At 44.7% G+C, this 57,671-nt stretch carries 52 protein-coding genes and 7 tRNA genes (1 of these 59 running past the window's edge); 33 read left to right on the plus strand and 26 right to left on the minus strand.

Going from position 1 to position 57,671, the window contains the following annotated elements; translation table 11 throughout:
• Positions 1 to 193 precede the first annotated feature (193 nt).
• From OE749_RS14560 to OE749_RS14580, 5 genes are all read right to left on the minus strand, one after another.
• Positions 194 to 880, minus strand: coding sequence for an SIMPL domain-containing protein (locus OE749_RS14560; RefSeq protein WP_263713211.1), 687 nt, complete (start codon positions 878 to 880; stop codon positions 194 to 196).
• Between the two features lie 125 nt (positions 881 to 1,005).
• Positions 1,006 to 1,272, minus strand: a complete 267-nt coding sequence (locus OE749_RS14565; protein WP_263713212.1) for a DUF3862 domain-containing protein — start codon at positions 1,270 to 1,272, stop codon at positions 1,006 to 1,008.
• Positions 1,273 to 1,298: 26 nt separating this feature from the next.
• Positions 1,299 to 2,528 (minus strand): nucleoside recognition domain-containing protein, encoded by a 1,230-nt coding sequence (locus OE749_RS14570; RefSeq protein WP_263713213.1) that lies wholly within the window; start codon positions 2,526 to 2,528, stop codon positions 1,299 to 1,301.
• A gap of 165 nt (positions 2,529 to 2,693) precedes the next feature.
• Complete coding sequence (locus OE749_RS14575; protein ID WP_263713214.1) at positions 2,694 to 3,308, minus strand: MarC family protein; 615 nt, start codon at positions 3,306 to 3,308, stop codon at positions 2,694 to 2,696.
• Between the two features lie 62 nt (positions 3,309 to 3,370).
• The gene (locus OE749_RS14580) at positions 3,371 to 4,534 is read right to left on the minus strand and encodes a methyl-accepting chemotaxis protein (RefSeq protein ID WP_263713215.1); all 1,164 of its coding nucleotides are present in this window, start codon (positions 4,532 to 4,534) and stop codon (positions 3,371 to 3,373) included.
• Positions 4,535 to 4,738: 204 nt separating this feature from the next.
• Here OE749_RS14580 and OE749_RS14585 point away from each other — a divergent pair, with 204 nt between their 5' ends.
• The 9 genes from OE749_RS14585 to OE749_RS14625 all read left to right on the plus strand — a co-directional run bounded on the left by OE749_RS14585 (position 4,739) and on the right by OE749_RS14625 (position 8,405).
• A complete protein-coding gene (locus OE749_RS14585; protein WP_263713216.1) occupies positions 4,739 to 5,770 on the plus strand; it encodes a patatin-like phospholipase family protein in 1,032 nt (343 codons plus the stop codon).
• 218 nt (positions 5,771 to 5,988) lie between these two features.
• Positions 5,989 to 6,065 (plus strand) — tRNA-Met (locus OE749_RS14590).
• Between the two features lie 37 nt (positions 6,066 to 6,102).
• A tRNA-Leu gene (locus tag OE749_RS14595) sits at positions 6,103 to 6,187 on the plus strand.
• 6 nt (positions 6,188 to 6,193) lie between these two features.
• Positions 6,194 to 6,268, plus strand: a tRNA-Gln gene (locus tag OE749_RS14600).
• 62 nt (positions 6,269 to 6,330) lie between these two features.
• Positions 6,331 to 6,405: transfer RNA gene (locus tag OE749_RS14605), tRNA-Gln, on the plus strand.
• 95 nt (positions 6,406 to 6,500) lie between these two features.
• Positions 6,501 to 6,577, plus strand: a tRNA-Met gene (locus OE749_RS14610).
• Between the two features lie 34 nt (positions 6,578 to 6,611).
• Positions 6,612 to 6,696 (plus strand) — tRNA-Leu (locus OE749_RS14615).
• 5 nt (positions 6,697 to 6,701) lie between these two features.
• Positions 6,702 to 6,776, plus strand: a tRNA-Gln gene (locus OE749_RS14620).
• A 210-nt stretch (positions 6,777 to 6,986) separates the two neighbouring features.
• Complete coding sequence (locus OE749_RS14625; RefSeq protein WP_263713217.1) at positions 6,987 to 8,405, plus strand: alanine/glycine:cation symporter family protein; 1,419 nt, start codon at positions 6,987 to 6,989, stop codon at positions 8,403 to 8,405.
• A 166-nt stretch (positions 8,406 to 8,571) separates the two neighbouring features.
• Here OE749_RS14625 and OE749_RS14630 read toward each other — a convergent pair whose 3' ends face one another.
• The 3 genes from OE749_RS14630 to OE749_RS14640 form a co-directional block, all read right to left on the minus strand.
• Positions 8,572 to 8,748, minus strand: a complete 177-nt coding sequence (locus OE749_RS14630; RefSeq protein ID WP_263713218.1) for a hypothetical protein — start codon at positions 8,746 to 8,748, stop codon at positions 8,572 to 8,574.
• Between the two features lie 2 nt (positions 8,749 to 8,750).
• Complete coding sequence (locus OE749_RS14635) at positions 8,751 to 9,890, minus strand: FAD-dependent oxidoreductase (RefSeq protein ID WP_263713219.1); 1,140 nt, start codon at positions 9,888 to 9,890, stop codon at positions 8,751 to 8,753.
• 167 nt (positions 9,891 to 10,057) lie between these two features.
• The gene (locus OE749_RS14640; protein WP_263713220.1) at positions 10,058 to 12,562 is read right to left on the minus strand and encodes a glycoside hydrolase family 3 N-terminal domain-containing protein; all 2,505 of its coding nucleotides are present in this window, start codon (positions 12,560 to 12,562) and stop codon (positions 10,058 to 10,060) included.
• A gap of 288 nt (positions 12,563 to 12,850) precedes the next feature.
• On the opposite strand from OE749_RS14640, the gene OE749_RS14645 reads away from it, so the two are divergent.
• The 6 genes from OE749_RS14645 (at position 12,851) to OE749_RS14670 (ending at position 18,373) form a co-directional block, all read left to right on the plus strand.
• Positions 12,851 to 13,726: a kinase gene (locus OE749_RS14645; protein ID WP_263713221.1), complete on the plus strand. Its 876-nt coding sequence runs from the start codon at positions 12,851 to 12,853 to the stop codon at positions 13,724 to 13,726.
• 1 nt (position 13,727) lies between these two features.
• Entirely contained in the window at positions 13,728 to 14,570 is an 843-nt protein-coding gene (locus OE749_RS14650) for an HAD-IIB family hydrolase (RefSeq protein ID WP_263713222.1), read from the plus strand.
• Positions 14,564 to 15,787, plus strand: coding sequence for a glycosyltransferase family protein (locus OE749_RS14655; protein ID WP_263713223.1), 1,224 nt, complete (start codon positions 14,564 to 14,566; stop codon positions 15,785 to 15,787). The genes OE749_RS14650 and OE749_RS14655 overlap by 7 nt, the downstream gene beginning before the upstream one ends.
• Before the next feature lie 2 nt (positions 15,788 to 15,789).
• Entirely contained in the window at positions 15,790 to 17,553 is a 1,764-nt protein-coding gene (locus OE749_RS14660; protein WP_263713224.1) for a sugar phosphorylase, read from the plus strand.
• A gap of 76 nt (positions 17,554 to 17,629) precedes the next feature.
• Complete coding sequence (locus tag OE749_RS14665; RefSeq protein ID WP_263713225.1) at positions 17,630 to 17,857, plus strand: disulfide bond formation protein DsbH; 228 nt, start codon at positions 17,630 to 17,632, stop codon at positions 17,855 to 17,857.
• Positions 17,858 to 18,373 carry a GNAT family N-acetyltransferase gene (locus tag OE749_RS14670; protein WP_263713226.1) on the plus strand — a complete coding sequence of 172 codons (516 nt, stop codon included), beginning with the start codon at positions 17,858 to 17,860 and terminating at the stop codon, positions 18,371 to 18,373.
• Positions 18,374 to 18,407: 34 nt separating this feature from the next.
• On the opposite strand, the gene OE749_RS14675 is transcribed toward OE749_RS14670, so the two are convergent.
• The 3 genes from OE749_RS14675 to OE749_RS14685 all read right to left on the minus strand — a co-directional run bounded on the left by OE749_RS14675 (position 18,408) and on the right by OE749_RS14685 (position 20,168).
• On the minus strand, positions 18,408 to 18,719 hold the full coding sequence (locus OE749_RS14675; protein WP_263713227.1) for a hypothetical protein: 312 nt from the start codon (positions 18,717 to 18,719) through the stop codon (positions 18,408 to 18,410).
• Positions 18,720 to 18,787: 68 nt separating this feature from the next.
• A complete protein-coding gene (locus OE749_RS14680; protein WP_263713228.1) occupies positions 18,788 to 19,666 on the minus strand; it encodes a cyclase family protein in 879 nt (292 codons plus the stop codon).
• Between the two features lie 133 nt (positions 19,667 to 19,799).
• Positions 19,800 to 20,168: a hypothetical protein gene (locus OE749_RS14685; RefSeq protein ID WP_263713229.1), complete on the minus strand. Its 369-nt coding sequence runs from the start codon at positions 20,166 to 20,168 to the stop codon at positions 19,800 to 19,802.
• Between the two features lie 92 nt (positions 20,169 to 20,260).
• Between OE749_RS14685 and OE749_RS14690 the strand changes: the two genes are divergently transcribed.
• The 6 genes from OE749_RS14690 (at position 20,261) to lnt (ending at position 26,727) form a co-directional block, all read left to right on the plus strand.
• Positions 20,261 to 21,139, plus strand: a complete 879-nt coding sequence (locus OE749_RS14690) for a DMT family transporter (RefSeq protein ID WP_404828183.1) — start codon at positions 20,261 to 20,263, stop codon at positions 21,137 to 21,139.
• Positions 21,140 to 21,318: 179 nt separating this feature from the next.
• On the plus strand, positions 21,319 to 22,752 hold the full coding sequence (gene miaB / locus OE749_RS14695) for a tRNA (N6-isopentenyl adenosine(37)-C2)-methylthiotransferase MiaB (protein WP_263713231.1): 1,434 nt from the start codon (positions 21,319 to 21,321) through the stop codon (positions 22,750 to 22,752).
• A gap of 21 nt (positions 22,753 to 22,773) precedes the next feature.
• Entirely contained in the window at positions 22,774 to 23,853 is a 1,080-nt protein-coding gene (locus OE749_RS14700) for a PhoH family protein (RefSeq protein ID WP_263713232.1), read from the plus strand.
• Positions 23,850 to 24,317, plus strand: coding sequence for an rRNA maturation RNase YbeY (gene ybeY, locus OE749_RS14705; RefSeq protein ID WP_263713233.1), 468 nt, complete (start codon positions 23,850 to 23,852; stop codon positions 24,315 to 24,317). The genes OE749_RS14700 and ybeY overlap by 4 nt, the downstream gene beginning before the upstream one ends.
• A 33-nt stretch (positions 24,318 to 24,350) precedes the next feature.
• On the plus strand, positions 24,351 to 25,211 hold the full coding sequence (corC, locus tag OE749_RS14710) for a CNNM family magnesium/cobalt transport protein CorC (protein ID WP_263713234.1): 861 nt from the start codon (positions 24,351 to 24,353) through the stop codon (positions 25,209 to 25,211).
• A 1-nt stretch (position 25,212) separates the two neighbouring features.
• Positions 25,213 to 26,727, plus strand: a complete 1,515-nt coding sequence (gene lnt, locus OE749_RS14715) for an apolipoprotein N-acyltransferase (protein WP_263713235.1) — start codon at positions 25,213 to 25,215, stop codon at positions 26,725 to 26,727.
• A gap of 94 nt (positions 26,728 to 26,821) precedes the next feature.
• On the opposite strand, the gene OE749_RS14720 is transcribed toward lnt, so the two are convergent.
• The 5 genes from OE749_RS14720 to dapB form a co-directional block, all read right to left on the minus strand.
• Positions 26,822 to 27,646 (minus strand): flagellin N-terminal helical domain-containing protein, encoded by an 825-nt coding sequence (locus tag OE749_RS14720; RefSeq protein ID WP_263713236.1) that lies wholly within the window; start codon positions 27,644 to 27,646, stop codon positions 26,822 to 26,824.
• A 458-nt stretch (positions 27,647 to 28,104) separates the two neighbouring features.
• Positions 28,105 to 28,581 carry a transcription elongation factor GreA gene (gene greA / locus OE749_RS14725; RefSeq protein ID WP_263713237.1) on the minus strand — a complete coding sequence of 159 codons (477 nt, stop codon included), beginning with the start codon at positions 28,579 to 28,581 and terminating at the stop codon, positions 28,105 to 28,107.
• A gap of 141 nt (positions 28,582 to 28,722) precedes the next feature.
• The gene (carB, locus tag OE749_RS14730; RefSeq protein WP_263713238.1) at positions 28,723 to 31,944 is read right to left on the minus strand and encodes a carbamoyl-phosphate synthase large subunit; all 3,222 of its coding nucleotides are present in this window, start codon (positions 31,942 to 31,944) and stop codon (positions 28,723 to 28,725) included.
• A 25-nt stretch (positions 31,945 to 31,969) separates the two neighbouring features.
• Entirely contained in the window at positions 31,970 to 33,100 is a 1,131-nt protein-coding gene (gene carA / locus OE749_RS14735; protein WP_263713239.1) for a glutamine-hydrolyzing carbamoyl-phosphate synthase small subunit, read from the minus strand.
• Between the two features lie 470 nt (positions 33,101 to 33,570).
• Complete coding sequence (dapB, locus tag OE749_RS14740) at positions 33,571 to 34,368, minus strand: 4-hydroxy-tetrahydrodipicolinate reductase (RefSeq protein ID WP_263713240.1); 798 nt, start codon at positions 34,366 to 34,368, stop codon at positions 33,571 to 33,573.
• Between the two features lie 183 nt (positions 34,369 to 34,551).
• On the opposite strand from dapB, the gene OE749_RS14745 reads away from it, so the two are divergent.
• Positions 34,552 to 35,535, plus strand: a complete 984-nt coding sequence (locus OE749_RS14745; protein WP_263713241.1) for a hypothetical protein — start codon at positions 34,552 to 34,554, stop codon at positions 35,533 to 35,535.
• Positions 35,536 to 35,564: 29 nt separating this feature from the next.
• On the opposite strand, the gene OE749_RS14750 is transcribed toward OE749_RS14745, so the two are convergent.
• Positions 35,565 to 35,828 carry a hypothetical protein gene (locus tag OE749_RS14750; RefSeq protein WP_263713242.1) on the minus strand — a complete coding sequence of 88 codons (264 nt, stop codon included), beginning with the start codon at positions 35,826 to 35,828 and terminating at the stop codon, positions 35,565 to 35,567.
• Positions 35,829 to 36,039: 211 nt separating this feature from the next.
• Here OE749_RS14750 and OE749_RS14755 point away from each other — a divergent pair, with 211 nt between their 5' ends.
• Entirely contained in the window at positions 36,040 to 36,729 is a 690-nt protein-coding gene (locus OE749_RS14755; protein ID WP_263713243.1) for a cytochrome b/b6 domain-containing protein, read from the plus strand.
• A 162-nt stretch (positions 36,730 to 36,891) separates the two neighbouring features.
• On the opposite strand, the gene cysS is transcribed toward OE749_RS14755, so the two are convergent.
• On the minus strand, positions 36,892 to 38,274 hold the full coding sequence (gene cysS, locus OE749_RS14760) for a cysteine--tRNA ligase (protein ID WP_263713244.1): 1,383 nt from the start codon (positions 38,272 to 38,274) through the stop codon (positions 36,892 to 36,894).
• 183 nt (positions 38,275 to 38,457) lie between these two features.
• Between cysS and OE749_RS14765 the strand changes: the two genes are divergently transcribed.
• Positions 38,458 to 38,952: a peptidylprolyl isomerase gene (locus OE749_RS14765; RefSeq protein WP_263713245.1), complete on the plus strand. Its 495-nt coding sequence runs from the start codon at positions 38,458 to 38,460 to the stop codon at positions 38,950 to 38,952.
• Between the two features lie 93 nt (positions 38,953 to 39,045).
• The gene (lpxH, locus tag OE749_RS14770) at positions 39,046 to 39,780 is read left to right on the plus strand and encodes a UDP-2,3-diacylglucosamine diphosphatase (RefSeq protein ID WP_263713246.1); all 735 of its coding nucleotides are present in this window, start codon (positions 39,046 to 39,048) and stop codon (positions 39,778 to 39,780) included.
• Positions 39,781 to 39,804: 24 nt separating this feature from the next.
• Here the strand turns inward: lpxH and OE749_RS14775 are convergent, their stop codons facing one another.
• The 5 genes from OE749_RS14775 to miaE form a co-directional block, all read right to left on the minus strand.
• Positions 39,805 to 40,506 (minus strand): manganese efflux pump, encoded by a 702-nt coding sequence (locus OE749_RS14775; RefSeq protein WP_263713247.1) that lies wholly within the window; start codon positions 40,504 to 40,506, stop codon positions 39,805 to 39,807.
• Positions 40,507 to 40,520: 14 nt separating this feature from the next.
• Positions 40,521 to 42,209 (minus strand): hypothetical protein, encoded by a 1,689-nt coding sequence (locus tag OE749_RS14780; protein ID WP_263713248.1) that lies wholly within the window; start codon positions 42,207 to 42,209, stop codon positions 40,521 to 40,523.
• 66 nt (positions 42,210 to 42,275) lie between these two features.
• Complete coding sequence (locus OE749_RS14785; protein ID WP_263713249.1) at positions 42,276 to 44,174, minus strand: alkaline phosphatase PhoX; 1,899 nt, start codon at positions 44,172 to 44,174, stop codon at positions 42,276 to 42,278.
• A 320-nt stretch (positions 44,175 to 44,494) separates the two neighbouring features.
• On the minus strand, positions 44,495 to 45,337 hold the full coding sequence (locus OE749_RS14790) for a hypothetical protein (RefSeq protein ID WP_263713250.1): 843 nt from the start codon (positions 45,335 to 45,337) through the stop codon (positions 44,495 to 44,497).
• Between the two features lie 58 nt (positions 45,338 to 45,395).
• Entirely contained in the window at positions 45,396 to 46,160 is a 765-nt protein-coding gene (gene miaE / locus OE749_RS14795) for a tRNA isopentenyl-2-thiomethyl-A-37 hydroxylase MiaE (protein WP_263713251.1), read from the minus strand.
• 290 nt (positions 46,161 to 46,450) lie between these two features.
• Here miaE and OE749_RS14800 point away from each other — a divergent pair, with 290 nt between their 5' ends.
• Complete coding sequence (locus tag OE749_RS14800) at positions 46,451 to 47,050, plus strand: Yip1 family protein (RefSeq protein WP_263713252.1); 600 nt, start codon at positions 46,451 to 46,453, stop codon at positions 47,048 to 47,050.
• A gap of 106 nt (positions 47,051 to 47,156) precedes the next feature.
• Here the strand turns inward: OE749_RS14800 and OE749_RS14805 are convergent, their stop codons facing one another.
• A complete protein-coding gene (locus OE749_RS14805; protein ID WP_263713253.1) occupies positions 47,157 to 47,762 on the minus strand; it encodes a peroxiredoxin in 606 nt (201 codons plus the stop codon).
• A gap of 389 nt (positions 47,763 to 48,151) precedes the next feature.
• Here OE749_RS14805 and OE749_RS14810 point away from each other — a divergent pair, with 389 nt between their 5' ends.
• The gene (locus OE749_RS14810; protein WP_263713254.1) at positions 48,152 to 48,346 is read left to right on the plus strand and encodes a bacterioferritin-associated ferredoxin; all 195 of its coding nucleotides are present in this window, start codon (positions 48,152 to 48,154) and stop codon (positions 48,344 to 48,346) included.
• Between the two features lie 271 nt (positions 48,347 to 48,617).
• On the opposite strand, the gene OE749_RS14815 is transcribed toward OE749_RS14810, so the two are convergent.
• Entirely contained in the window at positions 48,618 to 48,959 is a 342-nt protein-coding gene (locus OE749_RS14815) for a Grx4 family monothiol glutaredoxin (protein ID WP_318527888.1), read from the minus strand.
• Positions 48,960 to 49,248: 289 nt separating this feature from the next.
• On the opposite strand from OE749_RS14815, the gene OE749_RS14820 reads away from it, so the two are divergent.
• From OE749_RS14820 to nadK, 6 genes are all read left to right on the plus strand, one after another.
• Positions 49,249 to 49,830 (plus strand): superoxide dismutase, encoded by a 582-nt coding sequence (locus OE749_RS14820; RefSeq protein WP_263713255.1) that lies wholly within the window; start codon positions 49,249 to 49,251, stop codon positions 49,828 to 49,830.
• A 213-nt stretch (positions 49,831 to 50,043) separates the two neighbouring features.
• A complete protein-coding gene (locus OE749_RS14825; RefSeq protein WP_263713256.1) occupies positions 50,044 to 51,966 on the plus strand; it encodes a PrkA family serine protein kinase in 1,923 nt (640 codons plus the stop codon).
• A 31-nt stretch (positions 51,967 to 51,997) separates the two neighbouring features.
• Entirely contained in the window at positions 51,998 to 53,287 is a 1,290-nt protein-coding gene (locus OE749_RS14830) for a YeaH/YhbH family protein (RefSeq protein WP_263713257.1), read from the plus strand.
• 99 nt (positions 53,288 to 53,386) lie between these two features.
• The gene (locus tag OE749_RS14835; protein WP_404828188.1) at positions 53,387 to 54,865 is read left to right on the plus strand and encodes a SpoVR family protein; all 1,479 of its coding nucleotides are present in this window, start codon (positions 53,387 to 53,389) and stop codon (positions 54,863 to 54,865) included.
• Between the two features lie 191 nt (positions 54,866 to 55,056).
• Positions 55,057 to 56,352, plus strand: coding sequence for a GntP family permease (locus OE749_RS14840; RefSeq protein WP_263713259.1), 1,296 nt, complete (start codon positions 55,057 to 55,059; stop codon positions 56,350 to 56,352).
• A gap of 90 nt (positions 56,353 to 56,442) precedes the next feature.
• On the plus strand, positions 56,443 to 57,330 hold the full coding sequence (nadK, locus tag OE749_RS14845; RefSeq protein ID WP_263713260.1) for an NAD(+) kinase: 888 nt from the start codon (positions 56,443 to 56,445) through the stop codon (positions 57,328 to 57,330).
• A gap of 248 nt (positions 57,331 to 57,578) precedes the next feature.
• On the opposite strand, the gene OE749_RS14850 is transcribed toward nadK, so the two are convergent.
• A protein-coding gene (locus tag OE749_RS14850) for an HD domain-containing protein (RefSeq protein WP_263713261.1) crosses the window boundary here: on the minus strand, positions 57,579 to 57,671 show its end. 516 nt of this gene lie beyond the right edge of the window; the window shows 93 of its 609 coding nt (coding positions 517–609); the start codon falls outside the window, past its right edge; its stop codon occupies positions 57,579 to 57,581.

The raw sequence follows: 57,671 nt of genomic DNA on the forward strand, positions 1-57,671 counted from the left end.
CTTAGACTATGTGTCTTACCAGACAAGCGGCCTGATAGAGTATATCCAAGAGCGGTGAGGGCAAAGCCAAGCAAATATCCTAAAAAGAAAAATGCCAGTCAGCTTAACTGACTGGCATTAGTCTCTAACGACGGTATTTTTTGTCGAAATAAGCCCCATAACGGCCTATCAATCCAAAGAGCTAAACGACTGACTACTTAATCGCAAACGTAACGGTCACGTTAGCGCCTGACTCTACCGCACCTTGCATAAGTTGCGGCATATCGGCTTGTGCCTTCATCATTCGCATTTCGGGCATCGGTGTGTAGCTTGAGCTTTCTTCAATACGAATAACCTCGCCCAAGGTGACATTTGCTTCCTTTGCGAGGCGAGTCGCTCGCGCTTTGGCATTGTCTACCGCCAACGCAAGTGCCCGCATGTAATCTCGTTCTGTGTGGGTATTTTGATAAGAAAAATTTTCGATTCTTGCTACACCGCGTCGAATCACGCCGTCAATTACACGCGGAAATTCTGATAAATCCTGCATAGTAATCTGCAATGATTGCGACACCATGAACCCCTCGTGCACCTGCCGATTATTTTCATAGCGATACACAGGGCGAAATTGGATTTGAGTAGACTGCATGTCGTTGGGCTCAATACCTAAGTCTTTTAAGTAATCGATGACTTGGTTGTGCGCCAGACCAAGTTGCGTATACAGTTTTTCTGCCGTATTCCCTTTTTCTTCGAATCCAAGTGTTAATTGAATGCCTGTGGGAGGGCTAGCGACAGAGCCTGCACCTGACACGCGAATGTATTTGTTGTCTAGTGTGTCAGCTTGAAGTCCAGATGAGGCAGTAAGCAGCCCGATTAAAAAGCAAAGAAAAGCAGCATATTTCATGGTGTATCCTTAACAAAAATAAATACTTAGCAAGTATGGCAGGTCAACCTGAACTCCCACTGACTCGTTCACACAAATATGAATAATCAGAGAATCTGACTTCATTGGTCTATTCTAATCAACCTTTACTGCACCAGATCATTATGGCTAAAGTAAACCGCGTTACCCGCGACAAATTTAATGTTGATATACCGCGCGTCTTTTTCACCCCAATAACAATCTACGGTTCCGATCATGGTTTCGCATTTATCGGCTTCGCCGATCACACGCTCAACGTCTTCTTGTGACATACCCATGCTCAATTTGTCGTAGTTGTCCTGTGTGAGTTTGGTGCATCCAGTTACGGCTGCGGTAGCCGTTAACATTGCCGCTAACATGATAATACGCTTCATTTATCTGTCCTCTTTACAAATGCAGTTTATCCAAAAAACCAATACGTTACGGCAATGGCGGTAACAATGCCAGCAAGATCCGCAGTTAAACAGCACGCAACGGCATGACGGCTATGTTTGATGCCTACCGCCCCTAAGTAAACCGCAAGTACATAAAACGTGGTTTCTGTTGAGCCCTGTAAAATAGATGCCAATCTACCCGCAAAGGAATCTGCACCATGATGCTGCATCGTTTCAATCATCATGGCCCGCGCGCCACTGCCACTGAGCGGTTTCATCAATGCATTAGGAATGCCATCGACAAAGCGCGGATCCAGCCCGACTAATGTCGCAACAAAAGCAACCCCATCCATCACCAAATCAAGTAAACCACTCGCCCTTAACATACCAATTGCAAATAACATCGCGATTAAGTAAGGAATGAGAGAAATAGCTAGTTCAAAGCCTTTTTTTGCACCTTGTATAAACAGTTCATAACAATCAAGTTTTTTACGCCACCCCGCCAATAGCACCACGACAATGAAAGACAACAGCAAAAAGTTGGCCACAAGCGAAGATTGTTCTGCCAGTAGCGCCGCGCTGAGTTGACCAAAATAAAGTATCACCGCCGCCAACACACTAAAAATACCCGCTAAATACAGCAGCACCACATGATTAAAAACGTTAATTCTTTGCACCCAGCATGTCACCAATAGCCCTACCAATGTAGAAGCACTGGTAGCGAGTAAAATAGGAATAAAGACATCGGTAGGCTGTGCGGCTCCTTGCTCGGCACGATAAAGAAAAACAGCAATAGGAAAAAGCGTCACCGACGACGTATTCAACACTAAAAACAAAATTTGCGGGTTAGATAAGGTATCTTTTAAAGGGTTAAGAGACTGCATATCTTGCATCGCTTTAATACCAAATGGCGTTGCAGCATTATCTAACCCGAGTACATTGGCAGACATATTCATTGTAATCGAGCCAATCGCGGGGTGAGAAGGCGGGATATCCGGCATTAAACGGCGTAAGAATGGCTCAACCAATCTAGATAGCTTTGATATTAAGCTTGAGCGCTCTGCAATTTCGAACATGCCCAGCCAAAATGCCAATACCCCCACCAAACCGATAGCAATCTCTACGCTCAATTTAGCCATACTATTGACCGCCCCCATCACCTCAGAAAACGATGTGGCATTACCTAAAATGACAAATTGATACAAACACGCAATAAACGCACTTAAGATGAAAAAAAGCCAAATTCGTTGAAGCACAGGATCACTCTGTTATTTTTATAAGTCTCGGTAAACGTTATGAAATTCACGAACAAAGCGCAATGCTAAAGAAAAGAAAATAGAAAGAAAGGAAATGACGGTTTAATAAATTATTGCTACACAAACTGCAAATCAACACGTTTCGCAAAACAAACGCATCTCACCTCAGCCTAAATGGAAATAAGCAGTGATCCCTGCAAGAATATTTGTCATCGCCACGGAAGAAAGAATTAATCCCATCACTCGGCTCACCACGCTGGCTCCACTACTGCCTATTAATTTATTTATCCACCCTGCCATTAGCATCAGCAAATAAACAATAAATAGCACAAAAAACATGACGCCCACTGTTTGTGCCTGCTCCCAAATACTAAAGCGCGCATTTTCAGTTAACAATACCGCTGCTAACATGGCACCGGGGCTGGCTATAGACGGCACAGCAAGAGGAAAAATGGCCGTTTCTTTATGATCAAGTCGAACCATTTTCAATTCTTCGTCAGGTTTACTTTCACCGAAAATCATATTCAGCGCGAAAAGAAACAAGACGATACCCCCAGAAATCTGAAAAGCAGACAAAGGTATCGACATTCCCACCAAAATCAACTCGCCAACAATGACAAAAAACAACAGAATGCCAGCTGAGACAATGGTCGCAATAAGGGCAATTTTACGTTTTATGTGCTGTTCGTACTGATTAGTGACTGCGATGAACACAGGCACTGTGCCAATGGGATCGATGACCGCAAAAAACACAACAAAGGTAGTAACTATGTCTATCATCAGTAAAACAGCTTACCCTGTTGTTGCCAAAATAGCGATTTCGCTCTCACCCTTCGCGCCCATTACACACTCGTTAGCTTATTCTTAAGGCTAGTAACGTGGGTCAAAATGGTTTCCATTGCCTTACTCGTATCTTGCGCTCGAGTTGCATTTTGTTGCGATGTGGTTTGAATTCGCCCCACCAATTCATTTAGGTCGTTGACCACAGCGGTTTGTTGTTGGGTAGACGAGGCGATACTAGTATTTAAATCAAATATGGAAGACGCCGAGCTGTCAGCACTTTGCAGTGCCTCTGCCGTTGCGCTACTGCGCTTCAGACAGTATTGTGCACTTTTCTGTCCCTCTTCCATCGTATCAACCGCGCGCTTGGCTTCTTGTTGTAGACCTTCTACCAATTTTTGAATATCGACCGTTGACGCTTGCACTCGTGATGCAAGCTCTCGCACCTCATCCGCAACCACGGCAAACCCACGCCCGGTATCACCTGCACGCGCAGCCTCTATGGCGGCATTTAACGCGAGTAAATTCGTTTGTTCTGCAATAGCTTGAATACTGACAACTACCTCACCGATATTATTCGACTCTTGTCCGAGCGACTCGATAATTTTGGCAGAGTGTTCTACTTGATTGGTTAATTTATCCACTTCTTTCTGGGTTTCAATAGCACCACTTCGGCCTGCCACAATTTGCTCTTTCACCTCGTTAGTAATAGACGCAGCTTCGGCCGTATGTTCGGCAATACTTGAGAACGCCTCCTTTAGCTCTTCCATTATTGAAGCGGCAGAACTGGTTTGCTTTTGCTGAATATTCGCACCTTCGGCATTTTTAAGCATAGCATCACGCCCATTGACGCAGGTTTTCTCTAACGCCTGTACATCTGCGCTATTATCTTTTATCAAGCCTCGAAGGTGAGTTAATACGAGGTTCACCGCCTGAACGAGTTTTCCTAATTCACTTTCAGACGGCGCAGCCAAATTAGCGGGCATCTGCGTATCTGCTGACGAAGCATTTTTTAAATGTTGAGCAAGCTTGCTAATTGGACTAACAATAAATTTTGCAAAAAATAACGAGATCACCAAAAAGAGAACCAATGCGAATACTGTCGTTCCCCAAACAACACCTTTAGATTCAGCGTCACTGACTATGATAACCGTAAGCACTAGCAAAACACTGTGTATTATTCCCAGCGCATAAACACGTTGAACTAAACTCAGTTTCTCAAACACGAAACGCTCCTTAGCCAATTTTATTTAACAAGTGTAGTTCAAAGATTTGTTTACTAAGGGCTTTTTATTCCGTTTCAGCGGTGGTATTTTCGGTCAAACATTTACGCACAGTCAGTGGGTTGCTAACGCGCTGAGATCTGCGCAAATTTTTTTAATGCGAACACTATAAATATAAATCACTTCGCCTCTTAATTAGGAACTCACATGTCAAAGCTTATTCTTTCTCTGGATGGCGGCGGAATCCGCGGCGCTGCCACCACCCAATTTTTGGTTCACGTTGAAAACACACTAGAAGAGAAATACGGTTTATCTATTCGGGATTGCGTCGATTTTTACGCAGGCACCAGCACGGGCAGTATTATTGCACTGGGGTTGGCGACCACCAGCTTAACCATGCAACAAATCAACGAGCTATATAATGATGACAATGCCAAGCAAATTTTCTCTCCCACTGAAGGCATTTTTGAAATAGACGGACTCAATGCGCCAAAATATCAGGCTGAGGGCAAAACCCGTTTGCTTGCCCAACATATGGGCAAAGCAACATTAGGTGATACCCCCAAAGATAAACACGTACTTGCCGTATCTTATGGTGTAGAAAGCAGAAAACCACAGATTATTAAAACAACAAACGATAACCATAAGTCGTTACTTGCCTGCGAAGTGGCAGATGCCTCAAGCGCCGCACCTACTTTTTTTCCCACAAAAGAAATGGCACTCAATGGCGTAGAAGAAGAGTTTTGGCTCATTGATGGCGCGGTGGTTGCCAATAATCCCACTATGTGTGCTATTGCTGAGGCAAAACATGCATGGGGAGATATACCCGTAGATGATATGCGAGTCATTTCAATTGGCACAGGCTATCGAACGCGCAAAATTAACGGGCTAGCCTCACAAAAGTGGGGGGGATTGCAATGGATAACAAAAGGTCACCTTGTAGATATACTTACCGATGAGCGCGTAGTTGCTTATCAAGCAGGAACAATTTGTAAGAAAGGCAGCTATATACGCGTCAACGCTGAAATGCGTATTCAACCTGGTCTGCCCTATCCGCCAGACGATGCGATGGACGATGTCAGCACAAGTAATATTAAACGCTTGAAATCTATGGGCGATTTCTGGTTCAGTCGTTACGGTGACGCAGTGGTTGATATGATGGCGGCAAAATACACCGGGGATTCTCTCGATCGAATTGATGCCAATACTGGCAATCCTCGTCCGATTGTAGCACCTTAATTCGCGCTAATATAAAAATGTAGGTATCTGGTATGCTCAATTAGCCCCCATGAACGCATAATTTAGAAGTAAACGTCGTCTAAATGCGCGAACTTTGAACTAAAACAAGGCGTATTGCCTAGTTACTAGGCAAACAGTCATTTTTCTTTAAAAAAGGGGTTGACGCTCAAAGGGCATATCAGCATAATACGCGCCACTCCACAACGGAGTACCCAAGTGGCTACGTAGCTCAGCTGGTTAGAGCACATCACTCATAATGATGGGGTCGCAGGTTCGAGTCCCGCCGTAGCCACCAATACTTACTCAGGTTCGTCCTGTAGGTATTATACCATGCGGAAGTGGTGGAATTGGTAGACACGCTGGATTTAGGTTCCAGTGCTTCACGGCGTGAGAGTTCAAGTCTCTCCTTCCGCACCATTGTGTTGGGGTATAGCCAAGCGGTAAGGCAGCGGGTTTTGATCCCGCCATTCGTTGGTTCAAATCCAGCTACCCCAGCCACTTTTTTAGATGTAGTGGTTGATGTTATACAACACGTTAATACAAAACCATTATATCGCGAATGGGGTATAGCCAAGCGGTAAGGCAGCGGGTTTTGATCCCGCCATTCGTTGGTTCAAATCCAGCTACCCCAGCCATATCGGACGGTCTGCATTAGCGGGCCGTTTTTGTTCTAAACTTTGAGTTACCTCTTAGTGAAGAACACTAAAAATTTATTGGTATTGTTACCAAAGGCTACGTAGCTCAGCTGGTTAGAGCACATCACTCATAATGATGGGGTCGCAGGTTCGAGTCCCGCCGTAGCCACCATCCTGACTCACCCTCAGGAACACAACAGAATTTCGCGGAAGTGGTGGAATTGGTAGACACGCTGGATTTAGGTTCCAGTGCTTCACGGCGTGAGAGTTCAAGTCTCTCCTTCCGCACCATCTGTTGGGGTATAGCCAAGCGGTAAGGCAGCGGGTTTTGATCCCGCCATTCGTTGGTTCAAATCCAGCTACCCCAGCCACTTATGTAAAAGGCCTGCGATTTCGCGGGCCTTTTGCTTATCTGCCAACTACGCTTTCCTTGTTTTGATCAAAATACCTATATTTTTTGCCATATCAATTCAACACAACCTAACATAAATTGCACTGAATAGACGCCACGCACTACTAGACACAACCAATATAAACCTTCAAACTGTTGTCATAAAAACAACAAGTTAGTAGGTACTCAGTTGGTTAACGACATCGTCGCCTTTATCAATAATATTCTTTGGGGCAACGGGCAAATTCTCATTTATATGCTTCTTTTTGCCGGCGTTTGGTTCACAGTCAAATTAGGTTTCTTACAGATTCGCCATTTCGGGCATATGTTTTCGGTCATGCGAGGCAGCACCAAAAGCGATGAATCAGGCATTAGCTCATTTCAGGCGCTGTGTACTAGTTTGTCTGCGCGAGTGGGTACGGGAAACTTAGCCGGCGTTGCTGTTGCAATATCTTTAGGGGGATCTGGTGCAATTTTCTGGATGTGGGTTATCGCCATACTGGGAATGGCAACCGGATTTGCTGAGAGCGTGCTGGGGCAACTCTATAAAGTACGTGATGATAATGGCGAGTTTCGGGGCGGTCCCGCCTATTACATTCAGCAGGGGCTAAATAAACGCTGGCTGGCGATTCTCTTTTCACTTTGCTTGTTTATGGGTTATGGCTTTATTTTCAGTGCCGTACAAGCCAACACCATTACCGATGCGCTAAATCATGCCTATGACATTCCAACACTGTATTCAGGCTTACTTATCGTAGCCCTTGCTTCTGCCATCGTGGTGGGAGGATTAAGAGGCATTGCCCGATTCTCAGAGTGGATCGTACCTTTTATGGGGCTAAGCTACATTCTGGTTGCTCTGATAATCACGGCAATCAACTTTGACGCAGTACCTGGTTTGTTATACGACATTATTACCTCCGCATTCGGCTTACAAGAAGCGGGCGCTGGCGCGCTAGGCGCCGCGATTAAAAATGGTATACAACGAGGCTTGTATTCCAATGAGGCAGGTTCAGGTAGTGTGCCTCATGCCGCGGCTGGTGCAACGCCCTACCCTAATCACCCAGTGTCTCAAGGCTATGTGCAAATGCTAGGTGTGTTCATTGACACCATGATACTATGTACCTGTACTGCGGTGATCATTCTATTGGCTGGTGGCTCAACGAGCGACCAAATGGAAGGTATTCGATTAACACAAACCGCCATGAGTCAACATATTGGTGACGGCGGAAAAGACTTCGTCGCCGCTGCCATTAGCTTATTTGCCTTTACATCCGTAGTCGCTAACTACGCATACGGCGAGAGTAACTTGCACATGTTTAAGCTAGACAACAAAGTGGGTCGTGCCGTGTATACCGTTGGCTATTTAGCAATGATTTTGTGGGGCGCAAAAGCATCTTTGCCTCAGGTATGGGCAATGGCAGACATGGCGTTAGGCCTCATGACAGTCATCAATATTATTGCTATTGTCTGGATGACACCCACTATTGTGTCGATTAGTCGAGACTATTTCAGTAAGCGTGATCGTGGTGAATTGCCTGAATACAAAACCGGTGACTGCGAGATTCAAGGTACTACAGAAACAGGCATCTGGGATAAAACACGCCCCTAAATTACTAGTTAAAGTACCTAAATACGATTGGCGAAGAGTGCGGTTTTATCTCACTCTTCGCATTTAGTTGGGATGGCGCTTTGCGTCTACCTTCCCTCTTATCCTGCTAATTTCTTAGCCTGCAAAAAAGCACGCAATATGTTAGCGGTGTAACACCCCTAGCATGCTAATCAATCATTAACATGATCAACTGAGTCACCAGTAAAATCATAACGAGTGGCCAGATCCAACGGCTCATTTTAGCAACATCTTCTTGGCTAAATTTTGATTTTGAGCGTTCCAGCATGGGCACGACAAGAATCAGCGTCACAAATAATACAGCTAAAATAATTAATACAGTCATACTTAATATCCCATCGCGTAACGTAAAACTTGGTTCTTAATCGGCCCCGCTTTATCAGCCAAACTCAATCCTAGGTTTCGAATGACTTTAACAGGTGTAATTGCGTTACTAAACACCGAATAAAACACATCCATCGTACTCATCATTAACAGGTTTTGAGGCTTACGCGAACGCTCATAGGCAGCTAAAGCACGTTGAGTCATTCCAAGCTTCGAACACTGTTTTAGCAACTCTGCGACATCTTTAAAGCCCAAATTTACGCCCTGCCCTGCAAGCGGATTAATCATGTGTGCCGCATCTCCTACCAAGGCAAAATGTGTATCGATATAGCGGTTAGCATGTTGACGCACCAGCGGGAAAGCCGCCCACTCCAACACATCAAAATCGCCGCCAAGATCAGGAAAGGCATCCAGAATACGCGATTTCATGACCTCTGGTGAAACCCCCTTAAGCGCTTGGAGGTGCTCAGCATTGTGATACCAAATTAAACTGGCGTAGCCGTCACTCAGTGGTAAAAAAGCAACGGGGCCCGTGGGAGTAAATTGCTGCCAGGTAATAGATTGACTATGAGATTGCTTTATTTTGATTCCCATTGCATGTTGCTGGTATTGCCACCCCGTGACACCGATTCCCACTAGCTGGCGCGTAGCAGAGTGCCCGCCATCGGCACCAATCACCCACTTGCATGTAATCGCTTCTCCATCAGAAAACTGTATCGAAGATTCGTCAGATAGCGTAATAGACGTCACAGCGACGTGCTGCTTCCACGTTACATTGTCACAACAGGCTAATGCTTGATGTATGCCGAGTTGAAGTATTCTATTTTCAACAAAATATCCCAAACAGGGTGCTTGTATGTCTTTCGCGTTAAATACGGTTTTTGACGTTGGCATCTCCCACACAGCGAGGCTGTCATAAGGATGTAGGCGCATTGCTTCAATCTCAGACCATGCGCCTAATTCAGTAAGCAGATTAACTGATGCCATATTGATTGCAGACACACGAAGGTCAGGCTCTGATTCTGAATCAAACGGCGCAGGCATTGCATTTTCAACAATTAACACCGAATACCCAGCTTTTGCCAGGCCTAACGCCGTCGCAGCGCCTACCATGCCGCCGCCAATCACGCACACATCTATCACACGCGAACCTCCCATCAACTTGATTTAGGTAATGATACGAAAAAACGGCACAAACGGTTAGTGAATAGTGATAGAAAGTTGATTTATCACAAGAAAATGACAAGGTGTGTCGGCGAACCTCGTTGTGTTCGCCGAATTTTAGAATAAATTTTCGCTAACTTATCACGCTATTGACATGTTAGTTGCACAGTATCCGCTTTGGATACGCCTAGATACACATTGTGAATGTCTAACGTGCCTTGCATATTTGTCGACAGCGTGAAGGGGGAGTAAATTTGCTTAAGATCAAGTCCCTTTTCGGTAAAGCATGCCAGTGGAATAGCCACGCTCGCCCATGAGTCTGAAGGCGCGATATTGACTTCTTGCGCGGCAACGCATTCAGAATCACAGCCCATAGTCACCGTCAACACCGCTGCGGTATCGGCTAACCAACGGTAGGTAAATACCAGCGCATGTTCTGCCTCACCATGGCGACGTAAATCAACCGGAAAAGGCGAGAAAAACTGTAACTGTTCATGGGTATTCCCTGCCCAAGTAAGCGACAAGGCATCTTCTTGTATTAAACGATCCGATGTTCTGACCGTCAGCGCATTGAGTGACTCTACATTGCTTGTCATTACTACAGATTCACCGCCAGACTTTAATATGGCTTTCCATGGCGCCTGCGCACCCTGCCCTAAAATTTGATGGTGCTGTGTTTCTTTACTCTGGCTTTCAAAGGCAACGGGTAATGCCTCGTTAAGAGTAGCAAGGTCATCGCCTGACGAGGTGTAACCTAGTCCAAACCCGAAAGGAAGTAACGGCGCATAATCCGGCTGCCCCACATTATTGTTATGGTGTTCAGGGTGTGCTGGCCATGAAAATGGCAATGTACCTTTGAAGTCATGTTGTGGGTGTCCATGTTGATCGGCCACCAAGACATCAGCGATACCTGCGCCTTCAGAGCCGGGTAGCCATGCTACAACAAAAGCATCTGAGCGATTCAGTTCAGGGTTTACCCATAGCGGCCTACCAGTTATAAATACCGAAACGACAGGCGCGCCCAATGCGTTAACCTTATTGAGGAGTGACTGTGCTGCATTTTCTGCGCGCTCAAAATCCAGATTATCTAAATCTCCATTGCCTTCTGCATAGGGCTCTTCTCCAAATACGGCAATAACTACGTCAGGTTTTTCGCTATACCTTCCATCCACAGAGAGTGAGACCGTGCCGCCCGTGCGCTCAATGGCAGCTTTCAAGCCCGCATATATTGAGGTTGCGCCAGGAAAATCACTGTTTTGATTACCAGTGCCTTGCCAGGTAATCGTCCAACCACCTGACTGTTTACCAATGTTGTCAGCGCCATCACCCACTATCAGCACATGTTGATTGGGCTGAATCGGTAACACACGATCTTTATTCTTTAACAGTACCAGCGACTCTCTGACAGCTTGTCTAGCAATGTCACGGTGTTGTGGGTGTCCAATCAGGGTTTTATCTCCAGACAACGGACGAGACTGCGGTGAAGGTTTATCAAATAATCCCGCTCTCACTTTAACGGCTAAGACCCGGCGCACCGCATCATCAAGACGAGCCATCGGAATCACACCGCTTTTTACTTGCTCAATCAGATTATAATAAAGTGGTTTCCACGCTTGTGTAGGCACCATGTATACATCTAAACCTGCATTCATCGCCTGAGGACAATTATCATTTGTGCAGCCTGGAATTTGACCATGACCGTTCCAATCGCCTACCACGAAGCCTTGAAAACCCATTTTTTCTTTCAGCACGTCTGTCAGTAAATAACGGCTACCATGGATTTTTTCACCCTGCCAGCTATTAAACGACGCCATCACTGATTGCGCTCCTGCAGCTAGTCCAGATACATAGCCTTGCGCATGTATACGATATAAATCTGCTTCGCTTGCCAGATTATTACCTTGGTCATCACCCTTTTCTGTCCCGCCATCACCGACAAAATGTTTTACGGTAGAAATCACATGCTGCTCATCTAAAAAGGTATCGCCCAACCCGCCTTGCAAGCCATTAACAACCGCGCCAGCGTATGCTTTGACGATGCTTGGATCTTCTGAGTAGCTTTCGTACGTGCGTCCCCAGCGATCATCTCTGGCAACAGCAACAGTAGGGGCGAATATCCAATCAATTCCCGTTGCCATAACTTCTTTGGCTGTCGCGTTGGCAATCTGACGCATCAGCTCAGGGTTACGCATTGCCCCCAAACCAATATTGTGAGGAAACAGCGTTGCACCTACCACGTTATTGTGACCATGCACGGCGTCGGTTCCCCACATAGTCGGAATCGCGGTGCCATCAAGGCTATCGTCAATAGACGCCTGATACATTGCCTCAGCCAATGCGACCCAATCATCGACCGACGCATGTTTGTTGTTATTAGGAAACGCTCCCCCACCATTCAAGTAAGAGCCAAACCCATATTTACGCATATCTTCTATAGTCACGTCGCGAATTTCAGGTTGAATCACTTGTGCGACCTTCTGCTCAAGGGTAAGGGATGAAAGCAGTGTATCTACGCGCTGCTGTACCTGCTCATCCTTTGGAAAAGAAACATCGACCTTTGGCCAAATTTTTGTTTGCGGTTCTTGAGACTTTGGCGTACAAGCGAATATAGCGACACATGCAACACCGACAATCAGGCGTTTGTCGATCATTTTGCTCTCCTGTTAAATTAATCAACTGTTCATTCAGCATCTGTGCATCAAGTATATTCATAATTACTACAATGTAAACGCTTACATTTTAAAATAAAATTAACAATGCAAGCAATTTCAACTTTAAATGTAAGCGCTTTCTTAAAAATAAATTTCTATCATGCTACGTCTGAGTGTAAGAGAGTTGACGGTAATCGCGAGGTTGAGTGGCACAAAATTTGAACACCTCCGTTCAGATTGATCATACTTAACGCGCGCAGTTGGCGCATAACTCATGAGGTAAAGCCAGTGATTGACGCATTTATCAAACAGAACGGGCTATCTACGCGCTTTGCCGACCTTGCACAACATTGGTACATTCCATTAGCAGAGCAAATCTTAATGCACTCTCATGGTGCAAACACCCCTTATTTTGTCGGTATTAATGGGTGTCAGGGTTCAGGAAAAACCACCCTAACTCGCTTTCTCAACACCTATTTTAAAGAGCAAGGACAACGTGTCGCAACGTTATCACTTGATGACTTTTACTTAAGTGCGCGAGAACGCGAGCACGTTGCCAACCAGCAACATGCTTTATTTCAAACCCGCGGTGTACCGGGAACACACAATTGGCAATGTATTCATGATGTGCTTCAATCGTTACAAGCAGGCCAAGAAATTACTGCACCCACCTTTAATAAGGCACAAGATAACCCCTTTCCCGTTCAACATTGGCAACATATTGGCTCAACCGTGGATATTGTTCTATTTGAAGGATGGTGCTGGGGAGTGCCTCCACAGTCAAAAGAAGCCTTAATCGAACCGGTCAATCTATTGGAGCGCACGCAAGACCCAGATGCCATTTGGCGAAAGCGCGTCAATACCTATCTGCAAAACCATTATCAGCCACTTTACACGCACATGAATGCGTGGTTAGCGTTAATTCCTCCCTCTTTTGAAAACGTGTACTCATGGCGTTTACAGCAAGAACATACGCTCAGAGCAGAATATGAATCTGAGCACCTTAAGGCACCATCAGGCATCATGAGTGATGAACACGTTCACCACTTTATTCAGTTCTTTCAGCGGCTGACCGAGCACGCTATCTCCACCATGCCGGAACGATCAGATTGGGTATTGTATTTAGATGAATTTCGCAATGTAACGCATGCAAAAGGGTTGTAGTATGCCATCTAAACAATGGTTGATATTTACAGATTTAGATGGCACGTTGCTTGACCATGATACGTATAGCGTTGCGCCCGCAAAGGACACTTTACACCAGTTAGCTACAAAGCATATTCCGGTTATTCCCACCACCAGTAAAACCTTCGCAGAGATGAAGGCGATCAATAAAAATCTGAACCTTAATGGCCCGTGTATTGTAGAAAACGGCGCAGCGATTCATATTCCTCACACATTTTTAAAACAAAAACCTACCGATACGCGCTGGCAAGGCAACATGTGGGTAAAAACGTTTTCTAATCAAAAGCGCGTATGGCTGGAAATTCTGAATCAACTCAAGCCTGAGTTTGGCGATAAATTCACGCATTTTGATGCGATGTCTGTAGGTGATGTATCTAACATCACAGGGTTGTCGACCCATGACGCCACACTAGCAAAAACGCGGCAATTTGGCGAGCCCGTGTTATGGCAGGGCGACGAGAAAGACAAACTCCGTTTTATCGATGCATTAAAAAGTAAAGGCGCCTCTGTGCTCCATGGTGGCCGCTTTTTACATGTCTCCGGCCATGGCGACAAAGGTCAAGCACTGAAATGGCTCTGCGATGAATATCGCCGACAATTTCCAGAACAAGACACCCACTCTCTCGCCCTTGGAGACGGAGGCAATGACATCGCCATGCTTGAAACTGCCGATGTCGCTGTGATTGTTCGCTCACCAGCACATTCGCCCCCAACGGTAAATCGCACGCATCAACTTCATGTCACTCGTTCAACAGGCCCCGTCGGCTGGGCGGAGTCTGTCAATGAACTCGTACTGACCCCACTTAAGGAGGCTACATGGTAGACTTTTATCAAAATGGTATTGTAACAACCTTGCATAATCTCTCTGAGAGACCCATCGAAGAACTGGAGCAGGAACTGCTCACCTTTGCCAGGCGTCGCCCAATGGCATTATTACTCCCTTCACTATTTTCTGAATTAGAAGGGCCTGCATTACCCAATATCATTGAGCAAGTAAAACACGTACCTTACCTGTCTCAAATTGTTATCGGGCTCGACCGCGCCGATCAGGCGCAATACGAATATGCATTAAAGTTTTTTGACCAATTACCTCAACATCACCGCATTTTGTGGAACGATGGCCCAAGATTGCAAGCATTAGACGCAGAATTACAATCGCTAGGGCTGGCACCGAAAGAGTTAGGCAAAGGGCGCAACGTCTGGTACTGCATGGGATACATTCTAGCAACGGGCAAAGCGGAATCGATTGCCCTGCATGACTGCGATATTCTCACCTATGATCGCAGCTTATTAGCGCGGCTAATATACCCCGTCGCCAATCCACAATTTAACTATGAATTTTGCAAAGGTTACTACGCGAGAGTGGCAAACGGTAAAATCAATGGACGCGTGTCGCGGCTTTTAGTCACGCCTTTGCTTCGAGCGCTCAAGCGCGTAGTAGGCAATACAGAATACCTTGAATACATGGACAGTTTTCGCTATCCGTTAGCGGGAGAATTTTCTTTTCGGCGCGATGTGCTTAACGATATTCGCATTCCCAGTGATTGGGGACTGGAAATCGGCGTATTGTCAGAAATGCATCGCAACTATGCGCACAACCGGCTTTGTCAGGCCGACATCGCACAAACTTACGATCATAAGCATCAAGATTTATCGATGGACAATGATCAAGGCGGGTTATCTAAAATGTCCATCGATATCACTAAGGCACTGTTCAGGAAACTCGCAACACAAGGAAACACCTTCACAACGGAGACGTTTCGCTCTCTTAAGGCAACATATTTTCGTATAGCGCTAGATTTCATAGAAACTTACCACAACGATGCAATCATGAACGGTCTCACGTTAGACATCCACCACGAAGAACAAGCCGTAGAGATGTTTGCCCGTAATATCATGAAAGCGGGTCAGAGCTTTTTAGACAACCCAATGGAAACCCCATTTATTCCAAGCTGGAACCGTGTGGTGAGTGCAAAGCCGGATGTATTCGACAAACTCATTGAGGCTGTCGAAGAAGACCATTTAGATTATCGAGGTTAATTATGTCTGATGTTCTCACGCAGTTACACGAGGCTATCTGTCGACACCTCAACGTTATCTATGACGGGATCCCATTATCTACATCTTACGAAGAACTGGCGCATCAGCTTCTTGCTCAAATGCGCTTGGTTAACAATGCAGCACTGACCCCTCCGGCCCCCCATACTAATTTATGGTCTGAACAAGATGTGGTGTTAATCACTTACGGTGACAGTATAGAGTCTAATGTTCACCCCCCTCTCTCCTGTTTGCATCATTTTTTAAATGATTATTGCAAAGATGTCATTAACAGCGTGCACCTTTTACCCTTTTTTCCCTATAGCTCCGATGATGGGTTTTCCGTCATTGACTACTCTAGTGTCAATGAATCCATGGGAAGCTGGGAGCACGTAGAGGCCATCGCTCAACGTTATCGCCTGATGGCAGATTTGGTGATTAATCACTGTTCTGCACGCAGTGTTTGGTTTGAAAACTTCATTCGTGGTGAGCATCCTGGCAAAGATTACTTCTTTACCGCCGAACCAACCGATGACTTAAGTAAAGTCGTCAGGCCAAGAACCTCTCCATTATTACGAGAAACAATAACTCGTGATGGGGTAAAGCACGTTTGGTGTACGTTCAGTCATGATCAGGTAGATTTTGATTTTCGTAACCCCGACGTACTTAACACCTTTGTCGATATTATTCGCTACTATCTTGACAATGGCATTCGGATATTCCGACTCGATGCCGTCGCGTTTTTATGGAAAGAGATAGGCACGCCTTGCATCAACCAGCAACAAACCCATGAAGTAGTAAAACTATTGCGTACGCTTTTGGAGCATGCGCAACCAGATGCCATGATCATCACTGAAACCAATATTCCTAATAGAGAAAACTTAACCTATTTCGGTAACGCCAACGAAGCGCATGCTATCTATAACTTTTCTTTGCCTCCCCTGTTGGTTAATACATTAGTGACAGGTGATTGTCGGTATTTAAAAAGTTGGATGATGAGTATGCCACCAGCGCAACATGGCACAACATACTTTAATTTCATTGCCTCTCACGATGGTATTGGCTTGCGTCCGGCTGAAGGACTGCTCAGTGACAAGGAGTTAGAAACCCTCATCGCCACTATGCAATTATTTGGTGGGCTAGTCTCAATGCGCACGTCAAGTGACAATGTACAACGACCTTACGAGATCAATATCAGTTTATTTGATGCCCTCAAAGGCACAATTAAAGGGGAGGATCAACTTGGAATGCCGCGTTTTTTATGCGCGCACACCATTATGTTTGGGCTAGAGGGTATACCCGGTATCTACATTCACAGTTTGCTTGGTACACGCAATGACTATGAACGACTTGAAAACAGCGGTCATAATCGCGCGATAAATCGACATCGATGGCAATTCGAAACACTGACTAAGCATCTACAAAATAGCGATAGCCCGCATCATCAAGTGTTATCAGAGATGTTAAGATTACTATCAATCCGCACACAACAGCCCGCGTTTCATCCCAATGCAACACAATTTACGTTACATTTGGGTACGCAGCTTTTTGGCTACTGGCGACAGAGCATTGACAGAAAGCAAAGTATATTCTGTATTAGTAACATTACCGACAAGTCTCAATTGCTTTCTCTCGCGGATGTTAACCTTATTGGCACTGAAGAATGGGTTGACCTTATTTCCAGCCATGCCATTTCTCTGAGTCTTACCCAAATTGAGCTAGCACCTTATCAAACCATGTGGCTCAGTAATAAAATTCAGAGACCCTAAAGCCAATAAGGCATTTGCCTGTGTACATAGATTAAAGCAAAATAGGAAGCGCTAAATCAATTAGTTAGAGAGTGAAATGGAAATCATTCGAAGTAAAGACTTCACTGGAAAAACACCTTGGGAAGCAAAAAACATTGCCAATATGAATGGCATTACCACGCGTCTGCACTGGACAGATAAACCCTACAAATGGCATATCAATGACGGTGAGGAAGTGTTTGTTGTACTCGATGGCACCGAACATGTGGCTCACCCACATGGCGCTGCTCGCATACTTGTCATTGAGCAAGAAGGAAGTATCTAAGTGATTCGTTATGCAACACGAGATGACTGCACGGCCCTTGCCGCATTGTCTGTACAAGTTTGGTTAGAGACCTACGCCCAAGACGGCATCAAGCCTGCGTACGCGGAATATGCTCTAACAACATTCACACCTGCTTATTTCCAGGAAAAATTAGACTGTTCCCAATACCAACTTATCATAGCTGAAGCGTCTGGGTATATTCGTGGATTTGCGCTCGTGGATTTACTGTCTCACTATGAAAAAATCGATATGCAAGAAGATGCCTCGCAAATAGGTTCCCACGTTGAAATAGTTCACTTGTATATTCATCAACCTTTTCGCCAACACGGGTTTGGACGTCAACTATTACGCTTTGTCAAAGAAAACATCAGCCATCGCTTTTGGCTATATACTTGGGTAAACAATGCTTCAAACACCTATTACACGCATCTTGGCTTTCGCCACGCGGGAAATCTGCGCTTTCAGTTTGATCAAGTAGACATAGACAATCATATCTATGTATTTGACGGCGATTAAATGATTGGGAAAACGCTTCAACTGTACCTTTGTGTTACCAAGTAATCATGTGCCCATCCTCAACAACTAAGCCTGTATCTACAATGGTGCTGATTATATGAATATCACTTATGGGTCGCTTTAAACTGGTTGATAGGGCGTTTGCCAAGCCAAGTTGAATTGCGGCCACCTGAGAATTTGACCACATTGAAGGTAGGTACAGATTAACCATTACATCGTAAGGCTGACCATACTGTTGAACGTTTGGTATGATGTTCACTGTCAGATGCGTTTCTCTCACGCCTGACAGTGATGACCACAATGGAATCAATTTCGCTATTTCAGCATCATGCTCAAATGTCAGCATACAATTTGCTATCGGCACCTTATAGTCTCCACTAAAACGGTTTTTCGGCGTTGTGTGCGAGAAATCTACTAAGGAAGGATAGCAAAACTATTGATTGCCATACCCGTTGCACCCCGAATTTTGGGAGGGTTCATCACTAACCAAAAATCATAGCGCTTCGTCTGTGCTAATGTGTCAGACAGCGCTTCTAAATTCATGTTCTCCACGATATAAATGCCATTTTCCGCCAATAAAATACGATGAGCAGGAAACACCGTTCCACCTTTTGGGTAAACATCGAAAGTTAGTTGATCTGCGCCCGTTAAAAAGACATTTTGCTTAGCAAGCCACTTTGCTGCTGCCTCGCCCACACCGGGTATTGGCCCCACATACCGCTTCTTATCCGTTTTGAAAAAACGCCCATACCCGGTTCGTATTAATACTGACATGCCAGGCTCAACCTTCACCCCTTGATGCTTAGCGGTTTGAATAAGGTCGTTTTCAGTAATCTCATATCCCGGCGCCAAATGTTCCACCGCTTTAAACTTGGCCACATCCAACAGCACGGCCCGATTGAGATAACGCTCAGATGGATACGCTTCAATTCCTAATGTTTTAAGGCCTTTAGCACTGTCATTTTCAACCGCGTCTACCCCACCAAATACCTTGCCATTTGAGCCAATATGCCCAATCGCATCTATGTTTGGCGCACCATGTTGGCCGCTGAAATACATAATATCGGACGAAAACGAAAAATTAGGAATTAAACCGGTGCTATCTTTATGGGTATCTCGCAGCACCAATTGGTACGGTGGGTTAAACCCCAATAATGGCGCGTCGGCATCCCACACATGATTCAGTTCAACAATTTTTGCCGATGCAAGTGATGCAATATCATCAGCTTTAGCACTTGTCGCACCAACAATGCCAATAAGCCACGTTATAAGTAAAGCGCGATTCAATATCATGGTTTCTTCTCCTTGTTTTCACTATTGGATCTAGCTATTGAAGTGACGTTTTATACGCGAAGCTCCAATAAATTCCGCCAATCATGATAGCGAAGCGTTGCGCGTGTATTTGCCATGTTTTCAATATTTAATGTTACTTTTTCTCACATCGGGCACTATCATCGAAAACAGTAATAACAACACGCTTGCCGATTTCATTATTTGTTACCGAGCCGCACTGTCCTTTCAAAGCGGTATTATCAGACAAAACAAAATAATACTCATACAGACCATCGCTTTGCGTTAAGGAATAGTAAATTCGATTAGACTTATTGGCTAAAATTAAACCAAAATCAAGGCGAGAGCGCGGCAAATTCACGACTGATTGCGTCAAATTTGCGCTAGATTGATTTACCACCATTACACTCGGCATGATTAAAAAGCTTCCGTAATACAGTGCTGCAAGCCCTGCCGCACCAAGTAGCGTGCTCCTTAGAATAAGTTGAAGAACGTTTGCTGCCATTGTTCGAAAATAAGCGATGATTAAAAAGGTATTTGCGATTTTAGCTTACCGCCAGCTCTGATAAACTATTTGTTTTTACAGCGGTTAGCCCTTTGCGTTTATTTTCGTTCACACATACTTTACAAGCATCTCCAGCGCTTGCCGGAGGAATATGTCTTGTGCTCTCGGAAGTCTTATTTGCTGGTGTTGGCGCGCTCGTTAAGCACTTAAGTACAGACCTCACCCAAGCTCAATTGGTGTTTTTCCGTAATGTCTTTGCTTTTATGTTTCTTTTACCGTGGGTATTTCGAGTTGGCGTAAGCGGTTTGAAAACGTCGTATCCTGGATTGCATCTATTCCGTTCGATAACAGGGCTAATTGCGATGTATTGCTTTTTTCAAGTGCTTGCCAATATGCCGCTAGCGCCCGCCATGATGGCGCTGTTAACCGCACCTTTTCTTGTCCCCATCGTTGCCAGGATATGGCTAAAAGAGCATATTTCGCGCATAACAGGCATCGCAATATTAGTAGGGTTTGTGGGCGTGACCTTAGTATTAGAGCCAGATAAAACCGATTTTAATATATACATTTGGCTTGCGTTAATATGTGCATGCTTAGTAGCCGTAAATAAATGCTCTATCCGCAAGTTATCAGGCACCGAACCTTCTGCCCGCATCGTATTTTACTTTTCTGGCATCGCCTCCGTGGTATCTTTTTTTCCTATGCTCTTCGACTGGACACCCATCTCAACCGCAAGCTGGTTAGCCTTAATTACAATGGGACTTTTTGCTACCATCGGCCAATTGTTTATGACCAAAGCCTTTCAATTGGCCTCGCCAGTTAAAATTGGCTTGCTCACTTATAGCAGCGTTATTTTCGCCGCTATATTAGGCTATGTATTTTGGCAAGAGCCTGTTTCTGCTGGGTTAATTTTGGGTACCGTTCTGATCATCTTTGCTGCCAACATGACGATACGCCAACGATGGCTATAAATACGACGAAAATCGCCATCTAACGCTGGTTTCCGAACCTATTTACCGTTAGAATGCGCGGTTCATTTTTGACCAACCGCCCGCCCATTGCATTTTTCGCGGGCGTATCGCATACGCTAACCAAAGTTGCGGTGCAGGAAATTAATACGTTTTGACGTGGTAGGGTATAATTAATCAACATGAGTAAGAAGCTTTTCATTAAAACCTGGGGCTGCCAAATGAACGAGTATGACTCGGAGAAGATGGCAGATCTATTGGATTCAACACATGGTTACAGTCTGGCTGAAGAAGCAGAAGATGCGGATGTTATTCTGTTAAATACCTGTTCTATCCGAGAGAAGGCGCAGGAGAAAGTCTTTCATCAATTAGGGCGTTGGAAAACCCTTAAACAGAAAAAACCTGAACTGATTATTGGTGTGGGTGGCTGTGTTGCGTCTCAGGAAGGCGAAACTATTCGTCAACGCGCGCCTTATGTTGATATCGTATTTGGACCACAAACACTTCACCGTTTACCGGAAATGATCAACCAAATCACCAATGGTGACAGTTCAGTGGTTGATGTGAGTTTCCCTGAAATTGAAAAATTTGACCGCTTACCAGAGCCACGTGCTGAAGGCCCTACAGCGTTTGTGTCGATTATGGAAGGGTGTTCTAAATACTGTACATTCTGTGTCGTTCCTTATACTCGCGGTGAAGAAGTGAGCCGCCCTGTTGACGACGTTATTTATGAAATCGCACAATTAGCCGAACAAGGTGTTCGTGAAGTCAATCTGCTAGGTCAAAACGTAAATGCGTTTCGTGGGCCACACCATGATGGCTCAGTGTGTACCTTTGCTGAATTACTGGAGTTAGTGGCATCTATCGATGGCATCGACCGCATTCGCTACACAACGTCGCACCCAGTAGAATTTACTGATGACATCATTGACGCTTACGCGTCTATTCCAGAGTTGGTAGATCATTTGCACCTCCCTGTGCAAAGCGGAGCTGACCGAATTCTAAACCTCATGAAACGAGGACATACGGCTATCGAATATAAGTCAAAGATTCGCCGCCTGAAGAAAATTCGTCCAAACTTGAGTATGTCTTCAGACTTTATCATCGGTTTCCCTGGCGAAACAGACGCCGACTTTGAAGCCACCATGGACTTAATTGCCGCCATGGATTTCGATTTAAGCTTCAGCTTTATATACAGCGCTCGCCCGGGTACACCGGCAGCAGATTTGCCTGACGACGTGTCGGAAGACACGAAAAAGCAACGTTTGCATTTGTTGCAACAACGCATTACCCAACAAGCACAGCGTATTGCACGCGGTATGTTAGGTACAGAGCAGCGTATTTTGGTGGAAGGGCCGTCTAAGAAAAACCCAATGGAATTGTCGGGAAGAACAGAAAATAACCGTGTGGTTAATTTTGAGGGCACGCCAGACATGATTGGAGAATTTGTCGATATTAAAGTGACTGACGTTTTCACCAATTCACTTCGCGGCGATGTTGTAAGAAGAGAAGCAGACATGGGCTTGCGCGTTGCCGTTGCACCGCAAACCATTATCGCCAAGCAAAGTGGCGACAAGCCAGACGAAATTGGCGTCGCGCAATTCACTCCACAATAATTTAGGATAGGTTGAACAAGATTGAGTAACGTAATAAGCAATGAAGTCGTTCTGGAGCCTGCTGACAATAAGCGGCTTTCAAGTTTAGTGGGTCCTTTCGATGACAACATTAAGCAAATAGAGCGTCGCTTAGGAGTAGAAATTTCCTATCGTGACAATGCCTTTAAAATTATGGGCAAAGCGCAACAAGCAAACGGCGCGATAGAGCTACTCAAGCTGCTTTACATTGAAACCCAACCTGTAAAAGGACAAGTTCCTGAACTTGAGCCTGAGCAAGTGCATTTGGCCATTCAAGAAGCCAAGTGCCTTGAGCAAGCGGAATCAGGTAATTACGGTAAAGAAGTCCATATTAAAACTAAGCGCGGTGTGATCAAGCCGCGTAATCCGAACCAGTCTCAATATGTAGCTAATATCGTTAATCACGATATCAGTTTCGGTATTGGGCCTGCAGGTACAGGGAAAACCTACCTCGCGGTAGCCTGTGCTGTAGATGCACTTGAACGTCAAGAAATTCGTCGAATTCTGCTGACACGTCCTGCCGTCGAAGCAGGCGAAAAGCTTGGTTTTTTACCGGGCGATTTATCACAAAAAGTCGATCCGTACCTACGCCCTCTCTATGATGCCCTTTTTGAAATGTTAGGCTTTGAAAAAGTAGAAAAGCTGATTGAGCGTAACGTCATTGAAGTCGCACCGCTTGCTTATATGCGCGGTAGAACCTTGAACGACGCGTTCATCATTCTTGATGAAAGCCAGAATACAACGGTAGAGCAGATGAAAATGTTTCTAACCCGTATCGGTTTTAATTCAAAAGCAGTCATTACCGGAGATATCACACAGGTAGATTTGCCTCGCGGCGTTCGCTCTGGATTGCGTCATACTATTGAAGTACTAAAAGATGTAAACGATATTTCTTTTAATTTCTTTAATGCTAACGACGTTGTCAGACACCCTGTTGTAGCTCGCATCGTGCGTGCTTATGAAGAACATGATGAAGAGCAAGAGAAAGTGCGTAAAGCTAAAAAAGAAGAGCAACTGCAACAGCGCGCACAGACATCATCAGAACAAAAGTCAGATCGTAATGATGGGTCGCCTGAATCGTGAACATCATCGTTGATTTACAACTTGCTACTGAGCATGCCAACACACCTTCTCTGGCGCAGCTTGAAACGTGGATAGCAGCGGCATTGCAGGGTGCAAAGGCGTCATCTGATAGCGATTGGGAAGTCACTGTCCGTATCGTTTCTGATGAGGAAAGCCAGTCCCTTAATCACGAGTATAGAGGAAAAGACGCGCCCACCAATGTGTTGTCTTTCCCCTTTGAAGCGCCTCCAGGTATCGACTTGCCACTGTTAGGCGACCTTGTGGTGTGCGCCAATGTTGTCGACACCGAAGCAAAACAGCAAAATAAAGCCAGTATGCACCACTGGGCACATATGATTGTGCATGGCACCTTGCATTTATTAGGCTTTGACCATATTGAAGATGCTGAAGCAGAAGAGATGGAAAGTCTTGAAATTGACATTCTTTCTCAATTAGGCATTGACGATCCCTATCAAGATCATTGAATATACGTTTTCAGGAACTAAAAATAGAAATCTATGAGCGACGATAATCCCCACTCTACGAACGGCTCTTCCAATAAAAATTGGTTAGACAAAATAGTCCAAACCTTTACGGGAGAGCCGAGAAGCAAAGAAGAGTTTGTTGACCTAGTCAACGATGCCCAAAATAATGGCGTAATCGATCCAGAAACCTGCGAAATGATGGCAGGCGTATTGGAAATCAGCGACATGCGTGTTAGGGACATCATGATCCCCAGAGCACAGATGATCACCATTGATATCGACGAATCTGTTGAAGAATTTTTGCCTGTTATGCTTGATTCAGCGCATTCACGTTTTCCCGTGATCAGCGAAGATAAAGATCACATTGAAGGCATTCTTCTAGCAAAAGATTTGCTCGCGTACGCATTCAATAACGATAAAGAATTTAAACTTCGCGAAGTACTCCGCCCAGCGGTGATTGTGCCTGAAAGCAAACGCGTAGACGTATTGCTTAAAGAGTTTCGCCAACAACGTTACCACATGGCAATCGTGGTAGATGAGTATGGTGGCGTATCTGGCTTGGTAACCATTGAGGATATTCTTGAGCTTATCGTGGGTGAAATTGAAGACGAGCACGATGTTGAACTCAATGAAATTGAAGACATCAGGCCGTTAAATAAATACACGTACTCTGTCAAAGCCCTAACGCCACTTGAAGCGTTTAATACGTTCTTTGAAACACAGTTTAGTGAAGAAGAAGCGGACACGATCGGAGGGATTGTATTAAAAGCCTTTGGTCATATGCCCAGCACGGACGAGGAAATCTCTATTGAAGGAATCCACTTCAAAATTACCAATTCCGACAAACGTCGTCTTGTGCAGCTAAAGGTTACGCTTCCCGACTTGGAAGAGTAATGTGAAACCGGCATTTCATTATGGCGCTGCACTGTTATCAGGCAGCGCCCTTACATTAGCGTATGCTCCTTTTAATTTCTGGTGGCTAACCCTGCCCTGCTTTGCTCTGTTTAGCTATTTGCTTTTGGGCACGTCTCCTAAACAAGCTGCGAAAACTGGAATGGCCTTTGGATTGGGCTGGTTTGGTGCGGGGATCTCTTGGGTTCACGTCAGTATTGCTGAGTTTGGTGGGTTACCGCTGATTGGCTCAATCGGGCTAATGTTACTGCTTTGCGCTTACCTAGCCCTTTATCCAACCTTTTTCGCTTACGCTCTTCAACGCAGCTTTAGCCGTTCTATTTGGCCATTATCGGCGGCAGCGCTTTGGTTTGTGGTTGAGTGGTTCAGAAGTTGGATGTTAACCGGATTTCCATGGCTTTCTATAGGTTACAGTCAAACAAACGGCCCGCTTGCTGGTTGGCTGCCCGTGATAGGCGAAACCGGATTATCAGCGTTACTCGTACTGTGCGCGAGTGCCCTTGCGCTTGGCGTTAAGCAACGTAATTACTATTTTGCTTTATCACCCGCATTAATCACACTAATAACGGGTGCTGTCTTCGACCGTATTGACTGGGTTACCCCAACCAACAAAACGGCCTCTGTTGCACTTGTGCAAGGCAATATAAAACAAGAATTGCGTTGGGTACCTGAGCAGGACCGTCCCACAATGGAAAAGTACCTGCGAATGACAGAAGCGCATTGGCGTAACGATATTATTGTTTGGCCTGAAGCCGCAATACCCAAGCTTGAACCGCTGGCTCGTAACTATATTAGGGAATTGGATGAACTCGCTATTGCTGCCAATACCAGCTTAATTACGGGCATTGTTAATTATAACTTTGAAACGTCAGAGGCATTCAATAACGTTATAGTGGTGGGCAAACAACGGCAAAATGATACACAAGGTCACTACCGCTATCTTCATGTAAACCGATATGCAAAACATCACCTTTTGCCTATTGGCGAATTTATTCCTTTTGAAGATTGGTTACGAGGCATTGCCCCTTTGTTCGACCTTCCTATGTCTTCATTTAGCCGCGGAGACTATCAACAAGCCAATCTTATGGCGAATGGTTACCGCCTTGCACCAGCGCTGTGTTTTGAAATTGCCTTTCCACGTCAAATTGGTGCAAACCTTCACAAGAATTCTGACATGATCATTACAGTAAGTAATGACGCATGGTTTGGTCACTCTCATGGCCCAGCACAGCATATGCAAATTGCCCAAGTGCGAGCAAAAGAGTTCGGAATGCCAGTAATTCGCGCAACCAATAATGGAATTACCGGCATTATTGATGCTTCAGGCAATATACAAAGCCTGCTTCCTCAATTTGAAGCCGCGGTATTAACCGATTCGGTAAGCCTCGTAACAGGCAACACACCCTACCGTTGGTTAGGCGATCTCCCTATGTGGATATTCACCTTTTTAGCACTTGTTTCTAGATTTTTCTTCTCTCGCACATCTACTCACCAATAGGTGATGTTTATCTTAAAAGTCATATAAAAAAAAGGCCAAACATTCGTTTGGCCTTTGTGCTTCTACACTCGATTGAGAGGGCGTGTCTAGAAGATTACCCTAGTAGTGATAGTGCCGCTTGCGGACGTTGGTTCGCCTGCGACAATACCGTCTGACTCGCCTGCTGAATAATCTGGTTACGTGTCAATTCAGCCGTCTCTGACGCAAAATCTGTGTCTTTAATTCGTGAACGTGCCCCTGAAACGTTCTCTGAAATATTACTCAGGTTTCTAATTGTTGACTGGAAGCGGTTTTGAAGCGCACCCAAATCTGCTCGTGCTGAGCCTATCGTCGATATCGCTGCATCAACTGCCGCTAATGTCGCTGATGCTTGCGCAGCGGTTGCCACTGAGTTCGTACCCAGACCCAAACCAGACGTACCATATCCACCTGTACGAGATAAGTTCACACTGATAGTTTGACCACCATTGGCCCCCACTAAGAACGCGGCTGAATACCCACCTGTTAATAGGTCTACCCCTGCAAACTGTGTGGTTTGAGCCACACGTGAAATCTCAGTTTTTAGTGCATCTACTTCTTTTTGAAGCGCTGCACGGTCGGCTGATGTATTGATACCATTTTGTGATTGTACCGCGAGTTGACGAATGCGCTGTAAGCTTGATGTTACTTCTTGCATCGCGCCTTCTGCTGTTTGCGTCAGTGAGATGGCATCATTCGCGTTACGTACTGCTTGGTCTAAGCCTTGAACCTGAGACGTCATGCGGTCTGTAATTTGCAAACCCGCCGCATCATCTGCCGCACGGTTAATACGAAAACCTGAAGATAAACGCTCAAACGATGTATTTAATCGTTGTGATACGTCAAACAGCTGACGCTGCGCATTCAATGACGATACGTTAGTATTTACGAACATAGACATAATATAACTACCTCACACTCTCAGTCCGGCGGTGTATGCCGGCAACCTGTATATCAGGTTGAAAAAACACTGCTAGCGCAATACTTCCGATTATATCCGGGTTATTGACACTGCCCTCTCGTGAATAGTTATCGTCTGTTCAAAAATTAACCTTAGGAATTTTTTCGCCGCAAACTCAATTTTTACGGCAATATGCCACCCCAACACTTATAAATAGTTGTTTTAAAACATATTTAAAGGAGGCAAATCATTGCCGCTTTTAATTTGGATTTGCAGAAAATATCAACAATTCAGAGAGGGGAGTTAGAAAATGTGACTCAAAATTAGGGTTGTCGTTGTCTTTAGCCTAATTCTGAAATAAGACGTTTAGCGCACACGCAAAATATACAATTGTTAGCTGTAAACAAAAACGCCAGCAATAAAGCTGGCGTTTTCATCTAACTGAGATAGAAGCTAAATTAAACGTACTCTACTTCAGAAATCTCAAATTCAACGGTACCTGAAGGGGTTTGGATGTTTACGACATCATCCAACTCTTTTCCAATTAACCCTCGGGCAATCGGAGAATTAACTGAAATAAGGTTATTTTTGATGTCTGCCTCATCATCTCCCACAATGCGGTATGTGGTTTCTTCATCTGTATCCAAGTTCAAGATGGTTACAGTCGCACCAAAAATCACTTTGCCGTTGTTTTCCATTTTGGTCACGTCGATAATTTGTGCGTTAGACAGTTTACCTTCGATGTCCTGAATACGTCCTTCACAAAAGCTCTGCTGCTCTCGCGCAGCGTGATATTCCGCATTTTCTTTCAAATCGCCGTGTTCACGGGCTTCTGCAATGGCTTCAATAATTTGTGGACGACGAACTGACTTAAGCTCATTCAGCTCTTCACGCAACATGTCTGCGCCTTTCGCAGTCATTGGATACTGATTCATTTATCAATAACTCGCTTTATCTTTATGAAATTGATTGTGCTAGTAAGAAAGCATAGGGCAGCCTAAGCCGCCCTATTACATTAAAATTCAAACGTACACTGTACTAGATTTCAAAATTATTACAAATACGTAATACGCTTTCTAGCCGTGAATTTGTTTGTGTAATGCCTGAACTGAGGTCACTCGCGCACGATCATCCGCTTCATGGGCGTTGATCGTTGCGAAAGCTGCGTTCATCGTCGTAGTGTAAGTGACTTTATTCACTAACGCTTCTTTTCGGATGTACACAGAATCTTCGATCGCCTGACGCCCTTCTGTCGTATTTACAATGTAGCAATACTCACCATTTTTGATTGCGTCTACAATGTTAGGTCGACCTTCTGTGACTTTGTTAACCACAGAGCACAAAATGCCTGCGTCCTTAAGCACTTTTGCTGTGCCTTTGGTTGCTTCTAGCACAAAGCCTTTCGTCGCCATCTTACGACCCAGTTCAATGACTCGTGCTTTGTCATTTTCACGTACAGACAACAATGCTTTACCCGGTTTTGGAATAGGTTGGCTCGCGCCCAAATTTGCTTTGGCATAGGCTTCTTCAAAGTTGAGCCCAACTCCCATAACCTCACCTGTAGAGCGCATTTCTGGGCCTAAAAGTGGGTCAACACCTTGGAACTTCGCAAACGGCAGTACCACTTCTTTCACAGAATAAAACGGTGGAATAATTTCCTTATCAACGCCCTGCGAAGGTAAGTCTTGTCCTGCCATGGCGCGAGCGGCAATTTTCGCTAAAGGTAGCCCAGTCGCTTTAGAAACAAAGGGCACTGTGCGTGCTGCACGAGGGTTCACTTCAATCAAATACACTTCGCCGTCTTTTACCGCAAACTGCGTATTCATTAAGCCAACCACACCTAACTCTAGTGCCATTGCTTTGACTTGCTCACGCATCACATTCTGAATATCTTCACTAAGCGAATATGACGGCAGTGAACAAGCTGAGTCACCCGAGTGCACACCCGCTTGCTCGATGTGTTCCATAATGCCACCAATAACGACGTTAGTACCGTCACACATGGCGTCAATGTCCACTTCGATTGCGTCATCAAGAAAACGATCGAGTAACACCGGTGAGTCGTTCGAGACTTTTACCGCTTCATTGAGATAGCGTTTTAGGTCTTTCAGGTCATAGACAATTTCCATTGCGCGCCCACCCAATACATAAGACGGACGAACCACCAGCGGAAACCCTATTTTCTCAGCTTCTGTCAGTGCCTGCTCCATGTTACTTACCGTCGCGTTGGCTGGCTGCTTCAGATTCAGCTTGTTTACCATTTGCTGGAAGCGCTCACGATCTTCAGCGCGATCGATAGCATCTGGTGAAGTGCCAATAATCGGTACACCTTCGGCTTCCAATGCTCTGGCAAGCTTTAATGGTGTTTGCCCGCCGTATTGAACGATGACACCTTTCGGTTTCTCTACGCGTACAATTTCTAACACGTCTTCTAGCGTAACGGGTTCAAAATACAATCGGTCAGACGTGTCGTAGTCGGTAGAAACCGTTTCAGGATTACAGTTCACCATAATGGTTTCATAGCCGTCTTCACGTAACGCTAATGCCGCGTGAACACAACAGTAATCGAACTCGATCCCTTGCCCGATACGGTTAGGGCCACCGCCCAACACCATGATTTTATCTTTATCAGAAGGTGCGGCTTCACACTCTTCGTCGTAACTTGAGTACATATAAGCTGTGCTGGTCGCAAACTCAGCAGCACACGTATCTACACGTTTATATACTGGCTGAATATCCATTTGACGACGCACATCACGCACATCGGTTTCAGCCACGCTGGTTAATTCCGCCAGTCGCGCATCTGAAAAGCCTTTGCGTTTCAGAGTTCTCATCAGGTCATTATCTATACCTGATAAACCAATGTCTGCAACCTTCTGCTCAAGTTTTACCAACTCTTCTATCTGAACCAAGTACCATCTATCGATATTGGTCAGATTGAAAATTTCATCTACCGACATGCCCATTCTCATCGCATCTGCAATGTACCAAATACGCTCAGCACCGGGTTCGCGTAATTCATGAATGAGCTTTTTGTGGCTTTCAGGATCGTCTAAATCTAGAATGGAGTCGAGGCCATTTACTCCCACTTCTAACCCACGCAAGGCCTTTTGTAACGATTCTTGTTGGTTCCGTCCGATAGCCATCACTTCGCCAACCGATTTCATCTGGGTTGTCAGACGGTCATTTGAGCCGGCAAATTTTTCAAAATTGAAACGTGGAATTTTCGTAACCACATAATCAATCGCGGGTTCAAATGAGGCCGGCGTTAGGCCACCAGTGATATCGTTTGCCAACTCATCAAGGGTATACCCTACCGCCAATTTCGCCGCAACTTTCGCAATCGGGAAACCTGTCGCTTTCGAAGCCAAAGCCGATGAACGAGACACCCTCGGATTCATTTCAATGATAACCATACGGCCAGTATTAGGATCGATACCAAACTGCACGTTTGAGCCGCCTGTTTCGACACCAATTTCACGCAGTACAGCCATCGCAGCGTTACGCATGATCTGGAATTCTTTGTCTGTCAGTGTCTGTGCAGGCGCTACCGTAATAGAATCGCCTGTGTGTACGCCCATAGGATCGAAGTTTTCAATGGTACACACAATGATGCAATTGTCGTTCTTGTCTCGTACGACTTCCATTTCATATTCTTTCCAGCCAATTAACGACTCATCAATGAGCAGTTCACTGGTGGGTGACAGATCTAAGCCACGGCGACAAATTTCCTCAAATTCATCGATGTTATAAGCAATCCCGCCTCCCGTGCCGCCCATAGTAAACGACGGACGAATGATGCATGGAAAACCAATGCGGCTTAACACGTCATGGGCTTGCTCCATTGTATGGGCAATTTCTGCACGTGGACATTCAAGTCCAATCGACTTCATGGCTTTGTCGAAACGCTCACGATCTTCTGCTTTGTCGATTGCATCGGCGGTTGCGCCAATCATTTCAACACCGAACTCGCTAAGTACGCCATGTTTATTCAAATCAAGCGCACAGTTAAGTGCCGTTTGTCCGCCCATAGTAGGCAAAATAGCATCTGGGCGCTCTGCCTCGATAATTTTCTTAACAACTTCCCAGTGAATCGGCTCAATGTAAGTAGCATCAGCCATTTCCGGATCAGTCATTATGGTTGCAGGGTTAGAGTTCACTAAAATAACTCGGTAACCCTCCTCTCTCAGCGCTTTACACGCTTGCGCACCAGAGTAATCAAACTCACAAGCCTGACCGATAACAATTGGGCCAGCTCCAAGAATGAGAATACTTTTTATGTCTTGACGTTTCGGCATAGTATTAAATCTCTTCCTCTGGTGATTAACGGTGTTGTTTTATCAAATCAATGAAATGGTCAAATAACGGTGCTGCGTCATGAGGACCAGGGCTAGCTTCTGGATGCCCTTGAAAGCTGAAAGCGGGCTTATCTTTACGATGAATACCCTGAAGCGATTGGTCAAACAACGACACATGAGTCACTTCAATATTATCTGGCAGTGAGCCTTCATCGACTGCGAAACCGTGGTTTTGACTGGTGATCATGACGACGTCATTTTTCAAGTCTTTCACAGGATGGTTAGCACCGTGGTGACCAAACTTCATTTTTACCGTTTTCGCACCGCTGGCCAGGGCAAGAAGCTGATGGCCTAAACAAATACCAAATATCGGTAGGTTCTTTTCTAAAAATACTTGTATCGCGTTAATCGCATACTCACATGGCTCAGGATCGCCCGGACCGTTTGATAAAAAGACACCATCTGGATTCATTGCCAGTACATCCTCAGCGGGCGTTGTAGCAGGCACGACCGTTAAGCGGCAACCTCTATCAACAAGCATTCGCAGTATATTGTGCTTGGCACCGAAATCGTATGCCACGACATGGTAAGGCAATTCAGCTACGCCAGTATTATACCCTTCGCCCAGTGTCCAAGACCCGTCTGTCCACGCAAACTGTGTCTCGGTCGTCACCTCTTTTGCCAAATCCATTCCCTTTAAACCCGGAAACGATTTAGCCTGTTCCAGCGCAACGGCCTCATCTAAGTTATCAAGCGCAACAATACAGCCATTCTGCGCACCTTTATCACGTAAAATACGAGTGAGGCGACGGGTGTCGATGTCTGCGATACCAAGAATGTTGTTTTGTTTGAGATAATCAGAAAGGGAGAGAGTATTACGGAAGTTACTGGCTAAAAGAGGGAGGTCTCGAATGATAAGGCCTTTGGCCCAGATTTTTGTTGATTCAACATCCTCTTCATTGGTGCCGGTGTTACCTATATGAGGATACGTTAAGGTAACGATTTGTTCGGCATATGAGGGATCAGTGAGAATCTCCTGATAGCCTGTCATTGATGTATTGAACACTACTTCACCGACAGAAATACCAGAAGCACCTATTGCAGTGCCTTTGAAGACAGAACCGTCTTCTAGCACCAAAAGGGCAGAATTAGCCAAGTCAACCTCCTAATTAAGGACAACCCAAGGGAAATTTAACGACAAAGCGCTAAAACCCTACAAAAAACGGAATACATGATGCACATAACACCCCGCTAGCCTTCTTTGCTGCTTTACAGACCAAGCCTACCAATAAGCAGACCCAAACTGCAAAATTTTGGCAAATTCTCAGCATCATACACGAGCATTAAGCTTTTGTCTAATTTAGTTAAAGATAATTTAGAAAAACACCCCTTTAAGGGCACTTTTGTCTAATAACCCGCAAAAAAACATATTTCTGACCAGTTAGACAACTTTTTCAAGCATGTGGCTGCGAGTTTGACAATGATATTGGAATCAATAGTAGCAGAGCTTTTGTTAGCTTGCGTATTGGAATTGCCATCGGTAAACCCATAAGTTAAAACCTAAAATGACACTCCATCGCAAGCTGGCGTTTTGACGTTTATATTGTTTGTATCCTAGAACAAAAACTAAAACCCTAATACATCTGACATACTGTATATCCCTGCTGGCTTGTGTTTAAGCCACTTCGCCGCCGTTACGGCACCTTTAGCAAAAGTCAGACGACTAGACGCCTTATGGGTAATTTCGAGCCGTTCTCCGATATCAGCAAATAACGCCGTATGCTCACCTACCACGTCGCCAGCTCTTACTGTGGCAAACCCAATGGTGTCATGCGCTCGCTCCCCTGTATCACCTTCTCGACCATATACCGCACACTGAGTTAAATCTCGTCCTAACGTATCAGCAATCGCTTCGCCCACTGCCATTGCTGTTCCAGATGGCGCATCTTTTTTAAAACGGTGATGGGCTTCAATGATTTCAATATCAGCAGTATCGCCCATGGCCTTAGCGGCTTGGCGAACCAAATTCAGCATCACATTGACACCCACACTGTAATTTGCGGCAAATACAATAGGGATTGATTTGGCTGCATTGGCCAATTCGCTTTTCTGAGCGTCAGACAACCCCGTAGTTCCAATCACCATAGGGACATGATGTTGAACACACCAAGACAAATTAGACATCAGCGCCTCAGGCAAGGTGAAGTCGATAAGTACATCAATATCATCAGCTAACGCATCGATTTCGCAGCGCACTGCCACGCCCATACGACCTATACCTGCTAATTCCCCAGCGTCTACACCGTTAAACGCGGAACCTGCGCGCACAACAGCCGCACCAAGCGTTACCGTATCGTCTAAAGAAACGGCTTCAATCAACACGCGTCCCATGCGCCCATTCGCGCCCAAAATACCTACTTTCATGTTGTTCAATACTCTTCTACACAGGGATTCAATATATTGAATCCTATCAGGTTTTATACCACTTAGGCGGAATTCTTATTCTAATTTATACCCGAATAGTCAGGCATATATTGTGCCCTTTCACTTTCAACACTATGATGACGCCAAACACCTACCAACTGTAGAACAACAAGAAAGTAAAACATGGAAAATCTTGATACATCATTGTCATCTCAGACCCGGGCGCTCTTTTCGCAAATGCACAAAACGCTTCTTAAAGAAACGCTGGCAATGGCTGAGTTTGCCCTATCGAACGGTAAATTGCCGGACCCGGTTCAGTTGGAACAAATTAATGCAATCATGAGAAAAGATGCGCTAGATGAAAAAGATGTCGCCGTATTGGGTAATATTCACAAATACTTATCACGGTTGATTGCTCCCGCCATTCCGCAAAGCATCTTGTTATTGCAAACACAACGGAAGAGCCGTCATCCTTTGTCTTTTCTTGGTCCAGTCCCGCTTATCAGGCAACTAATGTGCCTTAACTTTGTATTTTTGCTGGTGTTTATCGCAACAGGAATGACGCCTTCAGTGAATTACATCTCGCTAAACAAAGGCATACTGGCTTCTAGTGGAGGAGACTTACTGATCAATATCGGATTTTTAATGAGTTGTGCAGGCCTTGGAGCGGGTTTTGCTGCCTTGTATCAGCTGAACCAATACATTGGCAACGTTAACTACGATCCGAAGTACGATTCCACCTATTGGACAAAAATTGTTTTGGGGGTTATTGCAGGCTTGTTTCTTGTCGAGCTTTTACCGCAAGAGTCTTTTCATTCTCAAACGCAGGCCGCTGACGGAGACATTTTATACGGCAGCCTTCTCAAACCCACGCTCGCTCTTCTGGGCGGGTTTTCTGCCTCGATGGTTTACCGCATCCTAAATCGGATGGTGGAATCGCTGGAATCATTGGTAAAAGGCGATCAGGCTTCGACCCTGCAAAGCAAGACGCAGTTATTAGAAGCCAAAGCCTATCAGAATCAATTTGATACGGCACTACAGGTGCTCTCAGCGGTCAAAGAAATTGAAAAGCATGTATCAGAAGATGATAAACAAAAAGCACAGGAGGCCATAGAGTTACTGGCCGAGAGAGTCGCACCGCAAGCCGAGTTCACATTCAATCGATAACCTTTTTTCAACGCTAAGTCATGCACGTTTCAGGTAATTACTCTTACTGCGACGTGCATGCCATCAACGGCCCACCGACCAGTAATAGGGTTTTGTAATACGCGGCCTAGGTATTCTCGAGTAGAGCCATCGTCATAAGTAACATACATAATACACTGATGATTTTTTTCATACACAAACTCGGGAATTTCAACAGCAACCGCACGAGGTTCAGGTTTTGCTTTTCGCCGTTTCGTCCAATTTTTGGGTATAATTTCAAAAGTAACATTTGTACTCGGCGTTGTCGGTGGCATCGCGCGTCCCTTAGATTTCTTAGAGCCTGCCCATTCAACCATTCTTCAGGGGGTAAAGTCACGCTACCTAACGTGACCAACAGCAATCATTACCTAATAATGCAATTGTTCGCCTTATCGTTAATGCCATATAACGCAATAATCTTGGTTACAGGTGCAAGTGTGATAGTCTTGGCGCGGTTTACGTGTAGTTAGAGACGGAGAATAAATCGTGGATGTAAAACAACGGTTGGTTTGGGACCTCCCTACTCGCCTTTTTCATTGGGGCCTGGTCTGTGCCCTAGGTTTTCAATGGCTATCAGCGGAAATCCTTGAAGACAGCATCGAACTTCATGCTTATGTTGGTTACGGCATTCTCACTCTTTTACTTTTTCGTATTCTGTGGGGAATATTAGGTACGCGCTACGCCCGATTTTCTGAGTTTGTTGCTGGCCCTAAACGAACCATGTCTTATTTAAAAGGTATAAAAAACGGCAATCCTCCAGAAAGTATTGGTCACAATCCACTTGGCGCATGGATGATCATTGCCACACTACTCATTGTGCTCACTCAAGCTGTTAGTGGTTTATTTCTTACCGATGACGTGCTGTTTACCGCACCGTATTACTACGTTGAAGCCCCTGAACTTAAATCATGGATGGCAACGCTTCACAACACTTTATTCAATGTAATACTTGGTATTAGCGCGGTTCACATACTGGCAATTGTGTTGTACAAGTTTAAGTTTAAGAAAGATTTGGTTAAGCCAATGATACACGGGAAAAAAAGCGTACCTGAACAGCATGGTATTTCATCATCAAGAATGGTATTAGCCGTGGTGTTATTGGCAACAGTCGCAGCATTTGTATGGTGGCTCGTGTTTGTCAACCCACCACCCATCGTGGATGACTTTTACTACTAACCTCATGTTGCCTCAAGCATCGCGAGAAATAGGCATTGGTGATAAACCATGAAGAGAAAACCCCAGCCAAAGCTGGGGTTTCTTTCACTAGCGACTACGTTAAATTCAGTTTGGCCAAAACCAATATTGACCTTTTGCTTAACGACATCTAAATATTCTTTACTATGCCTTGCGCCACGTTGTGCCCTGCGGGCCATCTTCTAACACTACGCCCATTGCAGTCAGTGCGTCTCTGGCAGCATCAGCAGCCGCCCAGTCTTTACTCGCGCGAGCATCGTTACGTTGCTGAATGAGGCCTTCAATCTTCGCCACTTCGTCGTCATTACCAGCGCCGCCTTGAAGGTAAGCTTCAGGCGTTTGCTGCAACAACCCTAACACTCCCCCCAACTTACGTAATAAGCCAGCAAGTTTAGCTTGCTCACTTGAGCCTTGCTCCGCTTTATTTAAATCACGCGCTAGTTCAAACAGGACAGAAAACGCTTCTGGCGTATTAAAATCATCGTCCATCGCTTTGTTAAAACGCGTTACATATTCAGCATGTTCAATGTCGACAGACATGTCTGCATCAATGCCACGAAGCGAAGTATACAAACGCTCTAATGCCGCTTTAGCCTGATGAATATTGTCTTCTGAATAGCTTAATTGACTGCGATAATGGGCAGACATTAAAAAATAACGAAGTGTTTCGGCATCATACTCTTTTAACACATCTCGCAACGTGAAAAAGTTGCCTAACGATTTAGACATTTTCTCATCGTTTACCTGAACCATACCGGTATGCATCCAATAATTAACATATGGTGTGTCGAATGCACAGCATGACTGCGCCACTTCGTTTTCGTGATGGGGGAATATGAGATCTGAACCGCCACCATGAATATCAAAATGCGTACCTAAATGCTTGCTGTTCATCGCCGAGCACTCAATATGCCATCCTGGACGACCATTGCCCCACGGCGACTCCCAGAAAGGCTCACCAGGCTTCACAGATTTCCACAAGACAAAGTCTAATGGATCGTCTTTGTCAGCCGTAGTTTCAACTCGTGCACCAGCATTAAGCTGTTCTAAGTCCTGACGGCTGAGTTTGCCATACGCCTCGTATTTACTGACATCAAACAACACATCGCCACTTGCTGCCTGATAAGCATAGCCTTTATCCATTAAACGTTGAATCACGTCAATAATTTCAGCCATATGTGTAGTAACACGAGGTTCTACATCTGGTTCAAGCAGGTTAATTGCAGCAAAATCTTCATGCATCATTGCGATGGTGCGCGCAGTCAATTGCTCTGCTGTTTCACCATTGTCGTTAGCTCGCTGAATGATTTTGTCATCGACATCGGTGATATTTCGAACATAGTTAACGTCATAACCTCTGTGACGCAAATAACGCACCATTAAATCAAAGCTTAAGTACGTTCTTGCATGCCCCATATGACAGACATCATATACAGTGATACCACACACATACAATCCAACCTTGCCTTCCTGCAAGGGTTTAAACGCTTCCTTTTGGCGGGACAGTGTGTTGTAAATGTGTAGCATTAATGTCTCTCTTGAATAAGTGAATTAAATTGTAAAAGCGGATTCTACCATCGCCCTTTCCATTCATAAACTGTACGCAGCCCATAAACAGCAGTTTTATTGTCGTCATCGCCGAGATTCTCTACTGAAATAGATGCAGCGTTAGGCTACACTACCCTCTGTTTATATTTCTGAGAATCAAACATGGTTAAATTACATACTAATTTTGGCGTAATTACGCTAACAATGTTGACTGACAAAGCCCCGAAAACCGTTGAAAACTTCTTAACATATGTAAAAGAAGGCTTTTATGACAACACCATTTTCCACCGTGTTATTGACGGATTCATGATTCAAGGCGGCGGATTTGATGGCGAGATGAATCAAAAGTCTACCCACGATCCCATTGAGAACGAAGCAAGCAACGGCGTATCTAACCAAAAAGGTACGGTTGCTATGGCGCGTACTAACGATCCTCACAGTGCCACAGCTCAGTTCTTCATCAACGTAGCAGACAATACATTTTTGAATTTCCGCAGTGAATCAATGGATGGTTGGGGTTACTGCGTATTCGCTGAAGTATCTGAAGGTATGGACGTGGTAGAAAAAATTAAAAACGTAAAAACAGGTAATCACGGGTTCCACCAAGACGTTCCTGTAGATAGCGTTGTCATTGAAAAAGCAGAAATCGTCGAGTAACGATTCACTTGGGCAGAAAGACGTTTCTGCCCTGTCCCTTTACCGAGAGAAAAAATGCACCAACCCTAGCTTCATTTACACCAGTATTGTTATATGTCTCACACTCTATTTATTGCTGACCTTCATTTGAGTGCCGACAGGCCAGATATTACCCAATGTTTCGTTTCATTTATAAGAACTCAGGCAATTCATGCTGATGCGTTGTACATATTGGGTGATCTCTTCGAATATTGGATAGGCGATGACGATATTAACCCTTTTAATACTCAGGTCGCACAAACCATAAAGTCGCTGTCAGAACACCAAGTGCCCGTGTATTTTATTCACGGAAACCGCGACTTCTTGATTAAGCAGGCATTTGCTAAACGGGCTGGCATGACCCTATTACCCGAACAAAAAGTTATCGACTTATATGGTGAACCGACAGTCATCCTGCATGGTGATGAGCTGTGTACCATGGACGAGGGATACCAAAAATTTAGGAAAAAAGCACGAGGGTGGTGGTGGCCTCGCCTTATGCTGAGTTTACCTTTATTTATGCGCCGAAAAATTGCCGAAAATGGACGCAAAGAAAGCCAACAAAAACAAAAATCGTTGGCGCAAGAGATTACCGACGTTACTCCGAAAGAGGTCGTCACTACGCTTGAAACGCATGGCGTGCAGCGGATAATTCACGGGCATACACACCGACCAGCCGTACATTCTTTAGAAGCAAATGGCAAACCAGCACAGCGTATTGTGTTAGGCGATTGGTACGATCAAGGCAGTATGCTAGTGGTTGAACCCGGTAAGTTTTCGCTGGAGCAATTACCGTTTAAATCACGATAAATTCGTTTTGCTCGGTGTCGGTGTTTACATTAAGCGACGCTGAGCAGAATCCCCATTTACAACTTGCACTGCCATTATCGTCGCAATAATACAAAAAGATGCGCCCAATACTGTCCACCACTCAACAGACCAATTCAGCGTATAGCGAACAAGTGCCAACAAACCGAAATATCCAATTACGCTAAATTGCACCCACGCTCCGATATGCCCAAGGGTAGCCTTGTTTGCCTGTTTAGACATTGAGCCAACTCGCTTCACCATCATTGCTGACAAAATCGCCATAGCCCCCACAACCGCACCGGCAATAACAAACGAACCCCATACTTGCCATAGTTGCCAAGATACGACTTGCGCAGACTTTGCTGGGCCAGACCAAAGTGCATCCCAACTCACCGCGAGAATTAACCCAAGCGTGACGAGCATAGTTGTAGGTGAACCCTCTCGCTGTGGGTGTCCATATTCTCTCAGTTCGGACGTTAAATAGACCGCGATGCAAACAAACGCAACGATGCCGATAATCGGCGTGGCTTCAGCCATAAAAGTAACGCTCAAATATGCCAAAGCAAAACCAAGCATGGGAAACAGCGTATGCGTCAGCGTGACGCCAGATATCCAAAACGTGGTATTCCGCCAACACTGCCCTTGCCCCACGCGGGCAGAGGTCGCGAGGGCGACATCTGCTCCAATTCCCAGTCCCATTAAGACGCTACCAGTAATGAAATCCATAAAGGAAACCATCTTTACTGCCCTCCGAGCGCATCGCCTTGGCGGTCTCGGGCTTGGCGTTCTATCATTTCCTTGGGAGAACCATTATGTTGCCAATTTAAGCGAATATCCCAGTTAAAACGGTGCGAGGGATCCAGCGGAGGCTGACTTTCATCAACGTCCTGTAACACGTTTTCCGCTTGCGTTAATGTGGCATCTCGACCAAACAAATAGCTCTGTTCTTTTACAATGGTGTAATAGGCTTTGTTTAGCGCCAGCGCACGTGAAGAAGACGGTGTGACCAAGTCAAAAATAGACGACAAGCGTTTGATTTTATCTTCCTTGACTTCACCCGCTTCAAACCAGCGCGCCAACATCTCTTTATTTTGACGAAACTCATCTCCCCCCTGCACGCGTTCAAGGTATGTCAGGTATTCGCCTTTTTCCTCACCATGAGACGGTACATCTGTCATCGCCCGCAGGTTTAAATAGCCCCACCCCGCTTCACCATCCACTTTACGCGCAAACGAAAATGTCTGATCAATAGTACTACCTACCGAGCGGTGGCACCCATTACAAAATGCCAACTCTTCTGATGCCTGAGGTCGCAACTGTCCCTGCTTATCTTCAATCATCGCATTGAGTGTCCAACCATAGCCGTTGGCAATGCCCCGATTTCCCGCAGGTACCATTCGCGGTAATTTTTCGAAATGTTTTTCTTTTCGCTCGGTATAGTAGGTGCTTAGCAAATTTTCACGAGAGCGCATCATGTGCTTTTTCATGTAGCGCACCTCTTTCATTCGCGGTGGAACAAAGGTCTCACCGTTCTCATCAATACCCAAATAGCGCACCGTGTGCAGTAATTCAGTTCCTTCAGGAAACAGCATGTCGACTAACGGAACCTCTTCGGCGTCTCCAACATAATAGGGCTGACGTCGAATTGACATGACGGCAGAAGAGAGCTCACCGTCTGCATTCAAATCCACTCCTACCTCTGTTTCTGAAAGACCCTCAACAGGAAGCGATTCTGCGCCTTTCACCGCCATTTCAGCCAAGGCTAGATTCGTAAAATATATATGTTCGTTGTATTGACCGTCTTTTTCGCGAAATGCACGGTCTAATCGAATCATTGCATCGCCCGTTGAACCGTTTGTTGGCCAGAACGTGCTGGGGAAAAGCTTATAGTTGTATGCCACCCAAAGACTACCATCTTTGGCAAGGCCATTGTCAGCAAATGCTGCGCCAGCAAGATGCAAATTTTTAATCTGTGGAATATTGGTTTCTTTCGCACGCCCAGACATTTCATCGTACGCTTGCGAATAATTATCTTCGCTGATGTACTTCAAAATAAACTCATCAGAAATATCTGCAATTAACGGTGTTCGATCAATAAATAAGTTACGCCAGCTGTTGGTTACACCTATATCTGAAAATGCATAATCCCCTTGTAAGCCCCCGTCGTTCATTGCATTCGGGCGTTTTTCTACAAGTGGATATGACTGGTGGCACACATAACATGGATTGTTGACGCCTTCGGTTTTGGTATAACACTGAGGCGGAATCACCGCTTCTTCGTTATACACTTCGTTGGCATGAATGTACTTTTCTGCTTCTGTTAACGCGGATGTGCTTCGCGTTTCTGCATCACTTTTTTCGCACGCTGACAACAAAATAGATGAAATAACAACGCAAGCGCCGCATAGAAAGTGGGTAGAGAATTTCATGATTAGGTACTAACCGTTAATAACAAAACAAAAAAGGAAGCACCTGAAGGTGCTTCCCGACACCGATTACATCGCGTTTGGATCGTACATCCAAAGCGTGTCATTCAAACGCTGAGAGCTGGCATCTTCGCCAATCAAGATACGTCCATCATCCATCACCATGACGTTATCTGGCTGAGTAATGTTATTTACGTCACAACGATTAGGTTTGTCTAACGACGAACGGTACGTGCTACCTGTTAACACCGGCTCAATTCGATTTGTATCGTAGTTAGCCAAAAGAGGCATGCGCCATACTGCACCGCAGTCTTTTACGCGACCATCTAACTGAATATCTCCTTCGTCATCAATCATAGTGTTATCCATGTCTGAATTGCCGAAGTACATATACGCGGTCGTAACTACTTCATTCGGGATCATGTCAGTGCCTTCCACGGCCTCTTTCGCCCGCTTCTGGTTAATGTTAATCCCTTCTAGCTTTCTGAATTCCGCTGTCGCATTTTTGGCTTTAGCTGCTTGACGGGTTTCAATGAATGCCGCGCGGTCATCCATCGCTTTACCAGCGGTTACTGCGCTGCCGCCTTGTGCCACAGTTGGATATGTAGCATCACCACGTGCCCACGCTTCAATGTCAGCCAACGTCATATAGTTACTTTGACCTTCCACAAAGTCATCGCTGGTGACTGTGTCATATTCAGCAATCCACGCTTCTATTTGGGTATTGCTTCCTGATGCCAATGGTACCCATGTCACATCAAAACCAGTAACAGCAGGCTCTTTAGAGTCATCCTGCTTCAACTTTGCCGCGTATAAGGTGCCAGAGCTTAGATCTTGAGCCTGATCCGCAACGAATTTCAACAATACACCACCCGTATCATCTTGCGTGGTGTACACAGTGCGTTCATCAGGCATTACCACTGAATTCTCATGTTGAACTCGTCCCAGTGTAAAGTGCTTAACTGGCTTTGGTGCAGCCGCTGTGGCATCAGTAATCTCAACAATGTAACCGTAGCGATATGGGTTGGGTAAATCTGTAGCGCCAGTATTGCCGTTGACGTAAGCACCCATTGCTTTAACCACGTAATCGGAGTCTGCATCTTTGGTTTCTAAATCAGGGTTGTTCCAATCTGCTGTAGACGTGCTATTGCGGTCATCCAGCAATACCCACTCTTCTGAAGTTAGTGGCGTTCCCCAAGGAGACACTGAACCAAAGCAGTTGGCCGCCGTGCCTTGCACGCTTGAAAAATCAACCATCATCGCTTCTTGCACGATCCACTGGCCTTCTTGTTTCTTAATTTTAAGGCGGCTCATACCTCCAGGAATCAGCTCCCAGTTGGTATACAAGTAGCCTTCGCCCGGCGCAGTTTGTACGAAGCCATTGAAATCAGGGTTATGATTTTCGTTAAGCTTTACCGCACCATCTGCAGAATAAATATTGCCAAAACCATTTGCTAACTTACCGCCAAAGGTGTCGCCCGTTTGACCAATAACCTGATAGTTACCAATGGCAACCTGTACGGTTTCTTGTTCTTCTTGTGTTGTGGGTTTAGCAGAAGAACTCACGTTAGCTGGGATTTTGTTAAAGTTAAGCCCGGTAATGACACCCACTGTCCCCTTGTTGTATACCTTTCCGTGACTGTCTGTTGCGGTGTTAGCGTCAGAAGGATGTTGTGCATTGAAGAACAAATCACCTTCTTCGGTTAAAAACATGCCTGTCACTTCTGCGCCCAGAGGCACGGTCGCGATGCGCGTAAGTCCTTTCACCGATACACCCTGACCGGTTTCACCATCTTTGCCGTCTGTACCAGCCGTGCCAGCCTGACCTGGCGTGCCTTGTTCACCCTGAGGACCAGCGGCGCCTACTGGACCTGCATCGCCATCGTCACCGCCGCATGCCGATAATGCGATGACAGTGGCAAGTGCCAACGCAGAAATTTTAAATGTATGTAAAGCCTGTAATGACATGATAAATTCCTGATCTCGTCTGTTCGTTTAGTTATCTTTCCATGTCCCTGAGGGGAATGTATGTAAGTGTGGAAGTCGAAAAACGACTGGCACACGATCTTGAACCCACTTTGTGACAGTCACATGTTGGAAATGTGAAACAAATTTAACCAGACAGTGTCAGTTTTATTTCAATTTTATGTCATTGATATAGTTAGATTTTTATGAGCTTTATCTTAACCATCAAGTATTTTAAATACTGACTTTTTGGTCAGATAGCAGAAAGGGGCAAGCAGAAGGGAAAGAGCAAGAACAATGAACTGAGAGTTACATATTTCTATTTACGCAAATAGAGAGTCTCTAGGCTTTTGCCATTTTATTAATGCTTCTTTATGGACTTTACCGTCATCACCCATAATTTCTCCTGGAATTATGTAATCAATGCCATCAATATTTATGAGGTACTCTTCCCCGGCCCATGGCTCTTGAGAGTGAGGTCGGTGTAAGTCAAATACATAAATTTTCTCGTCATCGTTGACGCTGAACTTCGCATCCATTATGCGATTTCTCACCGATGTATTAATGCCAATTGAGCAGGTAATTGGTTGAAGACTTTGAGTAAACTCATCTTTAAATTCAGATATTTCTGACAACAATTGATTAAAATAGGCGTATATAAACTGGTTACTGTACTCGCAGCTCTGATGTCGTGATTTTACATACAGAATCACAATTGTGTTTATCAATACGATGGCTCGACTAGAGCAACGCAAACTAAAAAGCGTGCCTTTTCGATTTGTAAAGGACAGGTTGACCCCATTTTGACCAACATGTAAAGCGGAGCGATTGTGTATGATGGCATTCCTGATCAGCTTTAACACGCGGTAAATGTCTTTAAATATGCATTCTCGACTCGTTGATGCAGGCAATTCTTCATATCGCCGTTTAAACGACTGCCCTTCAAGCTCTGGCTGCGCAACATCTATTAATGCGTCACACAAACTAAATATCGTGATTTGTGACAGGAAACGATTATTGTTTATGCGGTTACTCGACAGATTGCAGTGAAACGAATGGTTAATGGATTTTCTTCCGTCAGAGTCCACATGCACATGTCTTATGTCTGGCCATGCAAATTCCAGATCACTCTCTTCTAAGAATTGAAGGGTTTTCTCTATAAACATGCTCAATACCTACTATCAGAACAAACAACGTTTTACGCGTAAAAAGCTAACACGCACGCTAACAGCTAACCAGCACAGGCACGCCACTATGAAACTTGAAATCCTCATCGGGTGAAGAGATAAGGTCAGCCTCTACCTGCCCAAAAAATGCGACGCGCCCTGAAATGTCTTGTCCTGCGATGTCTTCCGCTAAAGTGAGATAATCTTGAAAGTGGCGTGCTTCCGAGCGAAGTAAAGATACGTAGAAATCCCCCAAGCGTTTGTCTACATGAGGCGCAAGCTTCGCGAAGCGTTCACACGAACGCGCTTCAATGTATGCGCCACATATTAGTTTGTCGACCAATGTATCAGGCTCATAGGTTTTAACATGCCTAAGCATGCCTTTGGCGTATCGGCTTGATGTGATGTTTTGGTAAGCAACATTATATTCATCCATAATCTCAAGCACTTGATAAAAATGATGCAGCTCTTCTTTTATCAACAACACCATCTTATCAATGAGATCTTGTCCGTATGGCGTACCTGATTTGGGTAGCATAGATTTTGACAGCTTGTTGTGATTTAACAACTCACGCCAGTCACCTTCCCTGCGATACGTATAATCTTCAAAAGGTTTGAGCCATGCCAGTAATGCATCACCACTGTCTTTATCTACGGCATATTTACGAATCAAATACATCGCACTTTGCGCAGCCTTGAGTTCACATACCAAATGATCAATTAATACAACAGGCAAATTCTCTGGCTTGATAGCAGCCTCAATCCACGCATTAGGCGTTTCACATTGCAGAAATTGATTGATGGGGGCTAGCAAATTATTCAAAGTACGACGCTCACTAAATTCAGGTAACGGTTATGTTGGCGCGCATTTTATCTTCTTTTCCTATGACTCTCCAGTGCTTCACCAATGACATCTACATGATAAACACCTGACTCCATGAGAGGTTATAGTGCTCCTATAAAGCCATTCAAATCGGTACATGAGCGCGCCCACTTGCTATTTATGAAATTTGAATATCCTCAAACACAAAATAAACTTGACGTAAATGGTTATTTTTTAGACACTTAAATTAACAACTCATTCACATAACAATAAACACTGGGAGATCAATCATGATCCTGAACCATTTATGGGGGTTGTACGCGCATCCAAAAGATGAATGGCACGAGATTGACAGACGTCACGAAAGTTACGTTTATAGCCTTAGCCACATCGCCATTATCTCACTTATTCCCGCCGTTATGTCGTATTACGCCTCTGCGCATCTAGGCTGGAGCATTGGTGCAGGTGAGCTTATTCGGCTGTCGCATGATAGTGCGGTTGTTATGGGTGTGGGGCTCTATTTTGCACTTATGGCTGGCGTGGTCGCACTCGCTATTGTTATTCACGAATTAGCCAAAACCTTTGACGCATCGCCTACCTATACCCAATCGCTAGAACTTGCAGCGTATACTGCTACTCCACTTTTTATGGTCGGGCTTGCAGCATTTTTTCCGTCTCTGTGGTTTATCATGCTGGTTGGGTTTGCTGGGCTCAGTTACTCTGTTTATCTGCTTTATTCCGGCGTGCCCATATTAATGCACATTCCTGAAGATAAAGGCTTTATTTATGCCAGTTCTGTCGTAACCTGCGGCTTGGTATTACTGGTGTTCTTGATGGCGGCGTCGGTCATTATCTGGAGCCAAGGCATTGAGCCTGTATATATGAACTAACATCAGCTACTAGATACAAAAAAGCCGCGCGGTAATCGCCCAAATCAGGCGACATCCATGCGGCTTTTTTATTGAGTCTGCAAGGGTAAACTTGCAGACGCATTATTTATAGCGTTTCAGCGTTTTCAGATAGGAACTTAGCTACGCCTTCAGGGCTTGCGTCCATTCCTTTTTTACCTTCTTGCCAACCTGCTGGGCAAACTTCACCGTGCTCTTGGTGGAAGTTAAGCGCGTCAACCATACGGATCATTTCATCAACGTTGCGGCCTAGTGGAAGATCGTTAACCACTTGGTGGCGAACTGTGCCTTCTTCGTCGATAAGGAAAGAACCACGGAAAGCAACGCCATCAGCTGGATGCTCTACGTCATACGCCTGACAAATGTCGTGCTTAACATCAGCAACCAAAGTGTATTGAACTTTACCAATACCACCTTCGTTTACTGGGGTGTTACGCCATGCATTGTGAGTGAATTGTGAATCGATAGACACACCAATTACTTCAACACCACGCTTTTTGAACTCGTCATAGCGCTTGTCGAATGCAATAAGTTCTGACGGGCAAACAAATGTGAAGTCTAGCGGGTAAAAGAAGATAACCGCTTTCTTACCTTTGATTGCTTCGCTAAGTGTGAAAGTGTCAACAATTTCACCGTTACCAAGCACAGCTGCCGCAGTAAAGTCTGGAGCAGGACGTCCTACTAATACACTCATTGGAATCTCCATTATTTGTGTTTAGTGCTCACGCTGAAACAGCGCAAACATATTCATACATTATCACAAGGACAATACACAGAAGTATTGTGAGCTAGAATATGAGGGTACAACAAATAAAAACAAGTATAGATTCGAAATTATTGTCCAAAATCGTAAATCTAGTGCATTGGCAAAGGCTTTAACGGCGCTACAACGAGGTAATTCACTGCCTCTTATTGATATGCTTTTTGACGAAGAACGCCCTTCCTACGCTTAATTATTGATAACAATTTTTGTTGAAATTTCTGAGCCTTACACATTGTTGTGAATTAAATCCAGATAAAAGGCTTGGCAAAAGTACAAATAACAATTATTATCATTTACATCACGTTTAGGAGCCAAACTTCATGTACATTTGCCTGTGTTACGGTGTAACAGACAAAGCGATTAAAAAAGCAGTCAAAGAAGACGGTGTGGGAAACATGCGCGAATTACGCGAAACCCTCGGCGTAGGCTCTCAATGTGGACGATGCATTCAGATGGCGCAGCAAGTTATCGACTCCACCATTATCGACGAGTCACTGTTCAAAGACGTGGGTTAGTCTACATCTCGTTATTTACATCTTTACACGCCAACTTGGTCTAGCTGATTATATCTTTCACCGCGACCCTTCAGTACATTTCCTAGTGATTCGTTAGTATCGGTTCAGGTTATTACACGTCAGCTACACCCATTGATTATTCGATTGATGTGAATGCCATAAAAAAACGCCACGAATTGCGTAACAATACATTCCGTGGCGTTTTGTTGTTATATGGCATTATGCGGCGACGGTTTTTCAACCTAGCGCAATACTGTGCGACTTTTAAAATCTACTCTTGAGCGTCTTCAGGCTTATGCTTTTCAGCCGTTTCTTTAATCAGAGGCTGTAGCTCGCCCTGTTGGAACATTTCTAAAATAATGTCACAACCGCCAACTAACTCACCTTCAACCCATAACTGTGGAAACGTAGGCCAGTCTGCATACTTAGGAAGCTCTGCACGGATATCTGGATTCTGAAGAATATCAACATACGCAAATTGCTCGCCACATGACATGAGGGCTTGTGATGCCTGCGCAGAAAAGCCACAGCTTGGCAACTTAGGAGAGCCTTTCATGTAAAGAAGAATAGGGTTCTCAGCGATCTGCTGTTTAATTTTATCTACCGTTTCCATAATCGTAATCCAAATAATGTTCGTATAACCTGCTCACCTTAATGGTGGCGACTCGAAATAATTCAAGGCAAATTATTTCATAAGATGATCCACTTTGACCATTGCATATTAAAAAACTGTACCCATGTTAAGGGGATACGTGAAGTACAGGCATAAAATATCTCTATGCTCACGTTTAGTGAAAAATCATCTAAAGTGAAACGTTTAGAGACTTTACATTTGCGTATTTCCGACTAGCATTTAGCCCCTCTTCAACCAATGAAGAAAGATTAATTAAAGGAGACTTCAAATGGCATTTGAACTACCGGCATTGCCTTATGAAAAAAACGCACTTGAGCCACACATTTCAGCAGAAACGCTTGAATACCACTATGGTAAGCACCACGCTACTTATGTGACTAAGCTTAACGGCCTAATCGAAGGCACTGACATGGCGAATATGAGCCTTGAAGAGATCGTAAAGAAATCTGACGGCGGTGTATTCAACAATGCTGCGCAAGTTTGGAACCACACATTCTACTGGAACAGCCTAAGCCCGAATGGTGGCGGTGCGCCAACAGGTGCGATTGCAGACGCTATCAATGCAAAATGGGGCTCATTTGAAGACTTCAAAGCTGCGTTTAACGACAAAGCAGTGAATAACTTCGGCTCTAGCTGGACATGGTTAGTAAAAACGGCTGACGGCGGTCTGGACATTGTTAACACTAGCAATGCAGCGACGCCATTAACAGAAGAAGGCCTAACGCCAATTCTAACTGTAGATCTTTGGGAACACGCATACTACATCGATTACCGTAACCTTCGTCCTAAGTACATGGAAGGTTTCTGGTCTTTGGTGAACTGGGAATTTGCTAACGAAAATTTAGCATAAGTTTCTAATAATTGACGGAATTCTCCGTCGATAGAATTTTTAAGCCAGAGCCCGCGAGGGCGCTGGCTTTTTTATTGGTCGATGAGACTCTCCATTCATCGCATTTCTATAAAATATTTGCATTTTAATGCCAAACTCACCCGCAATAGTTCGATTTACCGTCTAATCTTAATAGTACCAACGCTTGGTTTCTTACTCATTTAAGGGTGTGCTATGGGTATATTTGAACATTTCCAACAGCGCTACGAAGCGCGCAAAGAAGAAGAATTTTCAATTCAAGAATTTCTCCAAATTTGCAAGGACGACAGCACGGCATATGCAAATTCTGCAGAGCGACTGTTAAAGGCAATAGGTGAGCCAGAAATGGTAGACACTGCGCATGATCCGATGCTAAGTCGTATCTTCTCCAACCGTGTGATTGCTCGTTATCCTGCATTCAACGAATTTTATGGCATGGAAGAGTCTATCGAACAAATCGTGTCTTACCTTCGTCATGCCGCACAAGGATTAGAAGAAAAGAAACAAATTCTCTATTTACTTGGCCCTGTGGGCGGCGGAAAGTCCTCACTGGCAGAGAAACTCAAAGATTTAATGCAGCGTGTACCGATATATGCTCTGAAAGACTCACCGGTAAATGATCATCCGTTTTGTCTATTTGACGTTAACGAAGACGGCGACATTCTTGAACAAGAATACGGCATTCCTAAACGCTATTTAAAACCTATCATGTCGCCTTGGGTGCGCAAGCGCTTGCATGAATACAATGGCGATATCAGCAAATTTAAAGTGATCAAAGTCTATCCGTCGATTTTAGATCAGGTTGGAATCGCCAAAACAGAACCCGGTGACGAAAACAACCAAGACATTTCATCGCTGGTAGGCAAAGTGGATATTCGTAAACTAGAAGAATATGCACAAAATGATCCCGATGCATACAGCTATTCAGGGTCGTTGTGTAAAGCCAATCAAGGCTTGATGGAATTTGTCGAGATGTTTAAAGCCCCGATTAAAGTGCTACATCCATTGTTAACAGCAACGCAAGAAGGCAACTACAATCCGACAGAGGGGTTTTCTGCTCTTCCCTTCGACGGCCTCATTCTGGCGCATTCAAATGAATCAGAATGGCAAAGCTTCAGAAACAACAAGAATAACGAAGCCTTTCTAGACCGCGTATACATTGTAAAAGTTCCCTATTGTTTACGCGTTGCCGAAGAAATAAAAATCTACAAGAAGCTCATCGAAAGTAGTGAGCTTAGCGGCGCTCCGTGCGCACCTGACACATTAGAATCACTGGCACAATTTACCGTATTGTCTCGCTTAAAAGATCCAGAGAATTCCAGTATCTATTCGAAAATGCGCGTGTATGACGGCGAAAGCCTCAAAGATACTGATCCTAAGGCGAAGTCTTATCAAGAATACCGTGACTATTCAGGTGTTGACGAGGGCATGAACGGCTTGTCTACACGGTTTGCGTTTAAGATTTTATCTCGGGTTTTCAACTTCGATCATCAAGAAGTGGCTGCGAACCCTGTGCATCTATTTTATGTTCTTGAGCGCCAAATTGAACGAGAGCAATTTCCTCAGGAAACCGCCGACAGATACCGCGAACATTTAAAAGGTTATCTCATTCCCAAGTACGTGGAGTTTATCGGAAAAGAGATTCAGACAGCCTATTTAGAATCTTATTCAGAATACGGCCAGAACCTGTTCGATCGTTACGTGACCTATGCGGATTTTTGGATTCAGGACCAAGAGTATCGCGACCCTGAAACAGGCCAGCTATTTGACAGAGAAGCATTGAATGCAGAACTAGAGAAAATAGAAAAACCCGCAGGGATCAGCAATCCCAAAGATTTCAGAAATGAAATTGTGAATTTCGTTCTACGCGCACGCGCCAATAACAAAGGCAAAAATCCAGCCTGGACCAGTTACGAAAAACTGCGCACTGTTATTGAAAAGAAAATGTTTTCGAATACCGAAGATTTACTGCCTGTTATTTCTTTCAATGCAAAAGGCTCGGCTGAAGATCAGAAAAAACACGACGATTTCGTAAAACGAATGGAAGAAAAAGGCTACACCAAAAAACAGGTGCGTTTACTGTGTGAATGGTACTTACGCGTAAGAAAATCGTCTTAATGTGAAGACAGCAACAATTTAGTGAGGTGGTATGGCGCACTTTATAGACAGACGTCTGAACAGTAAGGGCAAAAGCACCGTTAATCGGCAGCGATTTATTCGTCGGTACAAGCAGCAGATTAAAAAAGCTGTATCAGATTCTATCAGTAAACGAAGCGTAACAGACGTAGACACGGGTGAGCAGGTCAGCATCCCCACCCGTGATATTTCTGAACCGGTTTTTCACACTGGCAAAGGTGGAAAACGCAATGTTATTCATCCGGGAAATGATCAATTTAGTAAGGGAGACAAAATCAAACGACCTGATGGTGGCGGTCAAGGCAAAGGAGCTGGCGAAGGCGATGCCAGCGACTCAGGCGAAGGACAAGACGACTTTGTTTTTCAAATCTCTAAAGATGAATATTTAGACTTATTATTTGAAGACCTTGAATTACCTAATTTACAGGAAAATCAGCTAGACAAGCTTGTGCAGTACAAAACCTATCGCGCGGGGTATAAGTCTGATGGTGTGCCTAGCACTCTAGACATCGTGCGCTCGTTAAAAGGGTCAGTGGCACGAAGAGTGGCGCTAACCGCGGGTAAACGGCGCAAACTTGCTGAACTAGAGGAGGAACTGGAAAAACTAAAAAATGACACCCACGAGCATCCGATTGAAATTGCCGCTATCGAAGCACAAATCGAAGCCCTAAAGGCGCGAATTGCGGCAGTGCCTTTTATTGATACCTTCGACTTAAAATTTCGTAATTTTGAAAAACGTCCCGTTCCTACCAGTAAAGCGGTCATGTTCTGTCTTATGGATGTGTCAGGCTCAATGGATCAAGCCACAAAAGATGTGGCCAAACGCTTTTATATCCTGCTGTATTTGTTCTTAACCCGTACCTATAAAAACGTTGAGGTCATTTACATTCGTCATCATACGCAGGCAAAAGAAGTTGATGAACATGAGTTTTTCTATTCTCAGGAAACTGGCGGAACCATTGTCTCCAGTGCTCTGAAAATGATGCAAGAGATAGTAGCCGACCGATTCCCTTCCGATGAATGGAATATCTATGCTGCTCAAGCATCAGATGGCGACAACTGGGCAGACGATTCACCCAACTGTAGTCGCATTTTACATAGCCAGTTACTGCCGATTGTACGCTATTTCGCCTATATTGAAATTACTGAGCGACAACATCAAAGCCTGTGGAGGGAGTACAACAAGCTAACGCAAATACACAGCAATTTTGCCATTAAGCACATTCGCTCAATCGAAGACATTTACCCTGTATTCCGAGAATTGTTCGATAAGAATGTGAGTACACAACAAGGAGCAGCCTAAGTGGTAGCAAAGCGTTCATCTAGCGACGGCAAAGCACCGTCGCGCAGACGCAAAGCGCGTCAACCGTTAAGTGATGGTCCTGACTGGACTTTCGATTTATTGGAGCAGTATGAGTCTGAAATTGATCGCATCGCAACAGACTTCAAACTTGATATTTACCCAAATCAGATAGAAATCATCACGGCCGAGCAAATGATGGACGCCTACGCCAGCGTGGGTATGCCCATCAATTATACCCATTGGTCTTACGGCAAGAAATTCATCCAAACCGAACAGAGTTACCGCCGCGGACAAATGGGGTTAGCCTATGAAATTGTTATCAACTCTGATCCCTGCATATCCTATTTAATGGAAGAGAACACCATTACCATGCAGGCACTCGTCATGGCACATGCCTGTTACGGCCATAATTCTTTTTTCAAAGGCAACTATCTATTTCAAACATGGACCGATGCCAGCTCTATTATCGATTACCTGGTCTTTGCCAAAAACTACGTGACACAATGCGAGGAAAAATACGGCGTATCGGAAGTAGAGAGCATTATGGATTCCTGCCACGCTCTAATGAATTACGGCGTTGACCGCTACAAGCGCCCTCAAAAGATTTCTATCCAAGAGGAGCGCGAACGTCAAAAAGAGCGCGAACAGTACCTGCAATCTCAAGTTAACGACCTATGGCGCACACTTCCCAAAACAAAAGCGTCAGATAAGAAATCCCGCAAACGATTTCCGCCTGAACCGCAAGAGAATATTCTCTACTTTATTGAGAAGAATGCGCCGTTACTCGAACCGTGGCAACGTGAATTGGTCAGGATTGTTAGAAAAGTTTCTCAGTATTTTTATCCGCAGAAACAAACTCAAGTCATGAACGAGGGCTGGGCATGCTTTTGGCACTACCATATTCTCAATCGCTTGTACGACGAGGGGCGAGTCACCGACAAGTTTATTATGGAGTTCTTGCACAGCCATACCAACGTTGTCGCGCAGCCCAACTACAATAGCCCGTATTACTCTGGGATTAACCCCTATGCGCTTGGGTTTAATATGTTCATGGACATTAAGCGTATTTGCACCAATCCAACAAAAGAAGACAAGTATTGGCACCCCGATATTGCGGGGTCGGATTGGTTAGAAACCGTGCACTTCGCTATGCGTAATTTTAAAGACGAAAGTTTTATCAGTCAGTTTTTGTCTCCTAAATTAATACGCGACTTCCGTTTTTTCGCCATCGAAGACGATATGAAAGAGTCTTACCTGAAAATCGCGTCTATTCATAATGAAGAAGGGTATCAAGATGTAAGAGAAAAGTTGTCAGCACAATACAACTTGAGCAACCTAGAACCTAACATTCAAGTATACGATGTGGACGTGCGCGGCAACCGAGCCCTCACCCTTCGCTATGTTCCGCAAAATGACATACCTCTGGCAGATTCAGCCAATGAAGTCATGAAACATTTACATCGATTGTGGGGATTTAATGTCACGTTAGAACAAGTAGATGAAGACAACGAAGTAAAACTCATCGCGGCTTGCCCAAATGTGATTGAAAGCAGCAAAAATACCACGGTCACTATTTAGCCATATTAGGGCGTATGCGTAAAGATGTAACGCAATACGCCCAGCGTTTTTCAGTAAGTGCACACATTACGTTTACACCTTTTATTTCCGCCCATTTGTTAACACACTGTTAAATTTAATAAAAATATGGCATAAGTGCGAGAAAGCCATGTGTTACCACTTGCAACCTTGTCATCAATAGGGAATTCATCATGCTAAGTTTTATTGGATTAATCGGCGGCCTGATTCTACTGATTATATTAACCATTCGAGGCATGAACCTTTTCATCGCAGCACCGTTGTGTGCACTGATTGTGGGGCTCACAAGTGGGTTACCCGTTTTCCTCGGAGATAGCAATTTTGTGACCGTATATATGCAAGGCTTTACGGCCTTTATTGCATCTTGGTTTTTTATGTTTTTGCTGGGCTCGTTATTCGGCAAATTTATGGAAGACAGTGGTGCTGCGGACTCTGTTGCGCAGTGGATTATTCAACGCTTAGGCAAACAACACGCCGTTGTAGCGGTAGTGGCCGCATGCGCGATTTTGACCTATGGCGGCGTAAGCGTATTTGTAGTGGCGTTTTCAGTATATCCCATGGCTCTGAGCTTATTCAAAGATGCCAACCTGCCACGGCGCTTCATTCCAGCGGCACTGTCATTTGGCTCAATTACATTCACTATGACGTCAGCGGGTTCGCCAGAAATTCAGAACTGGATCCCTATCAAGTACTTAGGCACCTCCCCGTTTGCGGCTTGGGAAGTGAGCTTAGCGGTCGCTATTTTTATGGCCAGTTTGGGATATTGGTGGATTAAACGCATGATTACTCGCGCCGTAGCCAATGGCGAGCACTTTGAACATCGTGATGGTGATCCAGACGTGCCAGAGCGGGATTACCCTCACCCTATTACCGGCTTAATTCCCTTGTTTGTCGTATTGACACTGTCCTTCTTCTTGCATGAGCGCCTTCAACAGTTAGCCCTTATCGTCGCATTAGGCGGTGGTGTCATCACGCTCCTGCTAATCAACTATCGACATTTCCACAACATCACGAATGCCATTAATTTGGGAACCACAGGTGCCTTGGTCGCCATCGGTAATACAGCCGCGGTCGTAGGATTCGGTACGGTAGCGAAAACCACATCCGCTTTTCAAACTGCGGTAGAGGTTATGACGCACCTACCCGGCAACGAATTGATTGGCGCAGCTATCGCTGTCAGTGTAATTGCTGGATTAACTGGCTCAGCATCAGGCGGCCAAGCTATTGCTTTGCCTTTAGTTGGGCCCCATTACCTCGAACAAGGCGTTAATCCAGAGGAGCTACATCGTATTGTTTCAATCTCATCTGGGGCCCTTGATTCTCTTCCTCACAATGGTTACGTGGTAACCACTATACGTGCAATTTGTAATGAAACCCATCAGGCCGCTTATTGGCCGTTGGCGGCCTTAACATTAGTGGTTCCCCTTGTTGGTCTAATACTAGCCATTACGCTTTTTGTGCTGTTTTAATAGGTAAATGCAGAAAATCATGACATAAGAAAAAATGCATGCTAATAATGCCCTTATATCACTACCTTACTTGAAACAGTTATTTATACAATGCCATTTAATACCATTGGTCTGATAGGAAAACCAGGCCATGACGGAGCGAATCAAAGTCTAAACGCTATTCATCATTACCTGTTACAACGCGGTTGCCGGGTAATTGTAGAAGAAAAAGTCGCCGACATTATTGATACGCAAAATCCTGATATTCTCGTAGAAAAAGCCAGCCTCAAAAACATTGGCAAAGCAGTAGATTTGGCCATTGTGGTAGGTGGCGACGGCAACATGCTAGGGGCCGCTCGTGTATTATCACGCTTCGACGTGGCAGTAGTCGGTGTAAACCGAGGCAACCTTGGTTTTCTCACTGACATCAGCCCAGACGAATTTGAGTCTCAGCTTGACTCCATTTTTAAAGGCGACTTTAAAACAGAACAGCGTTTCTTGCTAGAAGTCGAGGTATACCGTGAAGGCACCTGTTTGTCTCAAAATGCGGCGGTAAATGAAGTGGTTCTCCATCACGGTAAAGTGGCGCACATGATGGAATTTGAAGTGTACATTGATGATCATTTCATGTTTAGCCAGCGCTCAGACGGGCTCATTGTCGCCACTCCTACTGGCTCGACCGCCTACTCATTATCGGGTGGAGGGCCAATCTTAACACCCAACCTCGACGCATTAACGTTAGTGCCGATGTTCCCTCATACGTTGAGCAGTCGACCTATCGTTGTTGATGCCAAAAGTACCGTGTCGTTGAAGGTGTCATCTGAAAATCTGGATAATTTGCAGGTAAGTTGTGACAGCCATATTGCGCTCACCGTTAAACCTGGCGATGAAGTTCAAATTCGTAAAAGCCCCGACCGCCTCTCGTTAATTCATCCAAAAGATTACAGTTACTTCAATGTATTACGCTCTAAACTAGGATGGGGAAGCAAGCTCTACTAATAGAGCTTGCGCCAGAGTTTGGAAATACCTCAACGTAGCTGAAACACTATGCCAGTAAACGAGCATTACCTTAGCCATTTGACTACTTCACCACAGAAAGTACTTGCATAATTCTCCAGAAATGTAACGCTGATCGAAGCTTGATTACCTTTCTAACTAACCAATTAAAAACATCCATCACGCCTAAGTTCCTCGACGAGCTGACCCTCTCTGTACAAAAATGAATTCAATCTTTACCTGCTCTAAGTTCATAAATTTCTTATCTCGCTCATAATGTTTTCTCGTGCGGCGTTTTCGTATGCTTCTTGGAATAGTTCGAAATAAAAAATATGATCTCGACG

Source organism: Fluctibacter corallii (assembly GCF_025751585.1).
In the GTDB taxonomy this organism is placed as follows: domain Bacteria; phylum Pseudomonadota; class Gammaproteobacteria; order Enterobacterales; family Alteromonadaceae; genus Fluctibacter_A; species Fluctibacter_A corallii.

Bases quoted from the DNA above. Each gene is read 5' to 3' on its own strand.
- OE749_RS14560 (WP_263713211.1), bottom strand. From the start codon at position 880: ATGAAATATGCTGCTTTTCTTTGCTTTTTAATCGGGCTGCTTACTGCC.
- OE749_RS14565 (WP_263713212.1), bottom strand. From the start codon at position 1,272: ATGAAGCGTATTATCATGTTAGCGGCAATGTTAACGGCTACCGCAGCC.
- OE749_RS14575 (WP_263713214.1), bottom strand. From the start codon at position 3,308: ATGATAGACATAGTTACTACCTTTGTTGTGTTTTTTGCGGTCATCGAT.
- OE749_RS14585 (WP_263713216.1), top strand. From the start codon at position 4,739: ATGTCAAAGCTTATTCTTTCTCTGGATGGCGGCGGAATCCGCGGCGCT.
- OE749_RS14630 (WP_263713218.1), bottom strand. From the start codon at position 8,748: ATGACTGTATTAATTATTTTAGCTGTATTATTTGTGACGCTGATTCTT.
- OE749_RS14640 (WP_263713220.1), bottom strand. From the start codon at position 12,562: ATGATCGACAAACGCCTGATTGTCGGTGTTGCATGTGTCGCTATATTC.
- OE749_RS14650 (WP_263713222.1), top strand. From the start codon at position 13,728: ATGCCATCTAAACAATGGTTGATATTTACAGATTTAGATGGCACGTTG.
- OE749_RS14655 (WP_263713223.1), top strand. From the start codon at position 14,564: ATGGTAGACTTTTATCAAAATGGTATTGTAACAACCTTGCATAATCTC.
- OE749_RS14660 (WP_263713224.1), top strand. From the start codon at position 15,790: ATGTCTGATGTTCTCACGCAGTTACACGAGGCTATCTGTCGACACCTC.
- OE749_RS14665 (WP_263713225.1), top strand. From the start codon at position 17,630: ATGGAAATCATTCGAAGTAAAGACTTCACTGGAAAAACACCTTGGGAA.
- OE749_RS14675 (WP_263713227.1), bottom strand. From the start codon at position 18,719: ATGCTGACATTTGAGCATGATGCTGAAATAGCGAAATTGATTCCATTG.
- OE749_RS14680 (WP_263713228.1), bottom strand. From the start codon at position 19,666: ATGATATTGAATCGCGCTTTACTTATAACGTGGCTTATTGGCATTGTT.
- OE749_RS14685 (WP_263713229.1), bottom strand. From the start codon at position 20,168: ATGGCAGCAAACGTTCTTCAACTTATTCTAAGGAGCACGCTACTTGGT.
- miaB (WP_263713231.1), top strand. From the start codon at position 21,319: ATGAGTAAGAAGCTTTTCATTAAAACCTGGGGCTGCCAAATGAACGAG.
- corC (WP_263713234.1), top strand. From the start codon at position 24,351: ATGAGCGACGATAATCCCCACTCTACGAACGGCTCTTCCAATAAAAAT.
- OE749_RS14720 (WP_263713236.1), bottom strand. From the start codon at position 27,646: ATGTCTATGTTCGTAAATACTAACGTATCGTCATTGAATGCGCAGCGT.
- greA (WP_263713237.1), bottom strand. From the start codon at position 28,581: ATGAATCAGTATCCAATGACTGCGAAAGGCGCAGACATGTTGCGTGAA.
- carB (WP_263713238.1), bottom strand. From the start codon at position 31,944: ATGCCGAAACGTCAAGACATAAAAAGTATTCTCATTCTTGGAGCTGGC.
- dapB (WP_263713240.1), bottom strand. From the start codon at position 34,368: ATGAAAGTAGGTATTTTGGGCGCGAATGGGCGCATGGGACGCGTGTTG.
- OE749_RS14745 (WP_263713241.1), top strand. From the start codon at position 34,552: ATGGAAAATCTTGATACATCATTGTCATCTCAGACCCGGGCGCTCTTT.
- OE749_RS14750 (WP_263713242.1), bottom strand. From the start codon at position 35,828: ATGCCACCGACAACGCCGAGTACAAATGTTACTTTTGAAATTATACCC.
- cysS (WP_263713244.1), bottom strand. From the start codon at position 38,274: ATGCTACACATTTACAACACACTGTCCCGCCAAAAGGAAGCGTTTAAA.
- OE749_RS14765 (WP_263713245.1), top strand. From the start codon at position 38,458: ATGGTTAAATTACATACTAATTTTGGCGTAATTACGCTAACAATGTTG.
- lpxH (WP_263713246.1), top strand. From the start codon at position 39,046: ATGTCTCACACTCTATTTATTGCTGACCTTCATTTGAGTGCCGACAGG.
- OE749_RS14775 (WP_263713247.1), bottom strand. From the start codon at position 40,506: ATGGATTTCATTACTGGTAGCGTCTTAATGGGACTGGGAATTGGAGCA.
- OE749_RS14780 (WP_263713248.1), bottom strand. From the start codon at position 42,209: ATGAAATTCTCTACCCACTTTCTATGCGGCGCTTGCGTTGTTATTTCA.
- OE749_RS14785 (WP_263713249.1), bottom strand. From the start codon at position 44,174: ATGTCATTACAGGCTTTACATACATTTAAAATTTCTGCGTTGGCACTT.
- OE749_RS14790 (WP_263713250.1), bottom strand. From the start codon at position 45,337: ATGTTTATAGAGAAAACCCTTCAATTCTTAGAAGAGAGTGATCTGGAA.
- OE749_RS14800 (WP_263713252.1), top strand. From the start codon at position 46,451: ATGATCCTGAACCATTTATGGGGGTTGTACGCGCATCCAAAAGATGAA.
- OE749_RS14805 (WP_263713253.1), bottom strand. From the start codon at position 47,762: ATGAGTGTATTAGTAGGACGTCCTGCTCCAGACTTTACTGCGGCAGCT.
- OE749_RS14810 (WP_263713254.1), top strand. From the start codon at position 48,152: ATGTACATTTGCCTGTGTTACGGTGTAACAGACAAAGCGATTAAAAAA.
- OE749_RS14815 (WP_318527888.1), bottom strand. From the start codon at position 48,959: ATGGAAACGGTAGATAAAATTAAACAGCAGATCGCTGAGAACCCTATT.
- OE749_RS14820 (WP_263713255.1), top strand. From the start codon at position 49,249: ATGGCATTTGAACTACCGGCATTGCCTTATGAAAAAAACGCACTTGAG.
- OE749_RS14825 (WP_263713256.1), top strand. From the start codon at position 50,044: ATGGGTATATTTGAACATTTCCAACAGCGCTACGAAGCGCGCAAAGAA.
- OE749_RS14830 (WP_263713257.1), top strand. From the start codon at position 51,998: ATGGCGCACTTTATAGACAGACGTCTGAACAGTAAGGGCAAAAGCACC.
- OE749_RS14840 (WP_263713259.1), top strand. From the start codon at position 55,057: ATGCTAAGTTTTATTGGATTAATCGGCGGCCTGATTCTACTGATTATA.
- nadK (WP_263713260.1), top strand. From the start codon at position 56,443: ATGCCATTTAATACCATTGGTCTGATAGGAAAACCAGGCCATGACGGA.